Raw genomic sequence first — 57,671 nt, forward strand, 5'->3', positions numbered from 1 at the left:
TCTAATTGGTTATATAGATTTTGGCGGATTTGAGCGTGTTGCTGTGGCTTTGCGCTCGACAGGCCTTCCAACGTATCGTAGATGAGTGTAGTTGTATCCATAACTGTCCTTAGTACATCTTTAGAAAATTTTGCATATTATGCACTTGGTGTCATCTTTGTTCTGCGAGATTGATCGCATTATGTGCAGCTCTGCTTAATTGTGTAATCAGTTAGTTACAATTGTGTTGTACGGCAAAGTGTCGAAAACTCGGGTTATGGTAAAAAGAAAAGGAGACGCACTGGTCTCCTTTGGGTTTATTAATCAATATTAAAACTTACTCATTACTCATTACTTGCTACTTGCTGAGCTAATCAAATACGTCGAGAACCTAGCGAATGTTAATGTTCTTATCTCGATTTTCGTACATTTCAGGTGTGGTGTGTAATCCTCCAGCGTAACCTGCTGCTTCAAGTGTCTCTCTTACCTCTCGTACGTGCTCCGCCGTGACGGGTTCCTCTCTATCTCCAAGGTGCAATCGCACAAAGGTGATCAACTCAGCCAACCTTTGATCCGACAGCACATCTTCAAAGCTTGCCATTGGCATGAAGTTTCTGTCTTTGTCGAGATAGGTGGGTTGTAGACCGCGCACAGTCACCGCGATGGTGTTGAATGGATCGCTGTGCATGATAATGCCGTTATTCAACAGCGTAGGGGCGATAGGGTCGCGACCTTTACCATCGTCACCATGACACGCTCCACACGTTTGGCGATACGTGGTGTAAATATCAGTCGCGTAAGAGTCTTCATCAAACCCTTTAGGTTGCAACTGAACTGCATCACTGGCAATGGTGTTGTTGATGTCACCACTGAGTAAGTAATAGGACATCGACTCTATATCTTCACGTGTCATTAAACTTAGGCTGTTTTTTACTACGTCTGCCATGCCCGCAAACGCAGTCCCTTTGTCTGAGTGACCTGTGTGTAAGAAATCGGTGAGCGTTGCTTCATCCCAACCATCGACATACAGTTCGTTGGCCGTGATATCGGGCGCATTCCAACCGTCAATCAAGTTACCTTGGAAAATACGTTCAGGTATCAGAGCTTGGGCAATGTTTCGTGGTGTATGGCACTCCGAACAATGACCAAGTCCTGCGACCCAATATTTGCCTTGTTGCCATTTCTCAACGTTTTCGACTTCCGATTTAAGCTCTTCAGGCACTTGGTAGTCAATCGGGTCGGTATCCATGAACACAATGTTCCAGCCGAGCAGACCTAGACGTATGTTCGATGGAAACATCATGCTGTTGTCGTCATTGCGTCGTGGTACGGCGGTGATGGACTGCATGTATTCCCACAAATCGACCATGTCTTGGTCGGTGAGGTATTGATAAGAAGTGTAAGGCATTGCAGGGTACAGGTAACCATTCTTACCTTTACCTGCAACTAACGCGGCTCGGAAGTCATCAAAGTCATAAGTCCCAATCCCTTCGGTGGTATGTGGAGTTATGTTGGTTGAATACACGGTGCCGAAAGGAGTAACAAACGGTAGGCCGCCAGCAAAGGGTTCACCACCTTCGGCACTATGACAAGCTACACAGTCACCGGCATACGCTAGGTATTCACCACGTTCAACAGACTGAGCTTCTAGGTTCGCGAGTCTTTGTTGCTGCTCTGAGCCCGCATGTCTAATGTAAGCACCCAGTGCAAGTATTTCGTTCTCGGTGAGCTGCTCATCAAACGCAGGCATTAGGTTGTTCAAGCCTTTGTTGATAGTGTGCTGAATCTCTTCAATACTGCCGCCGTGCAACCAAATATCGTCTGAGAGATCAGGCACGCCAATCTCTGGGTTCGCAACAGAACCATCAGCGTGACAAGACGAGCAGTATTTTACAAACAGCTCTTTGCCGACTTTAACTTTTACTTCTGGAACATCGGTATGGCGTTGATTGAGGGAAGCTAAGTAGTAAGAAACCTTAGCCACTTCATCGGGGCGCATGATTTCGCTCCAACCTGGCATTGCACCGTTCCGACCTTTGGCGATCGAATGAATAACAGCTTCATCACTGCCACCGTACAGCCACTCTTGGTCTATCAGGTTAGGAAAGTGCTTTTGTCCCTGAGCATTATCTCGGTGACAAGCAGCGCAGTGAGTTTGGAACAGAATCCTACCGCTATTCACGATCTCTGGGACTGCAGCTAATCCCTCTAACGTAGTTTCGCTGGTTTGTGCAAATTGTTCATTGAGAGTGGTGGATGGTGAACTGAGCTTATCATCGCTTTGTTCCCAATCGACTAATCCTTCCCATTCGCCAAGCCCGGGGTAGAGCACCAAATAACCAGCAGACAAAAGAAATGCGACCGCATAGCTTACAAATAACAGTTTAGGTGGAGGCGCATCTTTCTCTTCAATACCATCAAAGGTGCCAATGGTGTGGTCATGATCGGCCTTGTGATTGCTACGCCAGTATTTAACGACAACAGACACCATCAGAATAAAGAATATTAAGGTTAAGAGTACCGCCCATAGATTCCAGAATGTGCTCATTGTGATACCTCCTGTGACGTATCTTTACCCAGGCTTTGTAAATAGCGAATCAGCGCTTCACCTTTGGTTTTGCCTCTTACTTGCAATCGGGCGTCACCAATTTCTTGATCGGTATAAGGCACACCTAAGGTACGTAAAACTTCCATTTTTGCGCTGATATCATCGCCAGTCAGAGTCTGCTCAAACAGCCACGGGTAAGAGGGCATTATCGATGTAGGAACGACTTTTCTAGGATCAGTTAGGTGAATAACATGCCACTGGTCAGAATACTTTCTACCTAAGTTAGTGAGGTCAGGACCAGTACGTTTAGAGCCCCACAAGTTAGGAAATTCGTAAATATCGTCTGCCTCTTTGTTCGGGCGACCATTACGTTTCACTTCTGGCTCAAGAGGGCGAACCATTTGGGTGTGACACACATGGCAGCCTTCACTGATGTAGATGTCTCGCCCTGCCAACTCAATAGGTGTGAGTGGCATTGCTAAACTGCCTTTGGCAATATCGTCTCCGCGGACAATGCTTGGCACTACCCAGACCAACAAAGAGAAGGAGGCAACGACAACGGTGGTCAAAATTAAAATGACGATTGAATGTGTAAAGTCTTTACTCATCATTTAAGCCCCCTCATTAACGGTATGTTTAGCGTCGTGTACTACTGACATACGAACCGTTTTGTACAAGTTGAATGCCATTAAAAACAGTCCAAGTACAAACAGCGCGCCACCAAAGAAACGCATGAATAGCCAAGGTGCTTTAAAGTCCATAGCCTCAACGAAACTGTAAATCAGTTCGCCATTTTCATTTTGAGCGAGCCACATATAACCCTCACCGATGCCTGCGATCCAAAGTGCTATCGCATAGATGGCGACGCCAGCATGAGCGAGCCAAAAGTGCCACTTAATCAGTCGTCGTGACCAAAGATCGGTTTGGCCCCATAAGCGTGGAATGAAATAGTAAAAAACCGCTATCCCTGACATTCCAACCCATCCAAGAGCTGCGGAATGTACGTGACCGATGATCCATTCGGTGTTGTGTGCCACCATGTTGAACCAGCGAATAGCGAGTAGGGGACCTTCGAATGTCGCCAAGCAGTAGTAAAGAATTGCTGAGAAAAAGAATAAAAGAATGTAGTCGGACTTCAGCTTTTCTTTGTTTTGTAGAAGGGTCATTGCGCTATTGAACGCACCGGCCCAAGAAGGGAGCCACAGGATCAAAGACATTACGATGCCGATGTTTTGAATCCAGATGGGAACAGAAGAATAAACCAAATGGTGCGTTCCAGCCCACGTGTAAAAGCCGACCAAGCCCCAGAAATGGATCACAGACAAACGGTACGAGTAGATAGGTCGATCCGCCGCTTTGGGTATGAAATAGTAATTCATACCAATCACACCAGCAGTCAGCAAGAATCCGACGGCATTATGTCCCCACCACCACTGAACAATTGCATCTTGAGCCCCTGCAAATACAGAGTAGGACTTCATCGCCAACACGGGCATCGCGAGGTTGTTCACAATGAAAATCATTGCAACGACAATAATGAATGCAGCAAAGAACCAGTTAGCCACGAAGATATGGCTGACCTTTCGTTTAGCAAGGGTGCCAAAGAACAACACCGCATAAAGCACCCAAACCAGCACGATCATTAAGTCGATTGGCCATTCAAGCTCTGCATACTCTTTTGAGCTGGTGTGGCCTGCGGGTAAGGAAATGACCGCAAGCAATAGAATAAATTGCCATCCCCAAAATACCATCCATGAAAGGCTTTTATTGAACAACTCACAATGGCCTGTTCGCTGGGCAATGTACAAAGATGTCCCCATCAAAATATTCACGACGAACCCGTAAATCACTCCAGAGGTATGTAGCGGACGCAGTCGACCAAACTGGAAATATTGAGAATCGAAGTTTAAGACTGGCCAATACAATTGCGCGGCGAGAATCACCCCGATGATCATGCCTACGATTGCCCATATTAAAGATGCGATGATGAAGTACTTAACGACCTTAATGTTGTATTGCGATGTTACTTGTTCCATAACAAGGCTCCTTGCCTAAAGCTTTTATTCGCTGACTGAATTTGATTCGTTGAGTGAGTTTGAATCGTTGCCGAGCATTGAATAGAAATAGGAAATGTCGCGGATGTCTTGGTCTGAAAGGGTGTCGGCTTGTTGTTGCATGAGAATTGCCAAACCACTGGTTCTTTCCCTTGTCTGATAGTCTTTTAACGAGGAGATGAGATATCCCACCTTTTGACCGCGAAGGTTCGGGTAGGGGTCTTGCGTTGAGATGCCATCAACGCCATGGCAGGTCATGCACACCTTTGCTTTCTGCTTACCTAACTCGAATTGTTCTTGATTAACGTCAGCAGAAACAGGAAACATGACCAACGTCATTACTAGGGTTGAAAGTGTCGTCATGGGGTTAAATTTTTTTATATTCAAACTCATTCTCGATTCCCTTGATTATGAAATGAGTAAGCTTTTTAAGAGCGACACACGATACCTGCTGGTGGAATAGAAGCGACAGATATCAGAAAAACAGGCTCTCAAAGCTGCTTACGTTCGATTAAAGGTTATGCAGCAACAAGCATTCTTGCTACTTACTGACTCATATTTATTGTTAATTTTGATGGTCAGTACGTATTCAGTGGCTGGATTGGATTACTCATTGCCTTTAAAAAGCCGGGATTACTGGTATGAACGCTAATTAAAGTCTTATTTAGAGGAGGGAAGGTGTTGTTCGCACCTGGTTACAGGAATGAAACGTTATCTCAGAAAGAGTCGAACTGCATCATTGAAAAAATAGGCAATGTCTAAGCAAGTCAAATGACCAATATGAACTAGACTCAATTTAGTGACCTTTTTAGAATGGAGTTTAAAATGAGAGCTGCACTTCTGTTTATACTTTCACTGTGTTCATTTTCTATTTTTTCAGCATCGGAACTCACAATATTCGATCACCTAGGGCAAAAGCATCAATTCAGTCGAGAACAACTGTTATTGCTTCCTCAAAAAGAAATATCCACCTCATTACCTTGGGTGGATGGAGAATTGGTTTATAGCGGTGTGGCCTTACAAACAGTGCTTGAAACAATGGATTTACCCATGGCTTCGCAAGTGACCTTTGTTGCACTAAACGACTATAAAATCGCGGTGCCCAAAGAAGACTTTGACGATTACCAGCCGATCATTGCGATTAAACAAAATGGCCAATTTATGTCAGTCAGAGAAAAAGGGCCGTACTGGTTGATATATCCACTTTCTTCGACTCCAGATATAGATAATACAGATTTCCATGCCAAGATGATCTGGCAGATACGCGATATTCATTTGTAAGGGCTTCGTATGAAAAAGCTGTTGTCATTGACTGCCATTAAAGTCGTCGTGTTATCTTTAGCGGCAGTGGTGCTCACCGTTAATATCTACAGTGTTACCCGCATTAACGATATTAATAAGAGTTTTTCTACCCGACAAAATGAGGCAACGTGGTTCGTTTTTCAATTGGTGAAAGAATACGCCAATTTCTTGATGGTAAGCCGCTCTGAAACCATTGATTATGATGAGTTATGGTTAGCGTACGATATTACGTGGAGCCGTTTTGATATATTGATTAACAGCACTGAGTCTTCCAATTTCATCAAGTCAGCAAACTTTAAGCCCTATTTCACAGCGGAATTTGATAAATTTAAGAGCTTGGAGCCCTCAATTAAACTGGTCAGCCAAGGGTTGTTGCCCAAGGAATCGTTACAGAAAAAGGTCGATATTTGCTACCACACACTCGTAGATTTTATTAACGACAAATTTCGATTACAAAGCCCTGTAATTGAAGAAAATACCTCAATGGTTGATAACTTAGTGACAGTCCATCGGATCAGTAGCGTTTTTCTTGTTGGCATCTTGTTGTTGACTGGGATTATTTTTTATATGGATTTTTCTATCAAAAGAAAGCTCTACTCTACGGATTTTATTACAGGGTTTCGCAATCGAATTTCATTGATGAAATTTGTGAAAAATAGCTACTCGAAGGACAATAACTTTGATCTCTATTTTGTCCGTATCAGGAACCTTACCGAAATTAATCAAAAATATGGCCTTGAATATGGTGATCTTGTCGTTAGTTCGGCCGCTAAATCTCTGACCGCTAAGATACCAGAAAGTACCATTTCATTTCGAAGCAGCGGAAGCCAGTTCTTATTTTTTATTCCGGACCATTTGTACGCGAGTGATGAAATTCAAGACAAGTTTAACGACGTGCTCAGTGATTACATATCTGCGGGTAATTTGGAACTAATGATTGATGCGGTAGTAAGGCACAAGAAGAACATAAGTTCCAAAGACATGATGGAGTTGTTGACCAGCATGCAAGGTTAAGTTCTTAAGAATGTCTTAGTGTCTTAGTGTCTTAGTGTCTTAGACGCTTAGCTGTTTGGTACTGGCGAGTGTCGCACTTCGCAGTTGAATTCGGGGCTTAGCTTAGTAAATCTGATTGCTGATTGCTGATTGCTGATTGCTGATTGTTATTGCCTGCCAGTTCTTGTTAATGCTTCCCAGTTTCCTAGCACTTGTTACGGCTTCCTAGCACTTGTTGATCTCCACCTCTATCCTTCCTTCTTATACATATTTAATACTACAAGCCTTATCCGAGCCAATGAACGTAGTCACTAGTTTTGGTAGTGCTTTTATCTGTTTACTTGGTGTCAATCTCAAGATATTTAACGTGTATTACGGCCGTAGATATTGGCTCATTTCAGACGTTATTACAGGTTTAAAAGGGGCGGGAAAGTGGCCGTTTTTAATTAAATAACATGACTATTAAATCGCATGGTAATTAAATCGAACATTTTTATTTATGATTAAGAACGACAATCCTTTCGTTAGTAGTTGGTTCTAAAAGGGCTTGCTGATCAAGAATAGTTTGCGGATTGTGGTCACGAGCAAATTCAATGAACTCAATGTAAGTGAGTGGTTGGCTGAAAAAATAACCCTGTATTAGGTCGCAGTTGGCTTTTCGAAGGTGATGATACTGTTCGAGAGATTCGACACCTTCGCCAACAACGAATGTGTCACAAGAGTGCCCTAAGTTAACCATAGACTCGACCATCTTGCGGTCAGCTTTGTCGTGGACGATATTATCGATAAAGCTCTTATCTATTTTAAGTTCATCGACAGGGTAGTGAAGAAGTTGGTTAAACGCCGTGTAACCCGTACCGAAGTCGTCGAGGGAAACTTTTAAACCTAAGCTTCTGATGCTCTCAATGGTCTGCACGGTAAGCTTGCTGCTTTTAACGTAACTGGTTTCGGTAATTTCTATAATGATGTTGCTTGGAGGAACTTGATAACGTTCGAGTACCTTTCGAATATTGTCGGCAAAGTTACGGTTGTAGAGCTCCATCGCCGAGATGTTAATGGACAAGGTGCCTTTATATTGGTGAATATCTGCAAGCTCTTTATAGGTCTTGATTGCGGTACTAATGACCCACATGTCGAGCTTGGATATTAAATTACTTTTCTCTGCGACTGGAATGAACTCATCCGGCCCTGCCTTTATATCAAATAGAGCAGGGCAGCGAATCAGACATTCTGCTCCGTCGATCTGAAGTGTCTTAGCATTGAAAATAGGCATAAAGCGAAGTTCAAAGTTGTCACTCGCGCAGCACTCCAATAACCTTTTCTCGATAACATCATGTCTTTCAAGTGAATGAAGTAGTTCTTCGCCGTAAACAATCCGGCTCTCTCCGTCACTGTGGTCCTTAGCATTAATCAACATCTCATCAATACATCGGTGCCATATCTCCTCGAACTTAGGGGTATCGACGGGTAGTACACCAGTTGCAATTGAAAGCCTGAACCCATAATAATCTAGGAAAGTCGTACCTGTTAGGGTGTTGTTAATGTTCTCAATTTCTTCGTTTATTGATTGGTGTTCACCCACTTCCAATATGGCAATGAATTGGTTTCCTCCAAGCCTTGCGATTGAATAGTCGCTGCAACTAAAACCGAAAGAGGATTGTTGATTCTGCAGGGTTTCTCTTAGTGTTTTGGCTAGACTAACGAGTACATTGTCGCCCACCTTTGCACCGTATAAATCATTGATTTTACGAAAGTCGATAATGTCCCAACAAACCAAGTAGCAGTGTGGGCTCATTGAACTTTTTATACGCACATCTAGGTGTCGTATAAATGATCGTCGGTTTGCTAATTTGGTTAATTGGTCGAATTCAGCTTCGAATTTCAATTCCGTTAGTGAGTCAATGTAGGCGTTCTTAAGTCCGTCGATCTCACTTTGTCCGGATGACCGTTTAAAGTATCTAAGTTTGAGTCCACCAATGGAGATTTCGTGTAACAAGTCTTTGAGTGGGCGCACTAATTGATAACGTACGACCATGTGTACGATGAGCATAATAATGAATAATATCGTTAAGCCACCGAGTAAGGTCTCCTGAGCGATGAGGGATTTTTCGTGATTGAATTTCTTTTCACGAATATTGACTTGAGCGAGGAAGTGACGACTATTCATCTCGACTTTGATTCTGTCTTTGGTTTGTTCAAAGGACTTAATAACGAACTGTGTATTTTCAATATGTTCGGTATCTGATGACGGTTCAATCAGAAGCTGCATGTTGTCATCATCGTTGTATTTGGTGAGTAAATCAGACAACTGTTTTAATGGGCCGTCTGCAATCAATATGTATCGATTGACACTGTCATTTGCACGTTTGTCTTGAGGGAGTAAGTAAGGATCGATAGCTGCAACATAAGCGTATCTGAGCTCACCACTCACTGAGATATAAGAGAAGCCTTCATGAGATAGCTCGTTTTTATTAATCAACGAAGTATAGATGTCGAAGATTTTCTCATAGATGTTGTCGGGGATCTTTAACCCTTCGAAAGGGTCTGCTCGTAAAGTAGAGAGTGTTAATTTGAATTTAGGATCGACGACATAGATATTACGTTGACCAAACTGATTAACGTGACTCTGGTTTAAGACACGAAGCACTCTTTTTTCCAGCAGGGACAGGGTTGTGTAGTCACCCGGGTTTTGAATATATCGCAAGAACTGTAGGGATGAGCTAATATCTTTCACTAGCAAAGATAGGCCAAGCTGCTCGTATTCAGCCGCCACGAGCGCGGTGTTCACATCCGATTGTACTTCGTCTAAGTACATGTGTTTCGCGTGGTTAGAGGCCAAGTTGTAAGTCACCATTCCGCCTATTGCAAATACGAACAATAAGGTAGGAATGAGCACAAAGTAGAGCTTCTTTAATACTGGCATTAATTATCTCAAACTGTCGACAATGCGGTTACGAATTTGAATGCTATTGGGTTCGAGTTGCTGATACAGATAGCTGCGTTCTAAGACCTCTTTGCTAGGGAAAAGCTCCGGATCATTTTGGTACTCTTGTGTCGTTAAGGCTTTTGCTTTTGAGCTTGGAGTTGCAAACCATGAATCCATTGCGTTTTGAGCTGCGATCTCGGGTTGCGACAAGAATGATAAAATCGTTGTTGCTTGTGTAGACAACTCTCCGTTATTAATCGCAGCAATGCACTCTAACCATAACGTGGTGCCTTCTTGAGGCACAGCGTAGGACCAAGAGGCATCAGGCTCCAAATCATTGAGTACATAACTGTCACCAGAATAACCGTAGGCAAGGTCGATGTTAGCAAGACGTTCGGGTTGGCGAATGTAGTCGATGACGTATTCGTTGCTTTCTAGGTGAGGCTTTTGAGCTTGCAGGGTTTTATAGGCAACGCGAAGTTCCTGCTCATTATTGGTAAATGGATCAAATTGATTTACTAACAGTGCAGTACTCACCAAATCCGTAGGTTCGTAATACATACTTATGCGGCCACTGCTGTTCGTGTCTGGTTCGAGAATAGCGTTCCAAGAGGTGGGAGTGTTTACTTTGTCACTTCGATATAAGATTCCCGCAGTCCCCCAAGCGTAGGGAATGCCATACTCGCCACATCCTTCAACCCAACGTGAATCTATGTTACCAGCAATGGATTGTTGTAACTCACTGAGATTATGAAACAGGTTCTGCTTGGCTAACGCATTGAGCTTTATACTTTCTATAATGACGAGCTCAAATGCGCCACGACGTTCGCTTAATAGCACTTCATCTCTGATCGACTCATCAGAAAAAAACTGCTGTTTCAAAGAAATGCCGTACGTGTCGCTCAGTTGGGTCACGACGCTATTGGATAGAAATTCATCCCAATTGTAGAGATAAATATCATTCTGTTGGCTAAACGCTGTGCCAGTTAAAAAGGATGATGACGCAAGGACTGAAACATAAAATGCTTTCACTGACGGATTCCTTTCCTACTTTGCTTAACTAAATCGTAGCCCAAATTTTGCGACCTGCTTCAAATTTACGACTCTTATTTTAGTACAACCTAATATATTCGATGCGCCCACTTACTTTCAGCCCGCAAATTAGGGAATAAATGAGCCTTTATAAAAAACACCAAGCTAAATCATGGCTTAGCGGTCTAAATATTAAAAAGCGTGTTATTTGGGCCGTCTTTTACCTAACGAGACCGATGAAAACGTGTTGTCTGTCTGATTCTCTTAGTATCGAAACCCTAATAATTAACCCAAAAAGCTAATTGTATGTTAATTATGCAATAATAATGCATTAAATTTTACAATAAGGACATTGGTTTATGGATGCGGGTTTAGTCGGGATTTTTGTTACCGTGGCGATTGCTCACTTTCTAGCGTTATTGAGTCCCGGGCCAGACTTTGTGATTGTGGTGAAGAGTGCTGTTCGAAACAAGGGAAGAAAAGCATTAGGCGTTGCATTCGGTATTGCCAGTGCGAATGCGGTTTATATTGCTTTGTGCTTGGTTGGAGTAGGGTCGATTCTAGCGGCATCCGTTTCCGTTATGATTGTACTGAAGATCATTGGTGGTCTGTTTCTTGTTTATCTTGCTGTGCAAGCGATAAGAGCGAAGAAATGTAATTACAGCAATATGGATGTCACCGAAGGAGATAGCTTCAACCAAACGACTTTTCTCAAAGAATTCATTACGGGTTTTCTATCAGGAATCCTTAATCCCAAAAACCTTTTGTTCTATTTGAGCTTATTCACGGTTGTGTTGAACAATGACATTGGCTTCATGTTTAAGTTGGGGTTAGGTGTTTGGATGACGGTGGTTGTATTTGTATGGGATGCGGCGATCATCTTCCTGTTATCTGCACCTAAAGTGCGTCAAGAGTTTACACGTGTTGCTTACTATATTGATAAAGTGACAGGAGTCATGCTGGGTCTGCTTGGCTTGACCATTGTGAAATCTGCTCTGGTACGTCAGTAGATTCACCATTGCTGAGTAACCTTACGTTTGTGGCACGATACAATGCTTATGTGCCGCGAATGTGTGCTTGTTTCCTACCAGGCAGATACGTTTTATCTCTTATCTGCCCGATAATAAACCTTCTGCTTAATCCACCTATTATTTTCATAACTCGTTGTTTATCATTCCTTACTTCTTAAATAAGTATTAATAATGTTGCTGTTGAACACTTGTAGCACGGGGTGTTTGTGCTTATTGTAGGCAACAATATTTATCCCAATATAGAGCTAGGAACTATTGTGAATTTAGATATATATCAAGTGGACTCGTTCACAACTCAAGCTTTTAAAGGAAACCCAGCTGGGGTCTGCATTTCTCAAGATCTACTTGATGAGTCACTCATGTTCTCAATCGCTGAAGAGATGGCGGTATCTGAAACTGCTTTTCTTGCGCTTAACACTATGACGCTTAAATGGTTCACTCCAGAAGTAGAAGTAAAACTGTGTGGGCATGGCACATTGGCAACCGTTCATGTAATGAAAGAGCAAGGGTTAGTTAAAACAGGTGACAGTGTTGTGTTTAACACCTTGTCGGGTGAGTTATCTGCCACAGTTTGTGAATCGTCTATCGAACTTGATTTCCCTAGCACTCAGTTGTCATTGAACTCAGAAGCTAATCTCACATTGCTTGAGCACTTTGGTTTAGAACCGCACCAAGTCGTTTCATTCCGAGAGTTTGATTCCAAGCAGTTAATCGAAGTTTCTAGCGAGCAAGTGTTATTGGCTCTCTCACCTAACTTTGATGCTTTAAAGAGTATTAAAGGGCGAGGCGTTGTTGTGACGGCACTTTCATCAAATTCTAAACTCGATTTTGTTTCTCGTTATTTTGCGCCATGGGTTGGGGTTAATGAAGATCCCGTTACTGGGTCGGCACATTGTGCATTGACGCAGCACTGGGCTGAAAAGCTAAACAAAAGCTGCTTCAGTGCTTATCAGGCGTCTCGTCGTGGTGGGTATATGTCGACAGAGCTCTTAGCAAACGGGCGAGTAAAGTTAATCGGTTCTGCTATCACTGTGATCAGTGGTGTGTTGAAACTTTAGATTTTTATAGAAGCTTTAGAGCGCTGTTTGCTCTGTTTTGTTGTAACCGCCTAGTATGTTTTATTCGGTTATTCACAGTGAAAGAAGCGGCTAGGGCGTAATGTTATTATTGAAGGAATCACCGTGTCAGATTTTTATCTTTCTCAAGTATTAGTCGCAATTGCTATTTGTTTCGATCTTCTGTCTTTTCAGTTTAAAGAGAGAAAGAAAATCGTTACCTGTCTGTTCTTTGCTGGCGTGCTTATTTCGAGCCACTTTATTCTTCTCGAACAATGGACAGCGGCGAGCTTAATGACGATTGCCACTATTCGCTATTTGACGAGTGTATTTTCTACATCGTCTAAGTTTAAATATTTGTTCTGTTCCATGTCAGTGGTCGCAACGGTTGTGACTTACTCGGGGCTGATAAGCATATTGAGTTGCTTTGCTTCCGTATTTCAAACCTTTGCAGCCTTCAATAAAGATGACCGCCGATTAAGAGAGTTGATGATCATCGGAACGAGCTTTTGGTTGGTTCACAATTACTTAGTTGGCTCGCCAACAGCAGTTCTGATGGAGGCGCTGTTTATCTGCAGTAACTTGGTGGGCTATTACCGTTTTTATTTCAGAAAGAGTGCTGCTGCTTAGGTTTTACAGTGCAGCTAAGGCCCAGGTTGTTAATCAATTCAATTCCAATCAATTTAATGTTAGCTAGGAGAGCTTGATGTCAAACATTTACAATGATGTTCCTTCGTCAATACCCAATGAAATATTCAATGACCTGATTGCCAACGACGGTGTTCGAATCGAAAGGATATTGTCGCATGGACATAGCTCACCAGAAGAGGGTTGGTATGACCAAGATGAGAATGAATGGGTGATGGTGATTGAAGGTAAGGGTGTCATCGAGTTTGAAGATGGACGCGTTGTTACTTTATCAAAAGGGGATTACATCAACATCGCTGCACGAGAAAAGCACAAGGTCATTGGTACGGATAAAGACATGGTGACGATCTGGTTGGCTGTGTTTTATCGTTGATATCTTTTTCTAAAGCTGAGGTTGTTGAGTGCAGGTTACAGAGCCTGTTGAGCTTGGACTATTGAGCCTGCTGATTCAGCTGTCTATTTGCACCTCTGAAAGAACTTAAGACAAAAAGGAGTATGTCGTGGTTAGAATTCGAAACTATCAAGCGAGTGATGATAAAGCACTGTGGGAGATCTTCTTTCATACCGTACGTAACGTGAATGTTCGAGATTATTCTCAACAGCAAGTAGAAGCTTGGGCACCCAGTAGCTTTGACTTTGCGTTATGGCAAAAGCGTATGAATGGGTTACAACCCTTTGTGGCTGAACTCGATGGTCGCGTAGTTGGCTATACTGACCTGCAACCAAGTGGTTTGATTGATCACTTTTTCTGTCACCACGAATATCAAGGGAAGGGGGTAGGGAAAGCGTTGATGGAGCATGTTTTCACTATGGGTCGAGTTCGTGGTATATCGAGATATTTCTCTGAAGTAAGTATTACCGCAAGGCCTTTCTATGAGCATCTTGGCTTTAAAGTTGTCAATGAACAGGAAGTCGAAATGCGTGGTGTAAAGCTGACCAATTACGTGATGGAAAAGGTTGTGCCTTCAGACGAACGGTAATCTCATTTTTGTTACAGTTTTCACCTGCTTTTGATTCTCTTCTTAAAGAAAAATCATCACTTTAGCGATAATATTCACTGCAACTAATTTGAGTGAAGGAAGTAACGTGGGAATTGAAGCTTTAGCGTTTGTGATGGACGCATTAATAACCGCATGCTGCATGTATATCGCCTCCAAAATGTCTTTCGTGGTCGCAGACTTTAAATCCCTTCTTACTATTGCTGTAATCGTTGCTTTGGTGTCATTGATTCCGACAGTGGGCTGGGTGTTGGGGTTGATTCTGTTTGTGTTCCTTCTCGGGAAAGCAACGCACTCTAGTATTGGTGATTGCATCTGGGTGGTGGTCTTCACGAAGGTGGTGTCGATGGCGGCATTTCTAATATTCGGCCGCTTGTTTGTGTAATTCGGGTTCTTGTCGATATAGTTCTTGTTGATATAAAGGCAGCCTCGGTTAGCTGGAGACCGTTATTAACTTTTTAATTAAAAGATGAAGAGGGTGTGACCTGTCACACCCTCTTAAAACCTTTGACTGATGTTGTATTTCTTATTTAGGCAACAGCACAGCGTCAATCACATGGATAACACCATTGCTAGCCTCAACGTCTGGCATAATAACTTTTGCGTTGTCTATCATTACGTTGCCGTCATCTATCGCTATCATTACCGCACTGCCTTGAACCGTCACTGCACTATTTAACTTCATAACTTCAGCTGCCATGATTTTACCTGGTATTACATGGTATGTAAGCACTGCAACTAGTTTGTCTTTATTTTCTGGCTTCAACAACATGTCGACCGTTCCTTCTGGTAACGCAGCAAATGCCTCATCAGTGGGGGCCAATACGGTGAAAGGGCCTTCACCTTTCAATGCATCAACTAAGTCCGCTGCTTTCACTGCCGCCACTAAAGTATTGAAAGAGCCGTTTTCCGCCGCAACATCAACGATGTCTTTCTTCATCTCGTGGTGGTTAGCGTGAGCAAAAGCCGTAAAAAGAAGCGTCGCAACTAGCACTGATGTGGTTTTGATTAATTTGTTAAACATATTGTCTTCCTTTGAGTTTTGTCCGTTATTTTCGAGAAGTACTACGAAAGCTTAAAAGCGATAGATCAACTTATTGCACCTTTGAACCTATTTTTTAGATACCCAATTCGTCAGTTGAATAAATGTCTCCGTTAAATAGTTGTTATAATTTCAATTTAATACATATAGTTAACGGGTGATTATTCAATTAATGGATGTGAATATGAGGTTTGTTTTACCAGTTGTATTTTCGGCATTCGCTTCAATGCCAGCTTATAGTGGCCTTGCACCAACGGAAGGTTTCAGTGGTAACTTTAGTGTCTTGACGGGTGTATCTTCTGACAGCAGTAACTTGAGCACCGAGCAAGACGCGAATCAAGCAACCAACACCAAGGAGGGGGACAGCGAAAATCAAGGGCTACTCGGTTTTTTGGGTACGGTTCAATATACCTTTGGTGAGTCACTGACTCATCAAGTGTATGCGGGTACCACTCGAGAGGATATTGCAACAGGTACCATTGCTTTTGAGATTGGTTATCGACATCAGCTATCTGGAGGCACAATATTGGATTTTTCTGTTCTTCCTACGCTTATCTCGGGCAAGGCTTGGACGGATCCGTATGCTGTTGGCGTTAATCGAAATGAAACGGATGTGAAAGGTAATGTAGGACGACTGCAGCTCACGAATATCGGTGGAACTGGTTTTCGAACGGATCTCGCATTTGGGCAATCTGGTGTTGATGAAGAGCTATCTGGTAGCCAAGTCTTATCTCCGGAAGATGCTGTGCTGCTGGATAGGGAAAGAACCTATGTGTACGCCAAAGCAGGGTACCGCTTTATCTTGCCAAACCAAGCAGGTCTATTTGTTCCTTCAATGGTGTATTTCCACTCAGACGCAGAAGGAGGAGCACTCAGCTTCGATAGTTATGGTATTGAATTAAACTACGCGAAGAGAATCGGTCGCCACGGTTTTGTTGTTACCCTAGATGCAAGTGATCGTGAATATGATGAGTCGAATCCAATTTACGGGCAAGTACGTGAAGAGAATGAATTCGGTGCATTTTTAGCTTATGAGTTCGGCGGCTTAATGGGTTATGAAGATTGGTCGTTTATTTCATTACTCGGTGTCAGGTCGATTGACTCTAAGATTGACTTTTACAGCTCTGAACAAGCATTAGCGAGTGTTGGTGTTGACTACAAATTCTAATATTCACACTACGTCAACAAAACTAATCAAAGCAGAAGCTTAAGAGCAGCCTTTCTATTTGTGTAATTATTTCGAGCACTTACACCTTCAAAGGTTGTAGGTGCTCGTTGCTATCCGTAATATGAAAATTAGCTTATGGACAAAAATAATATGATAAGGAAGCGCTTTGGAAATACAAATTAGACATCTTGAACCCACCGATAACCAAGATATTTTTGATATTTATCGACACTCGTCAGTATTAGAGAATACCTCACAAAAGCCTTTTCTTAGCTCTGATCAAGTGGAGCGACTGTTTGGTCACTCAGACCATTTCACTTTAGTTGCGGAGGTTTCTGGTAAGGTCGTAGGTCACATTACTTTATTCATGACCACGAAGGTGAGAGACAGACATTGCGCTGGTCTTGCGATAGCGATTAATCCGGAGATGCATGGCAAAGGGGTCGGTAAGACTATAATGCAAGAAGCGATCAATCAAGCCGATAACTGGCTAAACCTCGTTCGCCTTGAGTTAGAGGTTCATGCAGATAACCACTCCGCGATTGCTTTATATGAACGAGTGGGTTTTCAGTTAGAAGGCACCAAAAGGCTGAGTACATTCAAAGCGGGTAAGTATATCGATATGTTACTGATGTCGAGAATTCGACCGGATTATCGTTGAGAGTGACTTAACTCAGTTCAGTTGAAATTGGCCAATAAGATAGTGATTAAACAAAGCCCTTAAATCATTGCTTTTTAGGGCTTTTATACGAATATAGCGTTATTTGTTGTCGAGTTCCAAAATATCCAACATGCGGTATTTGTGTGACTCAATGGTTCTAGGGCTTAAAAAGAGGATCTCCGCACATTGCTTTGCGGTGTAACCTTGTGCCAATTGAGTTAGAACTGCACACTGCCTTTTGGTCAGCAATAATAGCTTTTCACTCTCGTTAATATTATTGGTTTCATCGCTGGTGACACTACGAGTCATTTTGGAGTGCTGCCAAAAACAGAGCCAGATGTCACTCAGCAATTTGATTCGCTTCATGTCAGCCTCTTCAATTGGCTTATCGTAACGACTGAACCGTGAGAAGCCGATCGCTCCCCACTGTTGACCAAACAGCGAAAGGCTTACAATCCCATGCCAATGAGCACCTTCTTCATAAAGTACACGTAACGGGTCGAGTTTATGGTTCTTTAGTGTTTCCTCAGGGAACAACTGCCAACACTCTTTTGAACGTAAAAGCTTTAGGTAATCAAGATAATTGCCTTTTAGAAAGCGTTCCATTTCAAGCGGTGGAGTATCTGTTTGGGATACGGAAATACTTTTTCCTGTATCCAGAAGAATCATTGAGTTTGGAAACAGGGTAAGCCTGTCGAGCTTAAACCAAGCGAGCGCTTCTCTTGCCAGTAAGAAAAAAGTGCTATCGAAATCTTTGGGTTGGCATGCGGTCAAAGTGTTGGTTTGGTGAGAGAGGAGATCCTCAAAGCTCGCGAATTGGTTATCTTTCATATTGACCGTCTTTTATGGTTTTAGACAAAATAGCGGCAATAGCTAAAGTGTGTCAACCTAATGTTAGAATGATGCTCGGAATAAAGTGTGGCGAGTATTCTTAAATGCTACTGAGTAATTTATTAGTTTTATGGAGAAACGATTAGTGAAATTCACACTGAACTCTGTATAGTAGCAACCGTTTGCTTCGTATAACCCCAATGATATGGTTTGGGGGTCTCTACCAGCTCCCGCAAAGTGCTGATTACGAAGGGTTTAGATCACAATTGTGTTCTTACTCTTTGTAATGGCGTTCAAGAAAACCTCCTGTCTATTATTCAGAGTAAGTGCACACCTAAAATCCATAGTAGGTGAAATATGAACGCATTTATTCAAGGGCTCCCAAAAGTAGAGTTGCATTTACACATTGAAGGTTCGCTCGAACCTGAGTTACTTTTCCAACTTGCTCAACGCAACGGCATTGATCTGCCTTATTCATCCCCAGAGCAGCTAAGACGCGCATACGAATTTGATGATTTACAGTCATTTCTGGATATCTATTATCAAGGTGCTGATGCACTGCGCACAGAACAGGATTTCTACGACTTAACATGGGCTTATCTAGAGCGCTGTAAAGCCGACAATGTTATCCATACTGAAATTTTCTTTGACCCTCAGACACATACCGATCGTGGCATTGCATTCGACACCGCTATTAACGGCATTCATCGTGCGCTTGAACAGGGTCATAAAGAGTTGGGCATCACATCTCAAATCATCGCATGTTTTCTGCGCCATTTATCTGAAGAGAGCGCCATTCAAACGTTCGCCGATGTGTTGAAGCATCAAGACAAGATCATCGGAGTTGGCCTAGACTCTTCTGAATTAGGGCACCCACCAGAGAAGTTCAAACGTGTATTCCAACAAGCAAAACAAGCAGGTTTCTTAACGGTGGCGCATGCAGGAGAAGAAGGGCCTGCTCAAAATATTGTCGATGCGATTGAAATGCTCAGCGTGAGCCGAGTGGATCATGGTGTGCAGTGTATGACCGACGAAGCTCTGATAGCCGAATTGATTGAAACCAAAATGCCGCTGACAGTGTGCCCTCTGTCTAATATTAAATTGCGTGTATTCGATGAGATGGAAGACCACAATATTGTTGAGTTGTTAAGACGAGGCGTAGCGGTGACGATTAACTCGGACGACCCTGCATACTTTGGTGGTTATATGTCGGATAACTTTAACGCGGTGAGCCAAGCTCATGAGATGACGGAGCAAGAGCTTGCTCAATTTACTTTAAATGCAATAGAAGCGAGCTTTATTGAAGAATCATTGAAACAGCAATATCGTGATGTTGTTTTGGCGTATCTCGCTTAAGTCAAAAGTCAAAAGTTTCAGTATGAAGCTAAAGGCGAAGTTTAGGGTATAGGTGAATGCGAACGAACTCTCGGCATTCTGCGATTTAGAAAGCTTAAACGGCCAACAAGTGTTGGTCGTTTTTATTTTGGTTCTCAAACGGGTTTTGAGCTAGATAAGTGGCTTAAGACATTAAGAAATATGATTTTATTTGGGTAAAAACATCTTGTCTTAAGCTTTAATGAACTACATTTAAACGAGGTGTAGATATACAGTGTCACGCTGTATTGAAATAGAGATCAGCTTAAGCATAAGCGTATAAAAGCAGACACAGAGATTGTCTGAGGAGGAACAAACTGTTGTTAGATCCAACAATCAGTGAACAAATACAATGGCCGTGTGAATTGTCTGCGGACTTGATAGAAAGCTTGCTTGATATTGCCGTTTTTAAATCGGGTGTCGACAGCTTTGAGATTACAAAAAAGTTTCAGAATTTGCCCGGTGTCTTTTATATTTTAAGTGGCTCCGCTGGAATCTGTTTTTCTACAGAAAACATGAAAAGCTTATCTGGTGGTGTTATTGGAAGGGGAGATTGGATGGGTGCTTTGTCTATACATGCTGACTACAACCTCTTTGCAGTGGCAGAAGAAGTCGAGCCTATCACTATGGTACTTTTTCCTGCAAGTAAGGTATTAGAGCTCGCAGAGCGGAAGTGCATGGTTTACAAATGGCTACTTCACTGTGGAACCAAAGCGCAATCTATTTGGATGCAGGCTTACTTATCCTCGATTCATGAAAAAGAGCAGAAAACCATTTACGTCTTGTTGGAACTTGCGGCACGCCAGACCAATATCGCGGGGGCAACCGTCAGCATTAATATTTCACAAATTCAATTGAGTTCGATAACTGGCATATCAAGACCTAGGCTAAACGAAGTTCTTAAAGGGATAGAGCAGCAAGGCTTGGTTAAGATACAAAGAGGAAAGGTGTTTATCACCGATGTTAAGGGCTTGTATGAGCATATTTCACCGATGAATTTGATGATACGAGATCCTGTTGCTGAAATTAAGGCATGAATCTTTAACACTACGAGCTAACGTTTGGATTACTAGATTTTCAGTGTTTATTAGATATTTCAAAAAATTATGCACAGTGTTCTTTTAGGAACATACATTACAAGAGAACATCTATAATGTTCAGTCTAGATTTATAAATTGAATTAGAGCGGAATAGAATTGTTATGAAAATGGCTGTATTGGAATATAAAGTATTGGGGCTTGGTGATTGGATTAAAACAACGGTTTCTAGCCGTTGTGCGCACTTACTGGCTGCAGAATACAAAGCGCTAGGGTGGCCAACAAAAGTAGATGGAAAAGTGTTATCGACTGAGTCTGCTTAATCTATATAAGCCTAAATCATCTAGATGAAGACAAAAAAGAAGCTGGCAGTGCGCCAGCTTCTTTCGTTTTTAAATTAAGACCATTGAGCTACTTGTTCACGTAGTCTTTGAATTTCTGCTTCGTTTCAGCATCCGCTTTTTCGTACCAGAAATACAACATTTCTTCAGCTGTATTCGCCGCATTTCCGTCAATCTTTGCTGGAAGCGTTACGGGTTGTGCTACAGCTGCTGCGCCCGCGCTAGCACCTACTGTAAGTGCTGCGATGCCGCCTTTTTGGTTGTATTCTTTCGCTTCTTGCGGGTACTTACGACCGATCTGCATGCCATCTTTGATTAGCTTATCTTGCTTAACACTGATTGCGTTTTGGTTCTCATCAACCAATTTCCAATCTAGCTTCTCCAAGCCTTTCTTTGCTTCAGCTGTATTACGGTATTTAGGCATACCAAATGTTAATGCGGCGTCAGTCGCGCTAAAGGTTGCAATAATAGCGTCGCTATCAACGAACTCACGATCGTTGCCTTTATCAAAAGCAAGTTGATATTGGAATACGATTTGGTTTTGACCGTCTGGAACGGTTAGCGTTTTATAAGAAGAGAATAAGCTACCATCGAGATCTGGCTTAGCTTCGTTGACCGCTAGAATATCAACACTTGATGGAACTTGGATCTCAACGTCAGCTAACACGTGTGGTGCTACGATAATTGTGGAAAGCAGCGCGATGGATTGTAATGTTTTCATAATCATACAGTTGTTTATGGATAGTTAAATTACAATCTCATGCAGAACGAAGTATTTCAAGTTACCTTGTCTCGATTTGGTAAAATTCACCGAAACTTAACCTAAGCCTAATTCTTGAACGTACGAAACGTATTTTTTTCGTTCGTATTATGGTGTGGCCTCAACGTTTTCTCTTCTGGATTATCTGAATCGCTCTCTTGAGCGCTTCGATGCGACTGCAGAGTGATATACATAGGAACGATTGCAGATACCCAAATGGCATAAATCGTAATCACTCGGTTGAAGGCGACGAACCAGGTTTCACTGCCCGTACTAGATAGGTAGTAGCCAATGAGCGTAAGCAAGGTGCAGGTGATAGCCCACATGACTGTGGAGGTTGGATCTTTCGTTGTTGCCGCCAGCAATACTATCGTAACGTAGGGAACGGCCATAGCAATGCCCAAAGGTACATGATAGTCGACCACAAAAATGATGGTTGCACCAAGAGCCAAGAACAAGTGTGGACCGGTGCTAGGTAAGTTCAAATTCCATATCATGTGATACCTTCCTTTACCCAATTTTGCGTTGCTGGTGGAGTTTGTGTATCAATCGAGTGGCTTGGTGACTATTGACCATCAATCGATTGATCAGTTGTTGAAGCAATTCTGCTTCGGGCATGATGTGTTGATCGGCTATTTGTTCGGCTGAGCTCGCGAGTTCAAGCACTTCGTTCATTTCATATCTTGCGGTAATCTCTTTAACCGCCTTCAATGTTCTGGAGAGGTCATCCTGTTTAGCGTCCGAAAATAGCTCTATCAACTCATCGATTTCGTTTTCTAGCTCATCAACGAGAGACGTTAAGCATTTGAGTTTTTCGTCTGATTTGAGCTCATCGTTAGCTAAGAATTGGCTACGCGACAGTTCTTCTTCTGTGAGTGGCAGTTTATTTTGGGGATGACGCGTTAACATGGTGATGTTGCTTGCACCTTTGGTTAAAAGGTTATGTTCGTTAGCCAAGTTATGTCGGTTACCCTCAAATTGGTCATGAAACTCATTGATAGCGTTTTGTAAGCTGTTTTTCTGTAATGGTTTGGTGAGAACAAAATCAGCCCCTGACATGATAAATTCATCGTGTGCTTCTTTAAATACGTCTGCTGTGCATGCAAAAACTACGGTAGTCAGCTTGAGTTCGTTACGGATTTTTTGAATTGCCTCAATGCCGCTCATGTTAGGCATGTGGTTATCCATGATGATCAGGTCATATTGGTTTGACGCCAACTTATCTAAGGCTTGTAAACCGTCGTAAGCGTTCTCAACCGTTAAGTTGATAGATTCACAGAACTTCCTAATCACCATTGCGTTGATCTTGTTGTCTTCGACTAACAATACCGAGAAGTTGTCGAGTGTCTGATTGGCGCTTGTTGATGTTTGAACGACGACTTGTTCTTCAAGTTCGCGCATTTCAAGCGGAAGCGAGATAGTAAATCGAGTACCGAAATTAAGCCGGCTGGTAACCGTGATGGTGCCACCCATCAGTTCGACTAACTGCTTAACAATGGAAAGCCCTAATCCTGTCCCGCCAAACTTACGGGTCGTTGAGATCTCGGCTTGTTCAAATGCCGTGAATATATGGTCGGTCTTGTCTTCTGCGATGCCAATACCTGTATCAGTCACTAAGATATTCACGCTTGGTGGGGTGGTTGGTGCAATCAAGAATTCCACTTCAACCTTTCCTGACTCAGTAAATTTGACGGCATTGCCTGCTAAATTAAATAAGATCTGACGTGTACGTGCAGAGTCACCAATCAACTGAATATGGGGAGGGATGTTATCTTTAATGGTAAAAGCGAGGCCTTTGTCTTTTGCAAGAGGCGTCAAGGTTTTATCAAGATGTGTCACCACGTCTGCCACTGAGAAAGGGCTATATTCAAGCTCCATTTTTCCTTGCTCAACCTTAGAAAAGTCAAGAATATCATTCAATATGGTGACAAGATGCTGGCCTGAATCGATGATGATCTGTGCTTGTTGGCGAGTATCGGCGCTTTGCGAATCCTCTTTGATTATTTGAGCTATTCCTAGTACGCCATTCATCGGCGTTCTTAACTCGTGACTCATGGTGGCAAGGAATAAGGACTTCGCTTCGTTGGCTTTTTCTGCTTTGTCTGCGGTTTCTTGATAGGCAAGGTTGTTTCGTTTTAATTCAAAGACTCGGAAGATAAAGATGGCGAACGAGAAAGCGAAGGTTAATAGCGCGAGTGTGATGATAAGTTTGACAATCACGCCTTCTAGTTGGTCTTGAAGGTCGGTGAATTGATGTTCAATTTGCTCAAGATACTCCATGTTATGCACCGAAAGAACTTGAGATAACAGCACCTTTTGTTGCTGATTGAGTTCAGCGAACGTTTCAGACAGGTCCGCCAACTCTGAGCTAATCTCTTGATGTTGAATTTGGCTTCCTGAAAATAACACGCTAGCAAGTAACTCACTTTGAATGTTGATCTCGGCTGTAGAGAGGACATTTAGTTTTTCTGAATCATTTACCCTTGCTGCTTCTCGATGGCTTGCTGAATGACTATCAATGAGTTGCAGCGTTAGAGATTGCAGTATGAACTGACGAGCGACACTCAACCCGACGAGCTTGTCGAGCGTATCGACATTGGATATCGAGGCCTTGTGGAAACGCTCAAGTAATTGGGTGGTTTGTAAGTCTTGAAAGAACGTTGAGTGGATGCTTTCCCCCTTATAGCTATCCCTGAGCTCTTGCAGTTCTATTTCTAGCCTGACTAAATCAGCCGACATTTGGTAAGGATTCGAAATGTCAGCGAGAGCAGCGTTGGTTATCTGATCGCGCATCTCTAAAACTTCATGCCCCAGCTCTCGAACAGATTCTCCATATTCCGATACTTTCCCGTGTTCAGAATAGGTCAATATAATTAAGCTAACCAAAGCCAATAATAGCGAGAAAAACAGCAAAAAGATGAGTCTGATTTTATTCATTTTCAAACTCCACTAACATCTGAGGGCGGCTGCCCGTTAAGGTTTCTAGAAATGTTTTAATCTCACTAATGGTTTGCTTTTCAAACGTTTTACCTAGTTGGCTTTCACCCATGATTTTGATGGCTTCCTCTAACGTTTCAGTTTGACCATCATGAAAATAGGGGGCAGTGATCGCCACGTTTCTTAAACTGGCGACACGGAAAAGGTGCTTGTCTTGTGGTTGTCCTGTAAACATAAATCGACCTTGGTCTTCACTTCGTTCTGAGCCCGTTTTTGATAACCCAAAATAGCCAAATCGCATCACCATACCTCCACCAATATTGGTACCTTGGTGGCAGCGAATGCAGCCTTGCTTTTGAAAGGTCTCCCAGCCTCGCTTAGCCTTATCAGACAGCGCTGAATGATCGCCTCGCAAGTACTGGTCGAAAGGAGAATCAGGCGTGGTTAGCCCTTGCATGAACTCAATAAGTGCAGCCTTAATCGAAGCTTCGTTGATGGTTGTCGATTGTTCTTTGAATAGGCTGATGTAAGTCTCCGATTGAGATACATAGTCCGTAATGTGTTTCCAGTTTGAATCCATTTCGTCAACGTTATGTACTGGACCATCGATTTGATCGCCAAGGTTATTCACCCGACCATCCCAAAAAAATCGGTAGTTAAAGGCAGCGTTAAAAACGGTGAGTGAATTTCGCATTCCCGCTCCATTTACGCCAATGGAAACAGGAATCACTTCAGCGCCATTGGTTTGCAGGCTATGACAACTTTCACAGCTGACACTTCGGTTCGACGATAAGTTAGGGTCTTTGAATAGCGCCCAACCTATCTTGGCAAGTTCATTGTTAATCTCGGTCGAATCTGGAATTGGGAAGATTTGTTGATCTGGAAATGCCGCTTGTTGGGCATCTTGTGAGTTTGTATTTGAGTCGTGTTCTGAAGAGTATGAATCATCATGGTCGTTTGCATGAGAGTGATTTTCTTGGTGCTCAAATGAGGCGTGCATCTTTAAAGAAGCGGCGTCATAAACCAGTAGGCCTATTGAAACGCAAATGACAGTGATGCTTATTACTGCTAAATATGGCGTTTTCATAGTATTAATTCCATCTAGTTTAGATAATTTTGGCAAGTCAGAATCCTTCTGATTTAAACCTTATTCACCCTGTGGATGAGAGGTGTATAGTTATAAACTTAGTTTCATAGTGATAATGTTGCAAGAAGATGGTGTAACGAGAGGAGAGGGCCAAGATGAAGTCATTGAATCGTTGAATGACAAGGAGCAAGGATCGTTAGAAACAACGCGTTACGTAGGGCAAGTTAGTGACCTAACGGTCAATTCGAAAAGACCTTGTTGTATAAAACTCGGATTTTTAAGATACAGATACAGATACAGATACAGATACAGATACAGATACAGATACAGATACAGAAAACAAGTGCCAGACGTAGAAAAGCCGTGGTAACTGCATAGAGTGACCACGGCTTTGGTATTACATCATGTACTTTCTAAACGGCTTGAATCACATGGTCTAGAAGGACTTATTTAGCTTGCGCTGCTGCCGCTTCTAGTTGCTTAAGTTTACCTTGAAGCATGTAAGCATTTTGGTTGAAGTTACCAGGATTCAACACTTGGCTTTGCTGCATTGGGTAGTCAGGCAGCGTGTTCATGAACTCTTGTACTTTGCCGCCTACTGGTACGAATAGCCACATGTTGTCTGCCATCCAGCGTAGGTACATGCCCGATTCGTGTGGTGCTTTTTCGAATGGGTCAGCACGTAGGTGAACTACTTGAGGCCAGTTTGGTTGGAAGCGAACTGCATCAACAATGTTACCGTCCATTACTGCGAACGAAATCTTGAAGTCATTCCAACGAACTGCGTTTAGCTCAGCGTTAGCAGAGAAGTAAAGCATGCTGTCACGAGGGCCTTTCTCTTCTTTGCCTTGGAAGTAAGGCAGGAAGTTGTAACCATCTAGGTGAACACGCCAGTTTTTACCGTTGTAAGTTGCACCTTTATCAGACGCAAGTTTCTCAACCACTTTATCATCACCAGCAGCTGCTAGTAGAGTCGGGATCCAGTCTTGGTGCCCCATGATATCGTTGATCTTAGTTCCCGGTTTGATAGTACCAGGCCAGCGAACTAACTGAGGAACACGCATACCACCTTCGTAAGTTGTACCTTTCTCACCGTGGAAGTACGTTGCACCGCCATCAGGCCAAGAAACTGTCTCTGCACCGTTATCGGTCGAGTAGATGACGATTGTGTTGTCTGCGATTTTAAGCTCATCAAGCTTGTCTAGAAGGATACCCACTTGGTCATCGTGCTCTAGCATGCCGTCTGCGTAGATGCTGATACCAGATTTACCTTGGTATTTCTCTTGTAGACGAGTCCACACGTGCATACGAGTGGTGTTGTGCCAGATGAAGAATGGTTTGTCAGCTTTCACTGCTTTTTCCATGAACGCTAGAGATTCTTCTAGGAACTCTTCATCTGCGTGCTCCATACGCTTACGCGTCATTGGGCCTGTATCTTCAATCTTACCGTCAGAAGTCGATTTGATTACACCACGAGGGCCAAAGTTCTTACGGAACTCAGGATCTTTAGGGTAGTAGTAAGTCTCTGGCTCTTCTTCCGCGTTTAGGTGGTACAGGTTACCGAAGAACTGGTCAAAACCGTGGTTCGTTGGAAGGTGTTTGTCTTGGTCACCCATGTGGTTCTTACCGAACTGAGCTGTCATGTAGCCTTGTTCTTTAAGAAGGTCTGCGATCGTTGGAGCCCAATCAGGGATACCGTGGTCCGAACCTGGCATACCGATAGTCAGTAGACCTGTACGGAAAGGTTCTTGACCGGTTAGGAATGCAGCACGACCAGCAGTACACGATTGTTGACCGTAGTGGTCAGTAAATAGTGCGCCTTCGTTAGCAATACGGTCGATGTTAGGTGTTTCGTAACCCATCATACCGTTGTTGTATGCACTGATGTTGAATACACCAATGTCATCACCCCAGATAGCAAGAATGTTTGGTTTTTCTGCTGCTGTTGCCGCTGAAGAAGCTGCTAATAAGCCAACACCTAATGCTAGTTTATTAATTTTAGTACCCATAAGGACTCCGATTCACTTTTAAGATTAATGCGTTAGAACAACACATCGATGAGCAAATGTTATTCCCAAAATTCCATTCCGTCCTTTTATAGTGCTTATAACCAATCGTTATGATGCATGGTTAACTTGCTGATTAAATTGAATTTAGGCTGATGGTTACCAGAAACCCTTAGATAACATGTGTGATCCTTATCATGTTTGTCGCCGTAAACCTTATCGATAACTTCTGCACCTGTATCTGAATAAAAAATGACAAAAAGATTAATAGCTTAGCGAACCTCGCGCATGCTTAAAAAATGGACTATACGTTGTAGGGCAGGATGCAAATAACTTACGAAGAGGTTTCTATGACAGCGAAATATGGCGTTAAACGTCGTTTAGCGATTTTGGGTACGGCGATGATGGCGGCCTCCACCACCACATTCGCAGCTGAAAAACCAAATATTCTCGTGATTTGGGGGGATGATATTGGACAGTCTAATGTTAGCGCATACACCTTTGGTTTAATGGGTTACAAAACGCCTAATATTGATAGCATCGCCAAAGAAGGGATGATGTTTACCGATTATTACGCTGAACAATCGTGTACTGCGGGTCGCTCTACCTTTATTACGGGACAAAGTGTATTACGAACGGGTTTGAGTAAAGTAGGCTTGCCGGGCGCAGACATTGGCTTGCAAGCGGAAGACGCGACAATCGCAGAAATGCTGAAACCTATGGGTTACATGACAGGTCAATTTGGTAAAAACCACCTTGGCGATAAAGATGAATTCCTTCCAACAGCACACGGGTTTGACGAATTTTTTGGCAACCTTTACCACCTGAATGCTGAAGAAGAACCAGAGAATGAAGATTACCCAACCGATCCTGAGTTTCGTAAGAAGTTCGGTCCGCGTGGTGTTATTAAGTCATTCGCTGATGGCAAGATTGAAGATACGGGTCCACTGACGCGTAAGCGTATGGAAACGGTCGATGAAGAAACACTAGACGCGGCACTTGATTTCATGGATCGCGCAGTGAAAGCGGACAAGCCATTCTTCGTTTGGTGGAACGCAACACGTATGCACTTTAGAACGCACGTGAAAGCCGATAGTAAAGGTGTGACCGGTGTCGGTAATTACGCAGATGGTATGGTTGAGCACGATCGACACGTTGGGCAACTATTGAAGCAAGTGGATGAGTTGGGAATCAAAGACAACACCATCGTTTTCTACTCAACGGATAACGGCCCACACATGAACTCTTGGCCTGATGCGGGTACAACCCCGTTCCGTGGTGAGAAAAACACTAACTGGGAAGGCGCATACCGTGTACCAGTAATGGTCCGTTGGCCTGGTAAGATTGAACCTGGAACCGTATCCAATGAAATCATGCACCACATGGACTGGATGCCAACCTTCGTTGCCGCTGCTGGTGATGACCAAATCAAAGAGAAATTGCTGAAAGGTCATACTGCCGGTGATAAAACGTTTAAGGTTCACTTAGATGGTTATAACTTCCTTCCTTACCTAACGGGTGAAGAAGAAAAAGGCCGTCGTTCAGAGATCTTCTACTTTACCGATGATGGCGATTTAGCGGCGCTTCGTTACAACCAATGGAAAGCGGTGTTCATGGAGCAACGTGCAACGGGTACCATGCAGATTTGGTCAGAACCGTTTGTGACGTTACGTCTTCCTAAGCTGTTTAACCTGCGTATGGACCCATACGAAAACGCAGACATTACATCGAACACATACTACGACTGGTTGTTAGACCATGCTTATATGTTCGTTCCTGCGCAAGCGTATGTAGGCGAGTTCTTAGAAACGTTTGCCGAATACCCACCACGCCAAAAAGCAGCAAGCTTTAGCTTGGATCAGGTTATGGAGAAACTTCAAGAGAACCATAATAAGTAAGCTTTGGTTTATTGAAACTGATAGCTTGATGAAACTGATAACACGAAAGAGCTCCTAGGAGCTCTTTTTTTATGCGCATATCGATGAGTAAATCCCGGTCGTGAATATGAATCACAACTATCATGATCATTGCCACTAAATAATTGTATTTTAGTCGTTTTTACGTCTACCTTAGTAAGCATAAGGATGTATAAAAACAAGGAATGTTATGTCTGCATGGTTGTGCTCGCTAGTGAACGGATTGAAACACCAGAGAGTCGCAGTATTATCCGTAATCTTGTCTCCACTTATGTTGTCGCTGTTCAGTTTGAGCACCTATGCCAACGAGCAAGATCCTAATAGCAACACTGAGGCTTCAAAGCTCAGTTCTGTAGCTTCACACGCTAGCTCTGATGTTTTACCTATCGGCTCTAAAGCCACGTATGTCGGATCGGAAGCTTGTGTTGATTGTCATAGTGAAGAAGTCGAAGCGTGGCAGGGCTCTCATCATGACATGGCGATGAAACACGCTACAGATGAACCTGTATTAGGCGATTTCAACGATCAAACGGTCACTCATGGCGGTAAACTCAACCGATTTTTTCGCAAGGGTGAAGAGTTCTGGGTCAATATCGAAGGCCCAGACGGGCAATTCAAAGATTACAAAATCAGCTATACCTTTGCCTTTGAACCATTACAACACTACATGGTTGAGTTTGAAGACGGTCGAGTACAGTTGATTCCTTTCGCTTGGGACTCTCGCACTGAGGGCGAAGGCGGTCAACGCTGGTTTAACCTCTACCCGGATACCACCAACACTGACGAATTCTACTGGACCAATAGCGGTCAAAACTGGAACTTCATGTGTGCCGATTGCCACTCAACGAATCTAGAGAAAAACTACGACAGCGCGAGTAATACCTATAACACTACTTGGTCTGAGATTAATGTCGGTTGTGAAGCGTGTCATGGACCTGCAAGCGAGCACGTTGAGCAGGCCCAGCTAGCCAAAGCGAATGGCGAAAAGGATGCTCAAGTCTCGGCGCATTATGGCTTTGATCGCGACTTGTCGAAGTCGGTGAAAGAATGGGTCTACCAAGAGGGCAACTCAACCCTACAACCAAAAGACATCATCCATACCAATCAGGTTCAAACCTGTGCGCAATGCCACAGCAGACGTACTCAGTTAAATGAAACTGGAGATCACGTTAACGGGTCTTTCTTTGATAAGTATCGTCTAAGTTTGATTACTCCTGAGCTTTACCATAACGATGGTCAAATCTACGATGAAGATTACGTTTACGGATCTTTCTTGCAATCAGTGATGGCTGAAAAAGGCGTCACATGTACTAACTGTCACGATCCACATACTGCAGAACTGAAAATTGCCGAAGAAGCGGTGTGTAGCCAATGTCACATTGCATCAGAGTACACGCCTGAAAAGCACACCTTCCACGAGGCGAATACCGAAGCTTCACAATGTACGACTTGTCACATGCCAGAGACGACTTACATGGAGGTCGACCCAAGACGCGACCACAGTTGGCATATCCCGCGTCCTGATATTAGCCAACACATTAAAACGCCGAACGTGTGTACTAGCTGTCATGAAGATCAAACCGACCAGTGGGCAGATAAGCAAATCGGTGAGTGGTTCCCAGATTCTAAGTATCGTAATCAGCAGCATTTTGCCGTTCCCTTTTATGCTGACTCAATAGGGCACAGAGGGGCAGAGGATGCGTTGGCATACTCGGCTCAGGACTCCAGCTTAAGCAATATCATTCGTGCATCGAGCTTAGAACGTTTGGGCGGCAATACGGGTAAGAATACGCTTATCTCGCTAGCAAGAGCGGTGAAACATGATGATGAAATGATCCGTTTGGGCGTTGTGCAAGGCTCGTCTGGTTTCCAATTCACTGACCGTTGGCAAATTCTAGAGCCGCTACTGAAAGACCCTGTATTGTCGATTCGTTCAGAAACCGCAGGTGCATTGGTACGTTATTGGGGAGAAATGAACCCTCTGCAGAAAGATCAAATCAAGCCTGCATTGGAAGAGTACATTGAGATACAGCAATTTAATGCCGATAGAGGATTTGGACGAACTAACCTAGGCAACGTTTACCGCGATCTAGGTCAGCACGATAAAGCGATTGAGTTCTATCAAGGTGCTATCGAGATTGAGCCTTACTTCGAAAACAGCTACGCCAACTTGGCGGATTTGTATCGAGCGCAAGGTAACGAAGCAAAAGCGTTGTCGACGTTGAAGCAAGGTATTGAAGCTCAGCCGAAATCGAGTGTATTGCCCTACAGTACAGGGTTATCTCTGCTTCGAGTGAAAGATTACGAACAAGCAACGGACTACCTTAAACAAGCCGCTGAAACTGCGCAAACCGACCCACAATATTGGTATGTGTACGGATTGGCTTTGGAGAAATCTGATGTGCTTGCAGCAAGTCAATCACTGCACAAGGCTTACCAATTTAGCCGTAACCCACAGCACTTGTATGCCCAGTGTGAAGTGTTGGCGCGAAACAGCCTTATACCGGGCGTACCAAAGGCGTTTGAGCAATGTATTTCATCACTGAGCAAGGTGGCACCGCCGGAGGCCATTAACCAATTGAAAGCTAAGTTTAAATAAAGCGATGAGGTGAGCTTGGCTATCGTGCTTGCTGCTTATTCCGCTTGTAATTAATTGTCTCGCTTATGAGCAATTATCACGTTTATAACTTATCGCGCTGATGAACAATTATCACGTGTATAACTAATAGTTATGGGGCTTGTGAGTAGGATGTACGCAGCCAGATTGAATTAAGGGAAGACCTATGAACCATGCGCAACAAGCAATAAACCAACTGATTGAACAAACAGAGAAAAGTGTTATCGGTCAGAGCCACGTCGTTCGGGCTCTGGTGATAGGGTTATTGACTAATGGGCATGTGCTTTTAGAGGGACTTCCCGGTACAGCGAAAACTCGTTCAGTGAAATCGCTGGCGAACCTACTGAACACCAGTTTTGGTCGAATTCAGTTTACGCCTGACCTGCTGCCATCAGATGTAACCGGTACAGAAGTGTATCAAGAGCTTGATGGAAAGCCTCAGTTGCACTTTCAACCGGGTCCTATTTTCAACTGTATTGTTTTAGCCGATGAAGTGAACCGTGCTCCTGCAAAGGTACAAGCGGCTCTGCTTGAAGCCATGGCGGAAGGAACGATTACGGTGGGTGGTCAAACTCATATCCTACCTGATCTATTCATGGTGCTCGCTACGCAAAACCCAGTTGAGCAAGAAGGTACGTATCCACTGCCTGAAGCACAGATGGACCGTTTCATTATGAAAGTCACGGTCGACTATCCAGAAGATGAAGCTGAACGCGACATCATTCGACTTGTGCGCAGTGAGGAACTCGGTAGCGAGACGAGTTCGGAATTAGTCACGCCACAGCATATTGAACCTGAATTGGTGCTTGAAGCGCGCCGCCAACTTCCAGACATTACCGTTTCCGATTTAGTTGAGAACTACATCGTGGCTTTGGTAATGGCTACACGAAAACCTGAGCGTTATCCAGAATCAGACTTATCGAAATGGATTGAAATTGGTTCAAGTCCTCGCGCTTCTATTTCATTGGATAAATGTGCTCGCGCTTATGCGTGGCTGCAAGGGCGTGACCACGTCACGTTAGACGATGTGCGTGCCATGTTGCCAACCGTATTAGGCCACCGATTCTCGTTGTCTTACGATGCATTGGCCGATGGTGTTGACCATCAAAGAGTGGTTGAAGAACTGCTTGATAATGTTGAGATTGGATAACTAGGGGGCGTCATGGCGAAGCCAACACAAGCTCCCAAACCGCAAGGCCTTGATCCTCGACTGTACTGTGACTATTCAAGGTTAGTGCGAATTCAGGCTCAAGCTGAGTCATTTTCACTGTTACCTCATTTAAAAGCGGGCAGCGTACTTTCGGGCAGACATAACTCTTTGTTCCGTGGTCGTGGTTTGAACTTCGAAGAATTACGTCATTACCAATTGGGTGATGATATCCGTAATCTCGATTGGAAAGTTACCATGCGAACGGGTAAGCCTCATGTTCGTAGCTATACCGAAGAGAAAGACCGTAATGTGATGATCTGTGTCGATCAGCGCAGTTCGATGTTCTTTGCCTCTCAAAACACCATGAAATCTGTTGTGGCTGCTGAAGTGGCGGCACTGTGTGGGTGGCGAGTGCTAAAAGATGGTGACCGTGTCGGCTTCGTTTTAGCCTCACACCAAAAACTGTTTCATACCAAAGCGCAGCGTTCACAGTCTGATTTACTGGCTCAGTTAAAGCATCTTACCAAGGCTAATCAAAGCTTAGACGTGAGTGTGAGTGACAGCGAGGGTGTTGGTTTTAGCCAGTGGATTGAACTGATCAAGCGAATGAGACTCAAGCAATCAACCTTGATATTCATTAGTGACTGGCGAGACTGCCGAGAACAACATCTCGATCGACTAAAGCAGTTACAGCAACACAACGATATCTTGGCCATTATGGTCACCGATCCATTAGAACAGTCATTGCCTCAAGATCTTGCCAGCGCAAACTGGGTGGTGGGTGATGGTCGTTTTCAACTTAATCTGGATAGCCAATCTAAGGTAAACCTCGCGAGTGAAAGTCTTGCTCAGAAAGCGGCACTTCAGAAACAGTCCCTTGCTAAATTGATGGCGATGAAAAACCTCCCTTATATTGAATTAGACACGTCAGGCAATCACATATCGCAGCTGCAGAAGCTAGTGGGAGGGCGCTAAATGGCTGTTGAACATACTCCCCCAAGTACTTATATCCTCCGCGAACTGCACGATGTAGCGATTCCTGACAGTGTGAGCTGGGCTCCTCAAACGATCGGCTGGAAGATCTTTGGCGTTATTCTGTTATTGGTCGCTATCTATCTGGTTTATCGTTTGGCGCAGAAATGGTGGAATAACCGTTATCGCAAAGAAGCGCTTCAAGAGCTCATGGTATTGGATGCACGAGACAAAAATTCAACAGAACGAACCTTCAAAGTACTGAAAGTGGTGCTTCGTTACCTAGACAGCAGTAATGCAAAGCTGTTTGGACAAGACTATGTAAACTGTCTAAACGCTTATCTGCCTGGTAGCGCTAACACAAGTGAAAACAGCAATGCGTTCTTTACCTATGAAGTTTCGGAATTATGGATGCAAAGCCTAATTGACCCTAATGTGCGTTTGAGCTTTGAACAGCGTTTAGAGGTAATTCAAACCGCGATGATGTGGCTAAAAATTCACAAGCCGAATGTACAGGTAACGGTTGAGGGGCAAGACAATGTTTGATGTTTTATCTTCCAGCTTTGAATTTGCGCATCCGCTGTGGCTTATCGCACTACCTTTGCCTTTACTCGTTTATTTCGCCGTACCTGCTTATCGCACCAAACAAATGGCCATCAAGGTGCCATTTTTCAGTGAATTGGTTGAAGCGATTGGTGAAGCGCCGTCTGAAGGGGCAAGCCAGCTAACACCAAGCTGGTGGCAACGAACCACGCTCATTATTACTTGGGCATTAGTGGTGTGCGCGCTCGCTAAACCAACCATTCTTGGTGAGCCGCAAGTTCGCGAACAATTAGGTCGTGATGTGATGGTAGTGGTCGATTTATCTGGCTCAATGGCAGAACAAGACTTTACCTCTAAGCGGGGCGATAAAATATCTCGTTTGGACGCGACCAAAGAAGTGCTGGCTGATTTTGCGACTACCCGAAAAGGGGATCGACTCGGTTTGATTCTTTTTGGTGATGCAGCGTTTGTACAAACACCGTTTACAGCTGACCAAGATGTGTGGCTTGAACTGCTTAATCAAACCGATGTCGCTATGGCAGGGCAAAGCACGCACTTAGGTGATGCAATTGGCTTGGCGATTAAGGTGTTTGAACAAAGCGAAAAGCAAAGTGCTGCGGTTCAAGATTCAAGTGTTGATGCCAACGAAAAAGAGAAGGTCGTGATCGTACTAACCGACGGTAATGATACGGGAAGCTTTGTTGAACCGATTGATGCCGCCAAAGTGGCGAAGGCGAAAGGCGTTCGTATTCACGTGATCGCCATGGGTGACCCACAAACCGTTGGTGAAGTGGCTTTGGATATGGAAACCATCAAACGAGTGGCTCAAGAGTCTGGTGGCGAAGCCTTTGAGGCGCTTAACCGCGACGAACTAACCAAAGCCTACGCTCAAATCGGTGAACTAGAACCACAGTTATATGAAAGTACCACTTATCGTCCTAAACAGGGACTGCACCATTACTTAATGGCGATTGTTGTTGTGATGTATTTGACGGCCTTTAGTCTGGCGACTTTACGTAGAAGATCGCTTTTGGCTTCTAAAACTAAAAAATTGAAAGGAGAGGATGATGCCTGATTCTCTCACTCTACAGCAGTTCTTCACCCAGTTTCATTTTATCCGACCTTTGTGGTTGTTGGCCTTTATTCCGATGTTCTTCCTGTTATGGGTTCGTTGGAGAGAAGAGACCAAACCAACGTGGAAAGACATTCTACCTGCACACTTACGTGATGCATTGACGATTGGCGAAACAGGCTGGCGTAAGCAACTGCCATTGAAGCTATTGGTGGTGATTGTAACTATCGCCATCATTATCTGTTCTGGCCCAACATGGCAGCGTGAGGCTTCGCCTTTTGGTGAAGACAAAGCGTCGATGTTGGTTGTGCTTGATAACAGTGAATCTATGCTCGCTAAAGACTTACCACCGAGTCGCTTGGAGCGATCTAAGCAGAAGATTAGAGACTTATTAGCAGCTCGGAAAGGCGGTAATACGGGCTTAGTGGTTTATGCAGGCAGCGCACACGTCGCGATGCCCGTCACTCAAGACAGCAAGGTATTCGAACCGTTTCTAGCGGCTATTACACCCGATATCATGCCGGTATCAGGTAAGTCAGCAGAAGAAGCATTGCCATTGATTAATCAGCAACTGTCTGGTGAGTTAGGCTCTTCTGTACTGCTGGTATTAGATGGTGTAAACCCAAGCACCATTAGGGCGTACGAGAGTTTCTTTAACGACAATCCGTATCAGTTGCTCATTCTAGCCGCAGGAAACAGTAATGTGGTGAGCGATAACCCAGTCGACCTAGATTCATTGCGTAACTTAGCGAGTAAGACGGGTGGACGAGTGGTTGAGGTGACCGTTGATGATTCGGATATCCAACAACTGAACAGAGCGGTTGAAAGAAACATGCAGCTCAACGGCGAATCTTCAATGCCTTGGAAAGACATGGGCTATGGCTTGCTTATCCCAATGGCGATTATCATGTTGTTGTGGTTCAGAAAAGGATGGTTGGTGCAGTGGTGTGTCGTTGGTCTAGTGATTTCGGGCAGCATCTATTCACCAAGCACTTTGGCGAAAACGGTCAACTTAACCGCTGATAAACCGGTTGTGGTGGAGTCGCTTACGGCTTGGGACAAAACAGCTCAATGGTGGTGGGACTTATGGTTAACGCCTGACCAACAAGGTCAACGCCTGTTGAATCAGAAAGAATACCTTGAAGCGGCAAAACATTTTACTGACCCAATGAGAAAAGGTGCGGCTTACTACTATGCTCGTGATTTTAAGCTCGCACACAGTGCATTCCTGCAAACCAAAACCGATTATGGTTTGTATAATGCCGCGAGTGCTTTAGCTCGACAGCGAGAATACCTTGCCGCACGAAACCTTTTGAAATTATTAAGCGAGAAAGAGGATCTGTCACCAGAACTAAGAACGGATGTGGAGAATAATCTTGCTGTGCTTAGTGGGATTGTCGAAGAGGTTAACCGAACCAGTGAAAGTCAGTCCGGGACCACAGATGGCCCTGAAGAATCTTTAGAACTCGAAGACGATCAGCCGCGAACGGGTGATGGCGCTGAAGAAGAAACGGTAGCGGAATTGATGCTCAAGGAAACGCTTAATGCCAATGAAATTTTGGGTAGCCAAGAGCTTGCCGATAAGTGGTTAAAACGAGTCGAAGCGGACCCTAAGTTCTTCTTAAAGTCCAAGTTCCAAATTCAATTAAGAGACCCTGCACCTTCCATCGAACAAGCGTCAAAACAGGAACAGGCATCAAAACAGGAGCAAACCCAATGAGTCGATATGATTTAGCTCTTGAAGCCATTCAATCAAAGGGAGTGCGATTCAGAGCCCATAAGTGGTTACTGTCGATGACTCTTATGTTGAGTTGGTTTTTTCCTGCTGTTGCTTCTGCTGCCGATATCTTCGCTCTCCAAAAAAGTGGTGATGTTGAACTGATCGCTTGGGTTGGAGAAAAACCGAAGTCAGGCGATAAGATAACGCCGACTAAAGTGAGCGTTAATGAGCAGGTAATTCTGAATATTGAGGTGGCGACGCCGCGCTGGTTAACAGGAGGGACTCGAATCGGCAGTATCGAAATCCCTAACGTGATCGCTAAGCAACGTAACCAACTCGCGACTAATTACACGGAACGGGTCAATGGCACTACATGGTCGCGTCAACGATGGGAAGTGACGCTCTATCCGATGACTTCTGGCGAGTTTGTTATTCCAACCGTGCCGGTTCGCGTTCAAGTTTCTGCTCCTGATGGTTCTAACGTTGGCGGCACGCTTTACACGCAGCCAATTAAGTTTGAAGCTTCGTTGCCTTCAGGTTTACTTGATAATGAATCGCCTTGGTTTTCTGCAACAGAAGTAGATACAGAGCAACAATGGCAACGCTCGAGTGAAAACTTAAAAGTAGGCGATGCCATTACTCGAACGGTAACCATCAAGGCCAAAGACAGTTTGTCTGTATTACTGCCGGATGTGTTGAACAATGAATCGACCCAGCAGTACCAAGCTTACCCGCAACCTAATCGTTTAGATGATACTCAAGATCGTGGTAACTACCGTTCCAGTCGAATTGAGGAGACGGTTTATGTTATTCAGCAGGGCGGTGAATTTACGTTGCCAGAGTTTTCATTTCAGTGGTGGGACAGCAAGAATCAACGCCTTGAAACCGTGGTGATAAAAGGGAATGTGTTTGAAGCCAAACACACAGTCCAATCTTTCATCAAGGCTTACATGTCAGTGTTTATTAGCGTTGGTCTGGCACTGTTGTTCAGTGTGGCGTGCTTTGTTTCTGTTAAACGTTATTACGAGAACCGCCCAACACCGAGTTGGTTGGTATTCCGTCGTTTGCTTAAGCAAGGTAATTGGGCTGCATTGAGAACCTTTATCTATCGTCAATTACGAAACGAAACCTCTCAGCTAGAACTGGATAAAGCGCAACTTGGTAAATTGGATAGACAAAAGTGTTGGCTAGAAGATAGTGAAGCGCTTCAACAAGGGCGTGAAGACAAAAACGTATTTACTCGTTTATGGAAAAGCTTACGTAAATTACCCAGTGATAAATCAAACTCAAGCAATTCTCGTTCAATTTTCGACCGCTTGAAAATCCCTAAAGCCTTGCCAGACTTAAAAGATAGAACTAAGTAGCAAACTTTAGTCATTCGCATCGAACAAAATCGGCAGGTTCTCTACTATAGGGAACCTGCTTCTTTAATATGGAACTGTATGAAAAGTACCGAACTCAATCTAATTCCTATATTTGTCGCTATTTATGAAGAGCAGAACTTATCTAGGGCTGCTAATCGCATGGATATAAGCCAACCAGCTGTGAGCAAAGCGCTTGCAAGGTTGAGAGATATCTATGACGAGCCACTGTTTCATCGAACTACTTCTGGCGTAGAGCCAACCACATTCGCTATTGATATCTATCCAGCAATGGCTGCTGCGCTGAAAAACTTTACTTCTACCTTATCAGCATCAAGAGATTTCGACCCTAAAACCTCTGGCCGTGTGTTTTCAATTGCCTGCGTTTCAGCAGCGAGTTATGAAATGATGCCAAGAGTCATGCAGTTAATCAGTCAAGTCGCACCTGGTATCGCATTAGAAGTTCATCCTCTATTTACGGAAGATTACGAGTCTGATTTAAGGCTTCAAAGACATGATGTCATTATCGATATGACGCCAAGAGGAAGAACCATGCTCAAGCATGAGGTGATCTCTAAAGAGGAACTGGTGGTGGTGTGTCGTAAAGACCATCCCACGATTGGTGACACTATCGATATGGAACAGTTTTTATCACTTGATCATGTGGTTGTTTCAAGATGGCATGCACGTAGAAGCTTATTGAGTTCTGAACACTACAGTGACCTTGAAAAACGTAGAATAGTCTATCGAGCTGCTGGCGTTGTTGAGATGCTGCCTGTTATTGAGGGCTCTGATTACATTGGAGTGCTACCTATGTCATCGGTGCGTTGCTTTTCTGAAAAATATGACGTTAAAACTCTGCCTTTGCCATTCGAATTGGAAGACCTCGATATGTGTATGATTTGGCACCCCAGTCGCACTAACGAACCTAGCCACAAGTGGTTGCGCACTAAGCTCAAAGCGGCAGCAAAAGAGTTATCAAGTTAGCTTCTAAAGGGCATGGTCATAGAAAGCATTCGCGCGATTTTAAATGGAAAGAAAGCCAGTATCCCTGAGCTGAGGTAAGCGGCGTTTATTGCAAGGGAGCGGGATATTGGCCTGCAAGTTAGAGTCATGTGGGACTCTTCAGATATGTTTCGCTTGGTGCTGCCCGAAGGCAGCCCTTGTTTGATCATAAATCAGTGAAGGAACTTAACTTACTGAATTGTTTGATTTAAGTAACGGATGCTAAGCCTCTTTTGGGTTCTGTTCTGAGTTAAGCAAGAAGTAGGACACCCAATCATCAATAGGCAAAGGTCGCGCGAAGAAATAGCCTTGAGCGTATTTACAACCGATCTGGCGTAGAGTCGTTACATGATTCTGGGTTTCAAGGCCTTCTGCAATCACTGAGAAATCGAGTATTTGCGCGAGCTTGAGAACCGCGCAAGTAATCTCATAATCTACTTTTGACGAGTTAATATCTTCAATAAAGCTTCGATCTAATTTTACGCAATCGGCGGAAAGATTCTTCAACACCGACAACGAAGAATAACCCGTTCCAAAATCATCGATAGCGATCTTGTAACCCTTAGAATGAAGTACCTCGATGGTCCTTGAACAGGTCTCGAAATCTCGCATCATATCCCTTTCTGTGATTTCCAGAAGCAGCTGATTAGGCTGACAATCCGTTTCGTCGAGTATCGCTTGTAACTGGTCTGCGAGATCGGTCATATAGAACATTCTCGCTGAGAAGTTGATGGAAAAAATCACGCCCTGTAGGTCCATTCCCGCGCGTTGCCATTCGGTAATCAGATTCGCTACTTTCTTAAATACCCATTTATCAATGTCGATAATGAGATCACTTTTTTCTGCAACCTCAAGGAAATCGACGGGCGGCAATAAGCCCAGTTTAGGGTGACGCCAACGTATTAGAGCCTCGGCACCAATGATGTCTTGCGAGTCTAAGTTGACTTTGGGTTGGAAGAAGACTTCAAGCTCGTCATTGGCAATGGCTTGATGAAGCCCCATGTTGGTTTCAATCAAGTCATTTACCTCGTGAGTCATTTCGTCCGCGTAGACGCGATATTGATCTCGGCCGTTTCGCTTTGCGTGATACATTGCTGTGTCCGCATTTCTGATTAGAGTTTCACGATCTAAACCATGAGTAGGGTACTCACACACACCAATACTCGCCGATACAAAGATAGAATTATCATCGATGTAATAAGGCTTTCTTAACGCTTGATTTAAGCGGTCTGCGATAGGTTCGCCTTCGTCTAACCCAATGTTTGAGTAAACAACCAAGAACTCGTCTCCGCCCATTCGGGCAACAAATCCTTTATCACCCACTAAGTTACTCAATATGTGCCCAACATTGACTAATAAGTTGTCACCTGGTGCATGCCCTAAAGAATCATTAATGGTCTTAAACTCGTCAATGTCGAGGTAGAAAAGCAAGAAAGAGGCGTTGTTCTCATAGGATTTCCTGATCTCTTCATCTAACTGTTTGGTTGCCAATAGTCGATTTGCCAAACTGGTCAGTGGATCGTGGTGGGCGAGGAAGTCGAAGTTCTTTTTTTCTTCCGTGAGGTCTAGGTATGCCATAGATAGCCTTGATGCCATATCGTTATAGGCTTTCTCTAAGTGAGACCATTCGTCACTTCGGCCCAAGTTAATTGGGTTTTTTAGGCTTCCAGACTCAAGACGATCGAAGCCATGTCTCAGTGCATTGAGTGGCTTTCGAATGTGGTGTCGAACAACGTGGTGAACCAATAACATCGACAATACGACGGCTGAAAAACTGATAATAATGGCGTTCATTCTTGATAAACCGATCTCTTTTTCAAGTTGGTCGGTTAATTCTAAGGCTTGGCTTTGTACGCGTGACTCGGTCTTTTCTACCATCTCCAACAGGTCGCTTTGAGCGACTAATAGTGAAGCCATCACCAGCCAACGCTGCTCCAGATTAGCTCTAATGCGCTTCAAAGCGGCGTTGTATCGTTTCACCGTTCGATTGATTCTTTTCTTCTCAGCAATAACCGCTGTCGTTTCGATATCAACGTTTTCTAAGTGGAGTAAGAATATATCGAGTTCTTTCTCGACCTCGATAAGCAGTACTTTCTCCGTTTCTGGCGTGATGCGACTGTGAATGTCTCCAACCATTTTTCCTGAAGTGAGAAACGACTCTCTCAACATGTTGATGAGATTTAATTCATTGTTATAACGAATGAAATTTGGTTGGTCTAAGTGCCTAAGCTTGCTGTCGGCTATCGCAAATTCGAGCTGGTCAAGCTGTTCGGCTAAGGCGGCGTCGATTTGATTGGTCTGCTTTAGAATTCGATTTAATGCGAGCGAACTGCCTAAGAAACGATGGAAGTTATCGATAAAGGCATCAATTTTTTGCGAGAAACCTTCGTTAGTTGATAGGTCTCTGAGTCGTTGAAGCTGGAAATCGACATTAAATGCTTCTTCCGACAGTGTGGTTTCACTGAACAAAAAAGTCTGTTCAAGTAGCTTAACTCGAGAGGTGAGCGTAAATACGCGTCGGCTGATTTCAGAGTTAACAATCAAGTCTGATACGTGTGTCGAAGTTTCGTTTTTAAGCGTCGACTCGACGTAATACAGAGATCGAATCACCATGATGACAGCAAAGCTGACAATCAAAAGCGAAAGCAGGTTCGAAATAATGAGTCGTTGGGTGATGTTTATCTGAGGTAATTTCATTGTGGCTTCCAAATTTTCAGATACGCTTCACGGTAGCCATTTTTAGGGTCGTAGATACCTTTGTCTGACTGGCTGATGAGCTCTTCAACATTATCGGGCGTGACGAGATGCACAGGGGCAGAGTAGCCACTTGGCGGCATGTGATTAAATGCTCGGTTGAGTTCGTCGACTATTTGCCAGCCTTGTAGATATAAGGGCTCAGGTACTGTTGCCAGTTGGAATTGACCGCTATTGATTCTTTTGTACGCGGCCTTGCTACCGTCACCCGCTGAGATATTTTGTGGTATCAACCGGTACTCCTCGAGGTTTGACTCCAAAGACGGGATAGCATAGTCAATGTACAGGTCGTTGATTGCCAGGAGATGAGTGACTTTCTCGCCGTACTTCTCATCTAGGTTCTTTAATGTCGCAGGCATTTGCTCGGCAATTTTATCGAGCGGTAAATAGTTAAGCTCAAGTACATCACAAGTGCTGCAACGCTTGATGGTATTGACCATTGCGTTGGCTTTGATCATCGCGATTTCATAGTTAGGGTCGGTGAACACCACGGTTCTCGCTCGACCGTTTGAGTTTACAATCGCGAGTAGCGCGGCCACTTCCGCCACATCGAGAGGGTCGGTGGTGATGTTGGTGTATAAACCTATTTCTGGATTACCACCGACAAGTTCAGTCGCGTGCCATCCAATGACAACGATTCCCAGATCTTCAGCTTGTTTCAAAATGGTTTTGTGTCGGACAGCGTCAATGCCGCCCAAAACAATGGCATCGGGTTCAAAACCAATCGCTTTCCTGATAGCTGCACCTTGGCGCACTTCTGAGCCTAATCCATCGATGAATCTAAGGTGCCAATTGATGTTAGAAATGGCTTCAGATATGCCTTTCCCAACGCCATAAACGCCACCATTACGTAAATCAGACGCGACAAAAATAACGTTCTTTTCATGGCGCACAGCAGGGCCTTGTGTGGGGCCATTCCACGTTCGCTGGTTGGAAACCGCACGCATCACTTTTTCTTCAGCATATTGGAAGAAATCGTCTTCATGATTACCCGCAAAACTCTGAGAGTAGCAAGTAATAGCGAGCAACAAACTCGCAAAATTTAATCTCTTATTCATATGGCTTATAAAACGCTTTAACTTATAATCGCTCTATATTTATAATAATGTTAATAAACATTCAAACATTTGGTAACAGTTATGCCGGGTCAAATTTGTAAAAACGTCTTGCTAACCCTACTGACAGCGTGTTTTTCTCTCCCTTTGTACGCCAAGTCTGACCGGATAAGGGTGGAGGCTGATGCTCAGAAACTCGAAAAATTTCAAGAGACTGTGAGTGGCGAACCGATTCTTTTGGCTCCAATGTCGGTAGAAAAACCGGTTAGAATTGCATTAATTTACCCAAGTGCAGATATTTCTGACTTTTGGACAAGAAATTACACAGCACTGAAGCAAAGGCTCGTCGCTTTGGAGTTACCATTTGAGATCAGCGAGTTCACCTCAAGGCAAATTGAGCACTCATTGCAGACCCAATACACCGAACAAGTATTGAACTCTGAAACCCCTTACGACTTCGTTATTTTCGGTCCTTCTGAACTGGGTATTCAAGCTGAGAATATTCAAAAACTGTCTGCTTCGACAGAGTTCAAAACCTTTATTTGGGCTTTTCACACGCCCAATGAACAATGGAAACATCAACCGGATAGCTGGTTCGATTTTTCAAGCGCGATGGGGGCCGATGTCCTGTGTGACCATGTGGTGAAAGAGCTCGGCAACGACGTAGAATTTTCTGCGAATCGTGGGATACCGGGAATAACCGATACTCAACGCTCGCAAGGTTTCATCGATTGCGTAGAAGAGAAAGGTGATTGGTTAACAGTGTATGAGCACTTTGGGCAATACCAGAAGATAGGCGGTGCTGATGGGATTCGTTTAGTGCTCGGTAATTTCCCCGAGGTGACCATGGTTCACAACGCCAATACAGCGATGACCATGGGAGCGGTGGATGCATTAAACAATGCCGACATGTTGTCTGAAATCTATGTGACGGGTTGGGGCGGTACAGCGAAAGAGATTGAAAAGATTCGTACGGATGAACTGGATGCGACTCCAATGAGAATGAGTGATGACCTTGGTGTGGCAACGGCCGAAGCGATCAAGTTTCACTTAGAAGAGCGTGAAGCAGAAGTCCCATTGGTTTATTTAGGTCGTATCACGGTTGTACACAACAAGATGAATGATGACCAGTTGGATCAGCTGACCAGAGAAGCGTTTCGATATTCTGGTAAGAACTAGATTCAACCTATCCTTTATCGATCAAAAAGAGCCGCTTATCTGTTTCGACTGAATCAGTCTGAATAGGATAAACGACTCTTTTAATGAGTGGGTGCTGGATTCGAAATCTAGCTCACGAAACCTTAGAGGTATACTCTACTCAGTGACCTCTTGTAACACCTCTCCAATTGATCCACTTGGTTGGGTTATACCCAGTTTGTTCGAAAGTGTTGGCGCAATGTCGTATGGCGTGATTGCCCGCGAGATCTTCTGAGCTTCAACGTCGTAGCCTGCGAAGATTACAGGCACATGCGTATCGTACTTCCATGGCGAGCCATGTGTAGAGGCGATTTGAAGGCCTTCCATGTCGTTAATGTAACTACGCGGTGCAAATACCACATACACGTCACCTGAACGAGCAGGGTGGTAGTTGTTCTTAATGAGCTGCATTACATGAGTATCAGGTACTCGGTTTGCCGCGATATCACTGCTTGATACGGCAAACGCAACGCCTTTTACTTTGGCAATCTCATCGGCGATCGCTTCCTGCACTTTAGCTAGGTCAAGTTTCTTCTCTGCGATTAAATCGTGATTCAGATAGATATAAGGCTGTGTGTACAAGCGAATTGCGTCTTTGGTTAGACCAAATTCATCCTTCAATCGTTTCTCAACACCACTCGAGAGCAGTGTATCTTTATTGAAGTATTGAGCTTGATTAAAGCCAAGCGCATTTGCCGCGGGTGAAGATTCAGGGACACCATGATCGGCAGACAACACAATTAATGTATTTTTTAGCCCGACTTGGTTATCAACGGTTTTAAGAAGCTTGGCGATCGTCTTATCAAGTCGAATTAGGTTGTCTTCTGTTTCTAGGCTTTCAGGGCCGTATAAGTGCACCACGTAGTCGTTTGATGAGAAACTCACAGACAGATAATCAGTCACTTCACCTTGGCCTAGCTTCTCGTGCATCAACAGTGTGCTTGCAAAGTTTTCTGTGATCTCGTCACCGGCTGGGCTAACGGTTAGCGTTGTGCTGTAGTACTTGTAACTTGCAGGGCCATAAGGGTGAGGGAAGGTGCGTTGGAAGTCACCGAGTTTCACTTTGTGTTCGGTATCGTGTTCTTGAAGCGTGTACTTCTCACGTGGTAATGAGAGCTCCCACTTCTGTTTCGAGTACTGAGCAGCAATTGCTTTCTCGTTCCAACGTGATACCCAATCTGGATACTCGTCGTAGTAATAGTTGCTGGTGACAAACTCAGATTGCGCTTTGGAGAACCAGAAGGCTTTACCACTGTGTCCCGCCAATGAGATTGCGCCGCGGTCTTTCACTGATACACCGAACACTTTTGATTTTCCACTATTGGAAATCGTCAACTCGTCACCAAACGTGGTGGAAAGTATTGGCTCCGGAGAACGTCCATCGCCCTGTGCTGTCTTCTGCGTTGGGTCGATCTCAGTTGCTTTGTCGACACCCGCGCCAGAGGTCAACATTTTGTAGTTTCCGTCTTCTACGTTATACACCAAACGCTCTTCGCTACGGTCATACCAAACGTTACCTACCATGCCGTGTACGCTTGGTGGCGCACCTGTTGCGAGCGACACATGCCCCACGATCGTTTCCGTGTTGCCATGTTGGTAGTTCGCGTTGGTGTAGTAAGTGCCGTCATCCATTAAGTACCGGAAACCACCTTCACCGAAGTTATGCTTATATCGTTCGATTAGATCTGCGCGCAGGCCATCTACCGTGATCTGAAGGACTAGATCTGGCTTTTCCGCAGCCGAAGCTGGGAGAGCACAGAGTAACGCGAGTGTCAGTCCTGAAAGCTTGGTGTATTGCATAGAGTTTCCTTATTCAGTATTGCCGCAGAGTTCTAACGTTTGGTCAAATCTCTAATGTTTGGTCAGATTTCTAACGTGTGTACAGTGCGAATCGTATTTTTAGGATTGTTGGTGAAGATTGTTGAGTCATAACCGTCGGCACCTTTAGCTAGTTGCATCTCTAGTTAGTTCACAGCTTTAGTTAGTTCGTATCCTTAACTAAACGCAGGCCCATATCTGACATAGTGATCGATTGGCTTGCGAAGTCGCGACGGTAACTTTCAGATTCGTTTTCGTCATAAGCAAAGCTGCCACCGCGAACCGATTTATGTGATAAACCAACGTCGCTGTGTTTTGCGTTGTTAGGATTGTCTGTTGGACCGAATCGGTAGAAGGTGTCATCGAAGGCATCAATCACAAACTCACCCACGTTTCCGGTCATGTCATATAAGCCTAGTTCATTTGGCTTCTTTAGCCCGACTGGATGTGCGCTATTTTTAGAATTTGCTGAGTACCATGCAACATCATCTAAGTTATTGGAACCACTGTAAGTATAGCCTTTGCTCTTGTTGCCACCTTTCGCTGCAAATTCCCATTCAGCTTCAGTCGGCAGACGGTATTCTTCACCTGTAAGTTCGTTCAATTGTTCAACGAAGTAGTTCGCCTGTTGCCAACTTAAGTTATTGACCGGAACTTGTGGGTTTTGGAAATAACTGAGAGATGAACCCATCACCGATTCGAACAATTCTTGAGTCACCTCAAACTTCGCAATGTAGAAACTATCTACAGTTATATCTCGCGCTGGTCGTTCTGCTTTGGTCGCTTCAGGATCGTTCGAACCCATGGTGAATGTACCACCTTCAACTAGCACCATTTCTTGGTCGATTTGTTGGGCGATAGGGTGTGTAGGCACGCTCGCACAGCCGCTTAGGAAAATAGTCATGGTGACGCTGCTGATCGCCGCTAATTGTTTGTAATTGAAAAATTTCATCACGTGCCTCGAATGTTCGAAATAGAGGGCAATTTTAACGTTTAAGGTCATTCCTATTGGTTATAAAGGGTATAACATGCCACTGACTGAAATAGGCATTATGATGGCTACAGACACTAAGATAGGTAGATAAATCATGCACATTACTCAAGGTCCACAATACAATGGTAAAGCGTCTAAACGCTTGCATGTTATGGCTAAGCCAATTGGCGCAGCGTGCAACATTGACTGTAAATATTGTTATTACCTAAGTAAGCAAGATTTGTTGGAGTACAAGAAAGGCAGTTCTCCAAGAATGGATGATGAGACGTTAGAAACCTACATCCGACAATACATCGAAGGTCAAAATACGCCTGAAATTATCTTCTCATGGCAGGGCGGTGAACCGACCATGCTAGGTTTAGCGTACTTTGAAAGAGTGGTTGAACTACAGAAAAAGTACCGACCTGAAGGGGTGTTGATTTCAAATGATCTGCAAACCAATGGCACATTATTGAATGACGACTGGGGCCGATTCTTAGCAAAGAACAATTTCCTAATCGGCTTGAGTATTGATGGCCCTGAAATGCTACACAACGCGTATCGTGTCAACAGAGCAGGCCGTGGTACATTCAAACAAGTGATGGCGGCCGTTGAACTGCTGCACAAACACCAAGTGAAATTCGCAACGCTGACTTGTGTGAATAACCTCACCAGTCAAAATGCACTTGAGGTGTATCGCTTCCTACGTGATGTGGTGAAGTCACCGCAAATGCAGTTTATCCCTATCGTTGAGCAAAAAACCTTTAGAACGGTTGCGCCACAAACGTCTCAAGTGAGTGAGCAACTTAAGCAAGGCGACAAACGCCTGATCCCCGGCCATAAAGATTCGATCATGGAATCGTGGTGTGTGTCGGACTTGGCTTGGGGTAACTTCCTTATTTCTGTATTTGATGAGTGGGCGAAGAACGACATCGGTAAAGTGTTCGTTCAGTATTTTGAAGCAAGTTTAGAAACATGGATAGGGCGTCCTAACCCGCTTTGTACTCTGAATGAAATCTGCGGTAAAGGCCTCGCGATGGAGCCTAATGGCGACGTATTCTCATGCGACCACTATGTTTACCCTGAATACAAGATTGGCAATATTCATCACGAGAAGCTTGATGATTTGGCGTACAGCGCACCACAGCAAAAGTTTGGTTTTGCTAAATCACGCACAATGACCAGTCAATGTCAGCAGTGTGATTACAAGTTTGCTTGTCATGGTGAATGTCCTAAAAACCGCTTTATCAAAACTCGCGCAGGCGAACCGGGCTTGAACTACTTATGTGCAGGTTGGCACAAGTTCTTTTCTCATGTCGACAAGTCGATGGCTTATATCGCTCGTGCGATGGGGCATCCGGTTGCTCATGGCAAATTCAGTGATTCAGTATTGATGGCACATCGTGCAAAACAGGCGCAACAAACTACGTTCGAGACCAAGTTTTAACTCGTTTTTTGGGTCAACAGGTCCAAGACAAATTTAATCAGATACGAGTCTAAGGACAGGCTAAGTTCTCCAGTTTAAGGTAATACTATGATGAAGAAGAGTTTAGCGACGGCTGTTGCTCTATTAGTTTCAACGTCCGCATTGATTTCAACGTCTGCGATGGCAGCGAATAGCGTTCAGCAAACTGTTGACGCACCGGCAAAAAATATCAATCAAGTGCTCGAAATGACGGACACACAAACCCGTATTCAACAGTTGTCTTACATGGCACAAGATCAGAACCAATCTATAGAGAATCGTACTGGTGCACTGCAAGAGCTTGCTTCATACCCAAGCCAGAATGCGCTGGTAGCGGTTGCAAGAGGTTTGAAAGATCAAAACCCTGAAGTTCGTGAGGCTTCGATTATCGGTTCTTCGCCATATCAACTTGAGCACCGTTGGGCGTTAGTTTCGCCTTTGCTGAGCGATACAGATTCTATGGTTCGTCATTCAGCAACATCGAACTTAGTACGTGATTACAATACGTTAGATAAAGAACAGAAAGCACAAATCGAACAACCTGTCGCTGAGTTAATCACATTCTTGGAATCACAAGAATCTGAAAAGTTTCAATTGTTGTTCGCTGACGTGCTCCGTTGGCACAATGAATGGGATAAAGCGGAAACGATTTATCTTGAGTTGATTAATACTCACCAGAAAGACCCTCAAGTTTGGCTGAGCTACGCGGATAACTTCCGAGCTCAGAATAAAGATCAACAAGCGGTCGAGGTGTTGGATCGTGGTTTGAAGAACGTGCCGGACAATGCAGCGATGCACTATTCTAAATCATTAACTTTGGTTCGCCTTGAAGACAAGGCAGCAGCAGCCAAAGAGATTGAAGTAGCAGCAGAACTTGCAAAAGATAACAGCTATTACTGGTACCTGAATGGGGTACTACAAGAAGATTTGGATATCGACAAGTCGACTAAATCGTTCGAGAAGGCGTATTTGATCTCTGGTTCTCCAGAGCAGTTATACGCGGTATGTGATATCTACGTGCGATACGGCAACGACAAGACCGATGATTGCTTAAGTGAGCTAGGTAAAGTGGCTCCTGATTATGTTATTGAACAGCTGAAAGAGAAGCGAGTAGCGCCAAGCTCATAATATTTGAATGAGTAAATAGATAAGCCGCTTATGAAAAGCCAGTCGAAATATTCGACTGGCTTTTTTGGATCTAGAGTTCTGTTTGGAATGTCTTTTAAAGCAAGGCACAAGTTGGAAACATCTAAAGTGGGTGAGCTTATTCTCTCACCCGTTAAGTTAAATTATTCGCCCATTGAGGTGGATGCACGGCGTCTGTCTGTCGCGCCATGGATCTTGCCATCTTTGATTTCAATGGCGTTCAAACCACTGACTACTGGAATGACATGCACTGGATAACCGAGCTGCATGAACTCTGGTACTAGCATTTCAGCGTAAGTTTTCTTTTCGACCAATAAACCCGTTGGGTCATAAGGTTTGGTGCGATCTATCTTGGTGCCGTATTGGATGTTTGGAAGGTCAATTGCTTCCTGCGCAGACAGATCCCAATCGAGAATGCCCACCACAGTTTTCAACACGTACCCCGGAATTTGTGAGCTACCAGGAGAACCTACCACTAAACGCAGGTCGTCTTTTTTATCCATAACCATTAACGGGGTGATCGCGGAACGAGGTCGCTTACCTGCTTCAATAGAGTTTTGAGTCGGTTTACCGTTTATGGTGGGCTTGGTTGAGAAGTTTGCCATTTGGGCATTAAGAATCACGCCATCGACCATTACCCCTGACCCCATGCCTGTGCCGACGGTGCTGGTCATTGCAATGGCATTACCGTCTTTGTCGATGATGGATATGTGCCCGGTATCTTGGCTCTCAAAACCTTGATACTGAGCGTAATCAGTATCGGTTAGCTTGCCTGCTTTTGGCTTTGTTTTCGCAATACCAGTCTCTGGAATGAGCTTACGTCGCTCGTCGATGTAGGCTTTGTCGAGTAGGGCTGCAACTGGCGCTTCGATGTAATCTGGGTCACCGGCATAAGCGATGCGATCGGCCTTGGCGATTCTCATGGCTTCGGTCATCAAGCGCCAAGGTTCAACATCGGTTTTAGACATATCGGCTAAGTCATAGGCTTCGAGCATTTCAAGGCTTTGAGCAACCATCACGCCACCAGAGGCTGGGTAACCAAATGAGACAATCTTGTTGCCACGATAGTCGCTTTCGATAACCTCACGTTGTTTCACTTGGTACTGTTCAAAATCTTCTATTGAGAGCTTTGCGTGGTCGGCATCGATTCTGCTGTTCACAGTTTCAACGATGTGCTTACCAAACTCGCCACCATAAAGGTACTTATCGCCTTGTTGGGCAATGTTGCTCAGAGTGTCGGCAAGCTTAGGGTTTTTCATCAATGTGCCGGTTGGTTTGATTTGGTCGCCATTCCAATACAGGGCTTGGATTTCTGGATCTTCAATCAATCGTTCTTGTTCACGAACCACGATGTCGTAGGTGTAGCTGTTCATCGCGTAACCCTTGCTTGCCAGTTCAATCGCGGGTTGAACAAGCTCAGACCATGGTAGTTTTCCGTATTGTTGATGAGTGCTATAGAGCAAACGAAGTGTGCCGGGAACCGCTACAGAACGAGCCCCTAAAATCTCATTTCGACTGAGCACTTCTCCATTTTCCATGAACATATCTGGAGTAGCAGTTGAAGGGGCTTCATCTCGTCCATCAAGTGCGAGGAAATGATCTTTGTCTTTTTGGTAAAACAGCGCAAAAGTACCACCGCCAATCCCAGTCATATCCGGTTCAACCACCGACATTGTCATCTGCATCGCCACCATCGCATCGACCGCATTACCGCCTTGCTTAAGTACCGAATACCCGGTGCTGCTTACATATGGATTCGTTGCACTTACCATAAACTCTTCGCCAGTTTCGTCTGGCGTAATTGGAAAAGGATTTGGCTCAGCCGCGAAACCGACCGCTGAAACCAAACTTAAAGATAAAGTAGCTATTCGCATGCGTTCTCCGTTTAAGGTATCTGTTTATTCGCTTTTAGGTTGACCAATTTAAGGTAGTGAAGTTCGTGAGTTTACAGCCTTCTTACACAATGCTGACGGCTCTGACATTAGTGACTAAATCACCTAAATGTTTCTGAGTTAAAGGATAGTTAAGAGCAATGTAATGGCTTGTTAGGCATGACAATTCAAAGACATAAAAAAGCCCAGACTGTTTGATTAGCTTGGGCTTTTATTTCTATTGACGATGATTTTTACGCATGATTAGAAAACGAAACTCAACATGATGGTGTAAACCCATGCTTCATCAGCAGGCGCCGAACCAAAAGTAAGGAATGAACTATTCAAATCGGTGGTCGACGCCGCTCTTGCTTCGAGGTATTGAACTTCACCATTTATTGAGATGTTTGGTAACACATCGTAATCGACGCCCAATAGATAGCTGTTCCCTTTCAAATGTTCATTGGAATCAAATTGAGCACCGTAAACAACATAAGGAGTAAATGACCCGAAGTGATAGCCTAAGCTCGTGTACATAGATGAAGAGAAGTCGCTAATTTGCCCCTCAGTTGTAAAGAGAAACTGACCAAATTCATATTCTGAACCTAAAGACCAAAGTTTAATATTTTGGTCTTCTGTCGATATGGGGAATGGAAGACCAGTGATAATAGTATCTTGGTCAAATGTTGAATTGAGGTAAGCAAAGTTCCATCGGTATGTATCCCCACTAATTTGGACGTTAGCACCATACATTCTGTCGGTTTCAAACTCGAATGTGATTGCTGAGTTGAAATCAACATCATTCTCGTCGTTTATGCCGTAGAAAGGAGTTAATTGAAGATTTGTTTCATCGTTAAGCTCATAATTCCACGACACCTTTAGACCGTTAAAAGCTGTGATGCCTAACACACTGTTATAAACTTCGGTGGGTGGTCTGGCCGTCATATAAGCTTGCCCGACGTAGTAATATTCAGACGCAAGAAACAGAGGTAGCCTTAGACGACCTGCGGTAAAATCAAAGTCGCCAAATTCATACCCTACATAAGCCCACTCTAACTGTGGGTCACTCCAATGATCTTGTGGTCGTTTTACGACCTGTATTGAAGTTCGAAATGAATCATAGTAATAATCTAACTGAATACCGAATGTAGTATCACAATCAAAGCAGCTATCATCGTTTATGTTCCTATTTATCATCAACGTACTGTCATGATCTGATGTTGCCCAAGACGTTGAGCCAAAGCCACTCAAGGATAAATTATCGGTAAGTTCGATATTCGCAAAAGCCGGAGAGGCAACTGAAGCACACAGTACTGACGTAATTATTCTTTTCATATTATTTCTCCGAACTTATAACGTAGAGAATGTTGGCATTTTGAGGAACCGAAGAGAGTGGGGAATAACCAATACGATTTGGTTTGTCATCAAGCCAGTCCACTAAGCTGTCGGTTGACGCCGTTTTGATTTCTCTTGGATAACGCGCTTTTCCTGAAAAAGATAAACCAGCCCAGTGTGCATTCATTTGAGCGGCATTTTTTCCAAGCAAAAGCTGATAAAAGTCCTCTCTTTCGGCACTGTTCTCAGGCCAATCAGACAGTTCAACACGTTTGCCATTGAGGCGTTTAGTTTTCCCTCTATAGAGCTTTCGCGCTTTGTTTATTGATATCTCTTCAAAACCGGAGTCTAAAGAAAATATGGCATAATCTTCAGCGGCGTGAGCAGGGCTGAGAAGAAGCAAGCTTCCTAATAGCCCTACCGCGACTGGCAACATGACTCTGCGGGGAAGTGTTTTTATTGTTCTAATCCAATCCATGGGTATCTCCTAACAAGTCGCACTTTCTATTTGATGGAATAGCTTTTCTTTTCTTACGGGCTTCGCTACATATCCATCCATGCCTGAATCAAAGCACTTTTGAATATCATCGTCGATAACACTGGCGGTTAACGCGATGATAGGCGTTTTGCTTAAGCCTAGGTTTTTCTCATGCTCTCTGATCTCTTTGGTCGCAGTGAAGCCGTCCATAACGGGCATCATGCAATCCATTAAAATAATGTCGAAGCTACTGTCGTTTTGGTACATGTCGACGGCGATTTGTCCGTTGTCGGCGATTTCAAACGCGTAGCCGGCCTTTGTTAACATCACAGAAGCGACTTTTTGGTTAACTCGATTGTCTTCGACGAGCAGTATTCTTTCAGATTTACTCGGAACCGTGTTTTGCACTCTTTCTTCTGGCAATGTTCGCTTAGCTGCAGCATTAAGAATCGGCGTTACGGTCGCGGGTTTTTTCGTAGATTTAGTTTTGTAGGCAGCAGGAAGTGGCATCGCTTCAACGGCGGCAAGTACTTTTTCTTTTAGCATTTCAAATTTGAATGGCTTTGGTACATAGTCATCCATACCTACGTCGAAACACTTTTGAATATCATCATCAATCACACTGGCGGTTAAGGCGATGATAGGGATACGGCGCGTGGCGTTGGTCTCTTTTTCAACGCGTCGAATGTTGCTTGTCGCTTCAAAGCCATCCATGACGGGCATCATACAGTCCATCAGTATCACTGCGTAATGAGGGTTTGCGGTGAACATGTCCACAGCTTCTTGACCATTATTAGCGAACTCGAATTCAAAACCACTTTTACCGACATGAAGCCCAGCAATTTTTTGGTTGATCTTGTTGTCTTCGACGATGAGGATTTTGTGTTGGATCTCTAGAGGTTGCTGGCTTGCCTCTGAAAGCTCAGCTAAACCCTGCGTATCACAGAGCTCAATAGCTTTAATCAAACGTAAGCCGAGTAGGGGTTGTGCGACTTGTGCAGTAACGCTGTCGCCAAGATCCGCAGGCTCACTTAAGAAAGAACGTATCAAACAGATAGTGATGCCATTTTGGTGCAGCTTAGCTAAGTTATCTGCGTGGGTATTAGCTAGGAATGCATCATCTTCAGCGAAAACGACAGTAATCGGTTTATTGTGTTTCTGAGTCGCGAGTTGTTCGGTCATCGCGGAAGTGTTATTCGTTCGCTGAGTTACCTTTAAGCCATAAAGGTTAAGGTCGCATTCTATTCGTGTAGAAAGCATGTTCTCGTTACCCAGAACATAAATGTCAGCGGTTGCCGTGCTTGGTTTCGGTAGCATCATGTCAACGGGTAATTCTAAGTCGAAGTAGAAACAGCTGCCTTCCCCCTTGACTGAATCGAGCTGAATCTGGCCACCCATCAGTTCGACCAACTGTGTACTGATGGCGAGGCCAAGACCAGTACCGCCAAATTGACGTGTAGTTGAGTCATCTTCTTGAGCAAAGGGCTCGAATATTTGCTTCTGTTGTTGCTTGTCGATACCAATACCTGTGTCGCGAACGGCAAATCGAATGGTGACATTATCATCAGATTGTTCGAGTGTTTTGATCGACAGTGTTACGCCACCTTCAGCCGTAAACTTCACTGCATTCGACATAAAGTTCATTAGAATCTGTCTTAAGCGGTGATCGTCGATCATTACGCGAGCTGGTGTGTCTGGGCTGATATCAACGTTAACCGATATTTTTTGCTCTTCCGCTTTTGGCGCAACAATAGAGGCTATGTCGTATATCGATTCTCTAATCGACGCCGAGTGCGGGCTGATTAACAGCATGCCAGATTCAATCTTCGAGAAGTCTAAGATATCGTTGATCAAGCTCAGTAGCAGTTGGGATGAAGTTTCAATCGTATCCACATAATCACGCTGTGTGGGTGTGAGTGGGGTATCTGCAAGAATCTCGGAAATACCAATAACGCCATTGAGTGGGGTACGAATTTCATGAGACATATTGGCCAAGAAGCTGCTTTTCGCTTTGCTAGCTTGTATTGCGTGGTCTTTCGCTTCTTCAGTGTCTTCTTGGGCTCGCTCTGCGTCTTCTTTCGCTATCGTAAGCCTCTCTTTTGCAAGTTCTCGCTCGATGGTCAATCGTTCAACTTGCTGCGCAAATAGACTGAGTTCATCTTTGCCTTGGATTAACTTATCCAAAGAAGGTCGAGTTTCGTCATTTTCGCTTTTTAAGAAAGCTAACACTAAATTCAGGTTGTTAGTGACTTGTCTCGCTAAGCTTAGGGTTAAGCCCATAACAATCGTTGCGAGCAGGGCAACGATTGAAATGAACAGAGTTCGCTGTATTTGTGCGTCATAGATAGCTTGCTCAACTTCTTGTTGGAATTCTTGTTTAATCACGCCGCCAAGGCTTTGTAATAAGTTAAGTCGAGCACTCATCGCCTCTAAGCCGACAGAAACTTCTTTAGTAGTCAGTTGGCTGATTGCGTTTAGGTCGAGTAGCGCGTTTCTAATCTCTTGGCTTTGAGCGAATACATCGTTTCTGAATACTTCAACCATCAGTGACACTTGATGTTCGTTGGCATTCAATGAAACAAAGCGTTCTAAGAACAATTGCTGTCTTTCACTCAAGGTTTCAATCTGTTCTGCAAGTTCTGGATCGTATTCTTGGCTGCTTTGGAATATCTCAATCAGAGAGGTACCCAGCTTAAATTCTTCGTTTGACCAGAACATCAGCCATTCCAGTTGCTGCAGTGCGGTGAGGTGTTGTTGAATTTCCCGCTTGGTGTTTTCGAATGGGACTTTTTCTATTTCGAGCAGTAACTGCTTGTATAAGTCGCTCTGCCACTCAAGGGCATCCAATTTATCGTAGCTGTCAGTGGCTTGCATTGTCGATAAGGTTGCTTCGCTGAAGTCGGCAACCAGTTGATTCATTTCATCAGAAGCATCCAAAAAAATGATTGGAGACAGGTTTTTTAATTCAGCTTTTACTTGATTGCTTTGATTTTCAAACTCCTCAGGGCTAGAGGCCAGAGTGCTTCTATAAAGAACCGAGATATCTTGAAGGTACACAGATAACTGATTGGTTCGTTCAAAATCGGTCAACTGAGTCGTTAAAATATAAGCCTGTCTACCTGCAAGGAAGAGTAATAATGAAATGGGAAGTAGAACTAAGCCAAAGAGTTTATGTTTGACTGAAAGGTTATTCCAGACCGTAATCGCCATATAAGGATCCATCCAACTGTTTTTATATAAAAACAGTAGAATAAAAATGCCGATATGGAAACTTTGAAACCGCAAATTTAATAGAAGTGTGGGAGGGGTATAAGTTCTTGTGATTCCAGAGCTTATTTTGATATACGTTCTTTTATTAGTAATTTATAGCGTTTGGCAGTTTGTTTAATTTTATGCTTATTGATGAATAACTT

The 57,671-nt window shown here is 43.9% G+C and carries 47 protein-coding genes, 1 pseudogene and 1 riboswitch (1 of these 49 only partly in view); of the genes and pseudogenes, 26 read left to right on the top strand and 22 right to left on the bottom strand.

Translation table 11 applies throughout. The annotated features are described in order from the left end of the window. The 5 genes from OCU90_RS18950 to OCU90_RS18970 form a co-directional block, all read right to left on the bottom strand. Nucleotides 1-101, bottom strand: the 5' portion of a protein-coding gene (locus tag OCU90_RS18950; RefSeq protein WP_004730426.1) for a PAS factor family protein. 127 nt of this gene lie to the left of the window's left edge; only the first 101 of its 228 coding nucleotides appear in the window; its start codon is at nucleotides 99-101; its stop codon lies beyond the left edge, outside the window. 269 nt (nucleotides 102-370) lie between these two features. Next, nucleotides 371-2,527: a cytochrome c gene (locus tag OCU90_RS18955; RefSeq protein ID WP_061023065.1), complete on the bottom strand. Its 2,157-nt coding sequence runs from the start codon at nucleotides 2,525-2,527 to the stop codon at nucleotides 371-373. After that, nucleotides 2,524-3,138 carry a cbb3-type cytochrome c oxidase subunit II gene (locus OCU90_RS18960; RefSeq protein WP_004730430.1) on the bottom strand — a complete coding sequence of 205 codons (615 nt, stop codon included), beginning with the start codon at nucleotides 3,136-3,138 and terminating at the stop codon, nucleotides 2,524-2,526. Before OCU90_RS18960 ends, OCU90_RS18955 begins: the two co-directional genes overlap by 4 nt. Next, nucleotides 3,139-4,563: a cytochrome-c oxidase, cbb3-type subunit I gene (ccoN, locus tag OCU90_RS18965; RefSeq protein WP_061023063.1), complete on the bottom strand. Its 1,425-nt coding sequence runs from the start codon at nucleotides 4,561-4,563 to the stop codon at nucleotides 3,139-3,141. A 24-nt stretch (nucleotides 4,564-4,587) separates the two neighbouring features. After that, nucleotides 4,588-4,974: a c-type cytochrome gene (locus OCU90_RS18970; protein ID WP_004730436.1), complete on the bottom strand. Its 387-nt coding sequence runs from the start codon at nucleotides 4,972-4,974 to the stop codon at nucleotides 4,588-4,590. Between the two features lie 420 nt (nucleotides 4,975-5,394). Here OCU90_RS18970 and OCU90_RS18975 point away from each other — a divergent pair, with 420 nt between their 5' ends. Beyond that, nucleotides 5,395-5,862, top strand: coding sequence for a putative pterin-binding protein (locus OCU90_RS18975; protein ID WP_017091205.1), 468 nt, complete (start codon nucleotides 5,395-5,397; stop codon nucleotides 5,860-5,862). A 9-nt stretch (nucleotides 5,863-5,871) separates the two neighbouring features. Next, entirely contained in the window at nucleotides 5,872-6,897 is a 1,026-nt protein-coding gene (locus tag OCU90_RS18980) for a diguanylate cyclase domain-containing protein (RefSeq protein WP_017082375.1), read from the top strand. Nucleotides 6,898-7,369: 472 nt separating this feature from the next. Here OCU90_RS18980 and OCU90_RS18985 read toward each other — a convergent pair whose 3' ends face one another. Both OCU90_RS18985 and OCU90_RS18990 read right to left on the bottom strand, forming a co-directional pair. Then, on the bottom strand, nucleotides 7,370-9,799 hold the full coding sequence (locus OCU90_RS18985; RefSeq protein ID WP_061023060.1) for a putative bifunctional diguanylate cyclase/phosphodiesterase: 2,430 nt from the start codon (nucleotides 9,797-9,799) through the stop codon (nucleotides 7,370-7,372). A 3-nt stretch (nucleotides 9,800-9,802) separates the two neighbouring features. Further along, the gene (locus tag OCU90_RS18990) at nucleotides 9,803-10,834 is read right to left on the bottom strand and encodes an ABC transporter substrate-binding protein (RefSeq protein ID WP_061023059.1); all 1,032 of its coding nucleotides are present in this window, start codon (nucleotides 10,832-10,834) and stop codon (nucleotides 9,803-9,805) included. A 359-nt stretch (nucleotides 10,835-11,193) separates the two neighbouring features. Here OCU90_RS18990 and OCU90_RS18995 point away from each other — a divergent pair, with 359 nt between their 5' ends. The 6 genes from OCU90_RS18995 (at nucleotide 11,194) to OCU90_RS19020 (ending at nucleotide 14,951) form a co-directional block, all read left to right on the top strand. Next, nucleotides 11,194-11,844, top strand: coding sequence for a LysE family translocator (locus OCU90_RS18995; protein WP_017088106.1), 651 nt, complete (start codon nucleotides 11,194-11,196; stop codon nucleotides 11,842-11,844). Nucleotides 11,845-12,065: 221 nt separating this feature from the next. Next, the gene (locus OCU90_RS19000) at nucleotides 12,066-12,923 is read left to right on the top strand and encodes a PhzF family phenazine biosynthesis protein (RefSeq protein ID WP_081089972.1); all 858 of its coding nucleotides are present in this window, start codon (nucleotides 12,066-12,068) and stop codon (nucleotides 12,921-12,923) included. A gap of 123 nt (nucleotides 12,924-13,046) precedes the next feature. After that, entirely contained in the window at nucleotides 13,047-13,550 is a 504-nt protein-coding gene (locus OCU90_RS19005) for a YgjV family protein (RefSeq protein WP_061023054.1), read from the top strand. A gap of 76 nt (nucleotides 13,551-13,626) precedes the next feature. After that, nucleotides 13,627-13,941: a cupin domain-containing protein gene (locus tag OCU90_RS19010; RefSeq protein ID WP_017085157.1), complete on the top strand. Its 315-nt coding sequence runs from the start codon at nucleotides 13,627-13,629 to the stop codon at nucleotides 13,939-13,941. A gap of 127 nt (nucleotides 13,942-14,068) precedes the next feature. Then, nucleotides 14,069-14,548, top strand: coding sequence for a GNAT family N-acetyltransferase (locus OCU90_RS19015; RefSeq protein ID WP_061023051.1), 480 nt, complete (start codon nucleotides 14,069-14,071; stop codon nucleotides 14,546-14,548). Between the two features lie 106 nt (nucleotides 14,549-14,654). After that, the gene (locus OCU90_RS19020) at nucleotides 14,655-14,951 is read left to right on the top strand and encodes a hypothetical protein (RefSeq protein ID WP_004730457.1); all 297 of its coding nucleotides are present in this window, start codon (nucleotides 14,655-14,657) and stop codon (nucleotides 14,949-14,951) included. Nucleotides 14,952-15,092: 141 nt separating this feature from the next. Here OCU90_RS19020 and OCU90_RS19025 read toward each other — a convergent pair whose 3' ends face one another. Next, nucleotides 15,093-15,590: a fasciclin domain-containing protein gene (locus OCU90_RS19025; RefSeq protein WP_061023050.1), complete on the bottom strand. Its 498-nt coding sequence runs from the start codon at nucleotides 15,588-15,590 to the stop codon at nucleotides 15,093-15,095. Nucleotides 15,591-15,792: 202 nt separating this feature from the next. Between OCU90_RS19025 and OCU90_RS19030 the strand changes: the two genes are divergently transcribed. Then, nucleotides 15,793-16,776 (top strand): DUF2860 family protein, encoded by a 984-nt coding sequence (locus OCU90_RS19030; RefSeq protein WP_061023048.1) that lies wholly within the window; start codon nucleotides 15,793-15,795, stop codon nucleotides 16,774-16,776. Nucleotides 16,777-16,942: 166 nt separating this feature from the next. Further along, nucleotides 16,943-17,437, top strand: coding sequence for a GNAT family N-acetyltransferase (locus tag OCU90_RS19035; protein ID WP_017088111.1), 495 nt, complete (start codon nucleotides 16,943-16,945; stop codon nucleotides 17,435-17,437). Between the two features lie 99 nt (nucleotides 17,438-17,536). Here OCU90_RS19035 and OCU90_RS19040 read toward each other — a convergent pair whose 3' ends face one another. Further along, nucleotides 17,537-18,268: a helix-turn-helix domain-containing protein gene (locus OCU90_RS19040; protein WP_061023046.1), complete on the bottom strand. Its 732-nt coding sequence runs from the start codon at nucleotides 18,266-18,268 to the stop codon at nucleotides 17,537-17,539. A 167-nt stretch (nucleotides 18,269-18,435) separates the two neighbouring features. Beyond that, a riboswitch (purine riboswitch) is annotated at nucleotides 18,436-18,535 on the top strand. Nucleotides 18,536-18,625: 90 nt separating this feature from the next. Between OCU90_RS19040 and OCU90_RS19045 the strand changes: the two genes are divergently transcribed. From OCU90_RS19045 to OCU90_RS19055, 3 genes are all read left to right on the top strand, one after another. Continuing rightward, the gene (locus tag OCU90_RS19045; RefSeq protein WP_017082364.1) at nucleotides 18,626-19,624 is read left to right on the top strand and encodes an adenosine deaminase; all 999 of its coding nucleotides are present in this window, start codon (nucleotides 18,626-18,628) and stop codon (nucleotides 19,622-19,624) included. Between the two features lie 338 nt (nucleotides 19,625-19,962). Next, complete coding sequence (locus OCU90_RS19050) at nucleotides 19,963-20,679, top strand: Crp/Fnr family transcriptional regulator (RefSeq protein WP_017081172.1); 717 nt, start codon at nucleotides 19,963-19,965, stop codon at nucleotides 20,677-20,679. Nucleotides 20,680-20,843: 164 nt separating this feature from the next. Continuing rightward, complete coding sequence (locus OCU90_RS19055; protein ID WP_004730469.1) at nucleotides 20,844-21,002, top strand: hypothetical protein; 159 nt, start codon at nucleotides 20,844-20,846, stop codon at nucleotides 21,000-21,002. Between the two features lie 88 nt (nucleotides 21,003-21,090). On the opposite strand, the gene OCU90_RS19060 is transcribed toward OCU90_RS19055, so the two are convergent. The 5 genes from OCU90_RS19060 to OCU90_RS19080 all read right to left on the bottom strand — a co-directional run bounded on the left by OCU90_RS19060 (nucleotide 21,091) and on the right by OCU90_RS19080 (nucleotide 27,813). Beyond that, on the bottom strand, nucleotides 21,091-21,741 hold the full coding sequence (locus OCU90_RS19060; RefSeq protein WP_061023092.1) for a DUF2057 family protein: 651 nt from the start codon (nucleotides 21,739-21,741) through the stop codon (nucleotides 21,091-21,093). A 107-nt stretch (nucleotides 21,742-21,848) separates the two neighbouring features. Beyond that, a complete protein-coding gene (locus tag OCU90_RS19065) occupies nucleotides 21,849-22,277 on the bottom strand; it encodes a hypothetical protein (RefSeq protein WP_004730474.1) in 429 nt (142 codons plus the stop codon). Between the two features lie 13 nt (nucleotides 22,278-22,290). Then, nucleotides 22,291-24,717, bottom strand: a complete 2,427-nt coding sequence (locus OCU90_RS19070) for an ATP-binding protein (protein ID WP_061023044.1) — start codon at nucleotides 24,715-24,717, stop codon at nucleotides 22,291-22,293. Continuing rightward, entirely contained in the window at nucleotides 24,710-25,804 is a 1,095-nt protein-coding gene (locus OCU90_RS19075; protein ID WP_061023043.1) for a cytochrome-c peroxidase, read from the bottom strand. The genes OCU90_RS19070 and OCU90_RS19075 overlap by 8 nt, the downstream gene beginning before the upstream one ends. Before the next feature lie 446 nt (nucleotides 25,805-26,250). Next, nucleotides 26,251-27,813, bottom strand: a complete 1,563-nt coding sequence (locus tag OCU90_RS19080; RefSeq protein ID WP_012600756.1) for an arylsulfatase — start codon at nucleotides 27,811-27,813, stop codon at nucleotides 26,251-26,253. A gap of 347 nt (nucleotides 27,814-28,160) precedes the next feature. Between OCU90_RS19080 and OCU90_RS19085 the strand changes: the two genes are divergently transcribed. From OCU90_RS19085 to OCU90_RS26130, 10 genes and pseudogenes are all read left to right on the top strand, one after another. Next, nucleotides 28,161-29,708 (top strand): arylsulfatase, encoded by a 1,548-nt coding sequence (locus OCU90_RS19085; RefSeq protein WP_061023041.1) that lies wholly within the window; start codon nucleotides 28,161-28,163, stop codon nucleotides 29,706-29,708. A 208-nt stretch (nucleotides 29,709-29,916) separates the two neighbouring features. Further along, entirely contained in the window at nucleotides 29,917-32,325 is a 2,409-nt protein-coding gene (locus OCU90_RS19090; RefSeq protein WP_061023039.1) for a tetratricopeptide repeat protein, read from the top strand. Nucleotides 32,326-32,509: 184 nt separating this feature from the next. Beyond that, complete coding sequence (locus tag OCU90_RS19095; RefSeq protein ID WP_017082359.1) at nucleotides 32,510-33,493, top strand: AAA family ATPase; 984 nt, start codon at nucleotides 32,510-32,512, stop codon at nucleotides 33,491-33,493. 12 nt (nucleotides 33,494-33,505) lie between these two features. After that, a complete protein-coding gene (locus OCU90_RS19100; protein ID WP_017080116.1) occupies nucleotides 33,506-34,468 on the top strand; it encodes a DUF58 domain-containing protein in 963 nt (320 codons plus the stop codon). Continuing rightward, nucleotides 34,469-35,011, top strand: coding sequence for a DUF4381 domain-containing protein (locus OCU90_RS19105; protein ID WP_061023037.1), 543 nt, complete (start codon nucleotides 34,469-34,471; stop codon nucleotides 35,009-35,011). It begins immediately after the preceding gene. Beyond that, the gene (locus OCU90_RS19110; protein WP_061023035.1) at nucleotides 35,004-36,083 is read left to right on the top strand and encodes a vWA domain-containing protein; all 1,080 of its coding nucleotides are present in this window, start codon (nucleotides 35,004-35,006) and stop codon (nucleotides 36,081-36,083) included. The genes OCU90_RS19105 and OCU90_RS19110 overlap by 8 nt, the downstream gene beginning before the upstream one ends. Beyond that, entirely contained in the window at nucleotides 36,076-37,800 is a 1,725-nt protein-coding gene (locus tag OCU90_RS19115; protein ID WP_061023034.1) for a VWA domain-containing protein, read from the top strand. The genes OCU90_RS19110 and OCU90_RS19115 overlap by 8 nt, the downstream gene beginning before the upstream one ends. Beyond that, a complete protein-coding gene (locus OCU90_RS19120) occupies nucleotides 37,797-39,164 on the top strand; it encodes a BatD family protein (RefSeq protein ID WP_061023032.1) in 1,368 nt (455 codons plus the stop codon). Before OCU90_RS19115 ends, OCU90_RS19120 begins: the two co-directional genes overlap by 4 nt. Before the next feature lie 78 nt (nucleotides 39,165-39,242). Further along, on the top strand, nucleotides 39,243-40,148 hold the full coding sequence (locus OCU90_RS19125; RefSeq protein ID WP_004730495.1) for a LysR family transcriptional regulator: 906 nt from the start codon (nucleotides 39,243-39,245) through the stop codon (nucleotides 40,146-40,148). Nucleotides 40,149-40,166: 18 nt separating this feature from the next. Beyond that, nucleotides 40,167-40,307 (top strand): annotated as a pseudogene (locus tag OCU90_RS26130) (lipid kinase YegS); the annotation flags it as partial. An 81-nt stretch (nucleotides 40,308-40,388) separates the two neighbouring features. Here OCU90_RS26130 and OCU90_RS19130 read toward each other — a convergent pair. Next, a complete protein-coding gene (locus OCU90_RS19130; RefSeq protein WP_061023030.1) occupies nucleotides 40,389-42,863 on the bottom strand; it encodes an EAL domain-containing protein in 2,475 nt (824 codons plus the stop codon). Further along, the gene (locus OCU90_RS19135; protein ID WP_004730499.1) at nucleotides 42,860-43,978 is read right to left on the bottom strand and encodes a substrate-binding domain-containing protein; all 1,119 of its coding nucleotides are present in this window, start codon (nucleotides 43,976-43,978) and stop codon (nucleotides 42,860-42,862) included. The genes OCU90_RS19130 and OCU90_RS19135 overlap by 4 nt, the downstream gene beginning before the upstream one ends. Nucleotides 43,979-44,059: 81 nt before the next feature. Here OCU90_RS19135 and OCU90_RS19140 point away from each other — a divergent pair, with 81 nt between their 5' ends. Then, on the top strand, nucleotides 44,060-45,154 hold the full coding sequence (locus tag OCU90_RS19140; protein ID WP_029221937.1) for a substrate-binding domain-containing protein: 1,095 nt from the start codon (nucleotides 44,060-44,062) through the stop codon (nucleotides 45,152-45,154). Nucleotides 45,155-45,289: 135 nt separating this feature from the next. Here the strand turns inward: OCU90_RS19140 and OCU90_RS19145 are convergent, their stop codons facing one another. Then, nucleotides 45,290-46,972, bottom strand: a complete 1,683-nt coding sequence (locus OCU90_RS19145; protein WP_061023028.1) for an alkaline phosphatase family protein — start codon at nucleotides 46,970-46,972, stop codon at nucleotides 45,290-45,292. A gap of 181 nt (nucleotides 46,973-47,153) precedes the next feature. Further along, nucleotides 47,154-47,942 (bottom strand): formylglycine-generating enzyme family protein, encoded by a 789-nt coding sequence (locus OCU90_RS19150; RefSeq protein ID WP_017088127.1) that lies wholly within the window; start codon nucleotides 47,940-47,942, stop codon nucleotides 47,154-47,156. Nucleotides 47,943-48,078: 136 nt separating this feature from the next. Here OCU90_RS19150 and OCU90_RS19155 point away from each other — a divergent pair, with 136 nt between their 5' ends. Next, nucleotides 48,079-49,410, top strand: a complete 1,332-nt coding sequence (locus tag OCU90_RS19155; protein ID WP_004730505.1) for an anaerobic sulfatase maturase — start codon at nucleotides 48,079-48,081, stop codon at nucleotides 49,408-49,410. 87 nt (nucleotides 49,411-49,497) lie between these two features. Then, nucleotides 49,498-50,556, top strand: coding sequence for a HEAT repeat domain-containing protein (locus OCU90_RS19160; protein WP_061023025.1), 1,059 nt, complete (start codon nucleotides 49,498-49,500; stop codon nucleotides 50,554-50,556). 161 nt (nucleotides 50,557-50,717) lie between these two features. Here the strand turns inward: OCU90_RS19160 and ggt are convergent, their stop codons facing one another. The 4 genes from ggt to OCU90_RS19180 all read right to left on the bottom strand — a co-directional run bounded on the left by ggt (nucleotide 50,718) and on the right by OCU90_RS19180 (nucleotide 57,468). Then, nucleotides 50,718-52,448 carry a gamma-glutamyltransferase gene (gene ggt / locus OCU90_RS19165; protein ID WP_061023023.1) on the bottom strand — a complete coding sequence of 577 codons (1,731 nt, stop codon included), beginning with the start codon at nucleotides 52,446-52,448 and terminating at the stop codon, nucleotides 50,718-50,720. A 261-nt stretch (nucleotides 52,449-52,709) separates the two neighbouring features. After that, complete coding sequence (locus tag OCU90_RS19170; RefSeq protein WP_061023021.1) at nucleotides 52,710-53,780, bottom strand: sulfate ABC transporter permease; 1,071 nt, start codon at nucleotides 53,778-53,780, stop codon at nucleotides 52,710-52,712. A gap of 1 nt (nucleotide 53,781) precedes the next feature. After that, nucleotides 53,782-54,258 carry a hypothetical protein gene (locus tag OCU90_RS19175; RefSeq protein ID WP_017080103.1) on the bottom strand — a complete coding sequence of 159 codons (477 nt, stop codon included), beginning with the start codon at nucleotides 54,256-54,258 and terminating at the stop codon, nucleotides 53,782-53,784. A 9-nt stretch (nucleotides 54,259-54,267) separates the two neighbouring features. Continuing rightward, nucleotides 54,268-57,468 carry a response regulator gene (locus tag OCU90_RS19180; protein ID WP_061023019.1) on the bottom strand — a complete coding sequence of 1,067 codons (3,201 nt, stop codon included), beginning with the start codon at nucleotides 57,466-57,468 and terminating at the stop codon, nucleotides 54,268-54,270. Between the last annotated feature and the right edge of the window lie 203 nt (nucleotides 57,469-57,671).

The organism is Vibrio splendidus, assembly GCF_024347615.1.
GTDB classification, from domain to species: Bacteria; Pseudomonadota; Gammaproteobacteria; order Enterobacterales; family Vibrionaceae; genus Vibrio; species Vibrio splendidus.

Bases quoted from the DNA above. Each gene is read 5' to 3' on its own strand.
- OCU90_RS18955 (WP_061023065.1), bottom strand. From the start codon at position 2,527: ATGAGCACATTCTGGAATCTATGGGCGGTACTCTTAACCTTAATATTC.
- OCU90_RS18960 (WP_004730430.1), bottom strand. From the start codon at position 3,138: ATGATGAGTAAAGACTTTACACATTCAATCGTCATTTTAATTTTGACC.
- ccoN (WP_061023063.1), bottom strand. From the start codon at position 4,563: ATGGAACAAGTAACATCGCAATACAACATTAAGGTCGTTAAGTACTTC.
- OCU90_RS18970 (WP_004730436.1), bottom strand. From the start codon at position 4,974: ATGAGTTTGAATATAAAAAAATTTAACCCCATGACGACACTTTCAACC.
- OCU90_RS18975 (WP_017091205.1), top strand. From the start codon at position 5,395: ATGGAGTTTAAAATGAGAGCTGCACTTCTGTTTATACTTTCACTGTGT.
- OCU90_RS18980 (WP_017082375.1), top strand. From the start codon at position 5,872: ATGAAAAAGCTGTTGTCATTGACTGCCATTAAAGTCGTCGTGTTATCT.
- OCU90_RS18985 (WP_061023060.1), bottom strand. From the start codon at position 9,799: ATGCCAGTATTAAAGAAGCTCTACTTTGTGCTCATTCCTACCTTATTG.
- OCU90_RS18995 (WP_017088106.1), top strand. From the start codon at position 11,194: ATGGATGCGGGTTTAGTCGGGATTTTTGTTACCGTGGCGATTGCTCAC.
- OCU90_RS19010 (WP_017085157.1), top strand. From the start codon at position 13,627: ATGTCAAACATTTACAATGATGTTCCTTCGTCAATACCCAATGAAATA.
- OCU90_RS19025 (WP_061023050.1), bottom strand. From the start codon at position 15,590: ATGTTTAACAAATTAATCAAAACCACATCAGTGCTAGTTGCGACGCTT.
- OCU90_RS19030 (WP_061023048.1), top strand. From the start codon at position 15,793: ATGAGGTTTGTTTTACCAGTTGTATTTTCGGCATTCGCTTCAATGCCA.
- OCU90_RS19040 (WP_061023046.1), bottom strand. From the start codon at position 18,268: ATGAAAGATAACCAATTCGCGAGCTTTGAGGATCTCCTCTCTCACCAA.
- OCU90_RS19045 (WP_017082364.1), top strand. From the start codon at position 18,626: ATGAACGCATTTATTCAAGGGCTCCCAAAAGTAGAGTTGCATTTACAC.
- OCU90_RS19055 (WP_004730469.1), top strand. From the start codon at position 20,844: ATGAAAATGGCTGTATTGGAATATAAAGTATTGGGGCTTGGTGATTGG.
- OCU90_RS19060 (WP_061023092.1), bottom strand. From the start codon at position 21,741: ATGAAAACATTACAATCCATCGCGCTGCTTTCCACAATTATCGTAGCA.
- OCU90_RS19065 (WP_004730474.1), bottom strand. From the start codon at position 22,277: ATGATATGGAATTTGAACTTACCTAGCACCGGTCCACACTTGTTCTTG.
- OCU90_RS19070 (WP_061023044.1), bottom strand. From the start codon at position 24,717: ATGAATAAAATCAGACTCATCTTTTTGCTGTTTTTCTCGCTATTATTG.
- OCU90_RS19075 (WP_061023043.1), bottom strand. From the start codon at position 25,804: ATGAAAACGCCATATTTAGCAGTAATAAGCATCACTGTCATTTGCGTT.
- OCU90_RS19080 (WP_012600756.1), bottom strand. From the start codon at position 27,813: ATGGGTACTAAAATTAATAAACTAGCATTAGGTGTTGGCTTATTAGCA.
- OCU90_RS19085 (WP_061023041.1), top strand. From the start codon at position 28,161: ATGACAGCGAAATATGGCGTTAAACGTCGTTTAGCGATTTTGGGTACG.
- OCU90_RS19090 (WP_061023039.1), top strand. From the start codon at position 29,917: ATGTCTGCATGGTTGTGCTCGCTAGTGAACGGATTGAAACACCAGAGA.
- OCU90_RS19095 (WP_017082359.1), top strand. From the start codon at position 32,510: ATGAACCATGCGCAACAAGCAATAAACCAACTGATTGAACAAACAGAG.
- OCU90_RS19100 (WP_017080116.1), top strand. From the start codon at position 33,506: ATGGCGAAGCCAACACAAGCTCCCAAACCGCAAGGCCTTGATCCTCGA.
- OCU90_RS19105 (WP_061023037.1), top strand. From the start codon at position 34,469: ATGGCTGTTGAACATACTCCCCCAAGTACTTATATCCTCCGCGAACTG.
- OCU90_RS19110 (WP_061023035.1), top strand. From the start codon at position 35,004: ATGTTTGATGTTTTATCTTCCAGCTTTGAATTTGCGCATCCGCTGTGG.
- OCU90_RS19115 (WP_061023034.1), top strand. From the start codon at position 36,076: ATGCCTGATTCTCTCACTCTACAGCAGTTCTTCACCCAGTTTCATTTT.
- OCU90_RS19120 (WP_061023032.1), top strand. From the start codon at position 37,797: ATGAGTCGATATGATTTAGCTCTTGAAGCCATTCAATCAAAGGGAGTG.
- OCU90_RS19125 (WP_004730495.1), top strand. From the start codon at position 39,243: ATGAAAAGTACCGAACTCAATCTAATTCCTATATTTGTCGCTATTTAT.
- OCU90_RS19130 (WP_061023030.1), bottom strand. From the start codon at position 42,863: ATGAAATTACCTCAGATAAACATCACCCAACGACTCATTATTTCGAAC.
- OCU90_RS19135 (WP_004730499.1), bottom strand. From the start codon at position 43,978: ATGAATAAGAGATTAAATTTTGCGAGTTTGTTGCTCGCTATTACTTGC.
- OCU90_RS19140 (WP_029221937.1), top strand. From the start codon at position 44,060: ATGCCGGGTCAAATTTGTAAAAACGTCTTGCTAACCCTACTGACAGCG.
- OCU90_RS19145 (WP_061023028.1), bottom strand. From the start codon at position 46,972: ATGCAATACACCAAGCTTTCAGGACTGACACTCGCGTTACTCTGTGCT.
- OCU90_RS19150 (WP_017088127.1), bottom strand. From the start codon at position 47,942: ATGAAATTTTTCAATTACAAACAATTAGCGGCGATCAGCAGCGTCACC.
- OCU90_RS19155 (WP_004730505.1), top strand. From the start codon at position 48,079: ATGCACATTACTCAAGGTCCACAATACAATGGTAAAGCGTCTAAACGC.
- OCU90_RS19160 (WP_061023025.1), top strand. From the start codon at position 49,498: ATGATGAAGAAGAGTTTAGCGACGGCTGTTGCTCTATTAGTTTCAACG.
- ggt (WP_061023023.1), bottom strand. From the start codon at position 52,448: ATGCGAATAGCTACTTTATCTTTAAGTTTGGTTTCAGCGGTCGGTTTC.
- OCU90_RS19170 (WP_061023021.1), bottom strand. From the start codon at position 53,780: ATGAAAAGAATAATTACGTCAGTACTGTGTGCTTCAGTTGCCTCTCCG.
- OCU90_RS19175 (WP_017080103.1), bottom strand. From the start codon at position 54,258: ATGGATTGGATTAGAACAATAAAAACACTTCCCCGCAGAGTCATGTTG.
- OCU90_RS19180 (WP_061023019.1), bottom strand. From the start codon at position 57,468: ATGGCGATTACGGTCTGGAATAACCTTTCAGTCAAACATAAACTCTTT.